We start from the raw sequence: 56290 nt of genomic DNA, 5'->3' as shown, positions 1-56290 counted from the left end.
CGGTGGCGGCGGTGTCCACCGGCAGCACGATCACGGCGTCCACGTTCTGCGCCAGGAAGCTCTGCACCTGGTTCAGCTGGCGAACGACGTCGCCCTGGGCATCCTCGAATTGCAGGCTGATCTTTTCCGCCTTGCCCGCCTCTTCCAGATTGCGGCGGACATAGGTCATGAAGTTGTCGTCGACCTTGGCGATGCTGACCCCGATACGGTAGTCGGCGAGGGCCAGGGGCGTCAGGGCGAAGGCGAAGGCGGCGCACAGCAGGTTGCGAAGCAGCATGTTCAGTTCCTCTTGTTGTTATGCGAGCGGAAACATCTAGCGGGGACTACAGGGTGAAGGCCGTTCTGAAGCGCTCCAACGCACGCTCGGTATCACCTTCGGCAGCCCAGCCTTCGAGGCCGACCACACCGCGATAGCCGAGCCTGGCGAGGGCCCGGGCAATGGCCGGGTAGTGAATCTCGCCGGTCCCCGGCTCGCAGCGCCCCGGGACATCGGCTACCTGGATCTCGCCAATGGCCGACCCGGCCCGACGGATCAGCTCGATCAGGTTCCCTTCGCCGATCTGGGCATGGTAGAGGTCCAGGTTGAGCCGCAGGTAGGGACTGGCCACCGCCTCGATCAGGGCCAGGGTGTCTTCGGCGCGGGCGAAGGGCACGCCGGGATGGTCCACCGCGGTATTGAGGTTCTCCAGCAGGAAGACCCGGCCGGCGGACTCGCCCAGGAGGGCGATCTCGGCGAGGGCGTCACGCGCCGCCAGCCAGTGATGGCCGCTCACCTCGGCCAGCGGCTTGACCGGCAGGCCGCGTGGGTCCAGGCCGGTGCCATGCAGATTGAGCGAAGGGCAGGCCAGGCGCTCGGCCACGGCCAGGGATTCCCGGGCACTGGCCAGCAGGGCGGCACGGCCTTCGGCGCTCACCAGGTCGCCTGAGACATAGCCGGTCATGGAGGTGAAGCGCGCGCCGGTGGCCGCCAGGGCGTCGATGTCGTGGCGCGTCCAGTCCCAGATATCCACGGCGAAGCCCAGGGCGTGCAGGCGGCGGACCCGCTCGACGAAGGGCAGGTCGAGAAAGACCATTTCGGCGCTGACAGCCAGGATGAAGGGCGATGAGGTCATGGGCTTCACTCCGCGACGGCGACCGGCTGGCCGGTCTGCACCGATTCGATGGCGGCCAGGGCGATGGCCAGCGCCGCCCGCGCATCGTGGCCGCCTACCGGCACCGGGGTGCCTTCGCGCACGGCATCGACGAAGGCGCGCAGCTCGGCCAGGTAGGCGTCGCGCAGCAACTCGGCGTCGGAGCGCTGGGTGGTCTGGCTGATGCCTTCGGCGCCGTAGTAGACCAGCTCGCTGGTCCGGGCGTCCCCGGCGGTCAGCATCCCCGCGCTGCCGAACACCTCGCCGCGCACGTCGTAGCCGTACACCGCCTGGAAGTTGGCCTCGGCGGTGGCGATGGCGCCGTTGTCGTAGCGAATGGTCACCACGGCGGTGTCCAGTAGGCCGCGGTCACGGAAATCAGGGCGCACCAGGGCGTCGGCCACTGCGTAGACCTGCACGGCGCGGGCGCCCGGATTGAAGAAGTTGAGGGTGTCGAAGTCGTGGATCAGGGTCTCGAGGAAGATGGTCCAGGGTTTCACCGCCGCCGGATCGTGCAGCGCCGGATCGCGGGTGAGGGAGCGCAGCAGTTGCGGTGTGCCGATCCGCCCCTGGACGATCAGCTCCCGTGCGCTGCGGAAGCTGGTGGCGAATCGCCGGTTGAAGCCCACCTGCAGGGCCACGCCAGCCTCCGCGCAGGCGGCGATGGCCCGGTCGGCCTCTTCCAGGGTCACGGCCATGGGTTTTTCGCAGAACACCGGCTTGCCGGCGCGGGCGGCGGCCACCACTAGTTCGGCATGGCTGCGGGCCGGGGCGACGATGACCACGGCCTCGACGGCGGGATCCTCGATCAACGCCTGGGGGTCGGTGTGGATATGGGCGACATCCAGGGTCTCGCCAAGCCGGGCAGCGGCACCGGGCGCCGGATCGGCCAGGGCGACCAGCCGCGCGCCATGCAGGTGCCGGGCGAGGGCGGTGGCATGGAAGGTACCCATGCGACCGGTACCAATGAGGCCGAGGGCGAGGAGGGGGTTCGTCTGGGGCATGAGGCGTTCTCTTGTGGTTGTTATAGGCGTGGGCGATGCGCCCGACAGGGAGGGAGCAACCGCCATGCCAGGGCAGGAAAGGTAGCCAAGTCGCGGGCTGCAGGACTTGCCAGTCCGCTTTGATGTCTATAAAAAAGACATGTCCAGCTGGACATGTCCAAAGGGTGGACGAGGAGCCGAAGATGCAGGAGCAGGTAGCCCCCAGCGAACTGACGCGGGAATTGCGATTCGTCAGCGAGCTGCAGCGGCCGCCGGTCGCCGAAGGTGTCCAGCGCGAGCTGGATGCCGCCTGGACGGACTGCCTGGCAGGGGCCACTGAACTGGTCGCGGTGCGGCCGGTGATCCGGGCGTCCTGGCTGCGCAGCCGCGCGGCGGGCATCGTCGCGGAGGAATTCCACTACGAGTTCGTCGAGTCGCAGGAGCTGGCCCGCCGGCTGCAGCGGCAGCGCGAGCTGCTGGACATCGCCGCGCCGGTCATGGCCGAGCTGTTGCGCTACAACCCGGACGGGCACCTCAACCTGGCGGATGCCGAGGGCGTGACCCTGGCCGCCTGCGGGCTGGATCTCACCCCGCTGGGCAGTCGTCTGCTGGAGTCGGTGCAGGGCACCAACTGCACCGGCCTGGCCCTGCGCGAGCAGCGGCTGGTATTCGTCCTGGCGGGCGAGAATTTCAAGCGCGAGCTGCGCGAGCGGCGGATGCACTGCGCCTCGGCGCCGGTCCGCGACACCCAGGGACGGCTGCTCGGCGCCCTGACCCTCACCGCGGCGGTGGGCAACTTCCACTGCCATACCCTGGGCACGGTCCAGGCCGCGGCCGATGCGATCTCCCGCCAGCTGGCGCTCACCGCGCTGCTGGACGAGCAGCAGCGGGTGCTGGAGGTCCTCAACGAAGGCGTCATCCTGCTCGACGACGACCGCTGCATCCGTAGCCTGAACGGCTATGCGCGGCGCCTGCTGCAGCTCGACGATCCACAGCGGGGGCGCCCCTTCGCCAGCCTCATCACCCGGGACACCGACCTCGACCTCTGGCTGGATCGTCGCTGGGAACGCCAGGACCGCGACCTCACCCTGTTGCTACCAGACGGCAGCGGCTTGCCGTGCCTGGCCTCCGCCGCGCCCATCGCCCAGGGCGGCTGGGTGCTGTCGCTGCGAGAGAATCGCCGCATCCGCGAGATCACCCGCCAGCTGCTGGGCACCCGGGCGCGTTACAGCTTCAGCGATATCCAGGGTCGCTCGCCAGCCTTGCAGAACGCCTTGCGCGTGGCTCAGGCAGCCAGCCACAGCGAAGCCACGGTGCTGGTACTGGGAGAAAGCGGGGTAGGCAAGGAGCTGTTCGCCCAGGCGATCCATAACGCCAGCGCCCGGCGGCATGGGCCCTTCGTCGCGGTGAATTGCGGCGCCATCCCGCGCGACCTGGTGCAGAGCGAGCTGTTCGGCCACGTCGAGGGGGCCTTCACCGGGGCTGCTCGTGGCGGTGCGGCGGGAAAGTTCGAGCTGGCCGATGGCGGCACGCTGTTTCTCGACGAGATCGGCGACATGCCCCTTGAGGCCCAGGCGAGCCTGCTCCGGGTGCTGCAGGAGGGCGAGGTGACCCGGATCGGTGCCAAGAAGGCCCAGGCGGTGGACGTCCGCGTCATCGCGGCCACCCATCGCGATCTGGCCCAAGCCGTGACCGGCGGGAGCTTCCGTGGGGATGTCTTCTATCGCCTCAACGTGCTTCCCCTGCAGGTACCGCCATTGCGGGAGCGTCGCGAAGACATTCCGCTGCTGGTGGCTACTCTGCTCAAGGCGCTGAGCCGTCACTTGGAACGGCCACCGCCGGCCATCGCGGACGAAGCGCTGACGTTGCTGCTGGCCCATAGCTGGCCCGGCAACGTGCGGGAGCTGGAGAACGTCATCGAGCGGGCGGTCAATCTGGCCCAGGGGCCGCTCATACAGCCGGGAGACCTGCCACCTTCGATGGTCGCCAACACGCTGTCCACGGATACCGAGGGCGAGCGCCTCACCCCCCTTGAAGCGGGGCAGCGGGACCTGATCCGTGCCACCTTGCAGCAGACCCGCGGCAACCTTCGTCAAACCGCGACCCGGCTCGGGATCTCGCGCGCCGGGCTTTATGTGAAGCTGCGCCGCTACGCCTTGAATCCGGCGGATTTCCGGCCAGGACGCTGAAGTCCGGCAGCGCCCAACTGAAGCGAGCCACGTTCTGGCGAGCGCGTCCTGGCCTGCCGCTCGCTGGCAGCCCCGGCAGCATCAGGCCACCCGGAAGCGGCCGACCAGGGCTTGTTGCTGTTCGGCCAGACGGGCCAGTTCGCGACTGGTGACGGCGGTCTGTTCGGCGCCGGCGCTGACCTGGATCACCAGGTCGTTGATGTCGTTGACGTTGCGGCTGATCTCTTCGGCGACCTGGCTCTGCTGTTCGGCGGCCGAGGCCACCTGGATGTTGCGGTCGTTGATCAGGGTCACGCCCTCGGCGATCTCGCCCAGCAGCTCGCCGGCGCGGACCACGTTGCTGGCGCCGGTCTGCACCTGGCTCAGGGTCTCCTGCATGGCCTGGGTAGCACGGTCGGAGCCGCTCTGCAGATGAGTGATCATCTGCTGGATGCTGCCGGTGGATTGCTGGGTCTTCTGGGCCAGGGAGCGTACCTCGTCGGCCACCACGGCGAAGCCACGCCCGGCTTCGCCGGCGCGCGCGGCCTCGATGGCGGCGTTGAGGGCCAGCAGGTTGGTCTGCTCGGCGATGCCGCGGATCACGTCCAGCACCGAGGAGATGGCATCGCTTTCCTGCTTGAGTTCGGCGATGATCTCCGAGGTCCGCTCGGCCTGCACCGACAGCCCCTGAACCAGGCCGATGGTGGCCTGCAATTCGCGGCGGCCCTGGCTGGTGTTGCCCTCGACCTGGCGCGAGCCTTCGGCCGCCTCGGTGGTACTGCGGGCGACGTCCTTGACCGTGGCGCTCATCTCGGCGATGGCGGTAGCCACCTGATCGGTCCCCAGACGCTGCTGGGCGACGTTCTGGCTGGTCTGGATGGCGACCGCCGACGCCTCTTCGGCGGCGGTGGCGACCTGCACGGTGGCGGCGCCGATCTCCTGGATGACCTGGCCGAGCTCCTGGCTCATCAGATTGAGGTTGCCGGTGATGGTGCCGAACTCGTCCTTGCCCTGGTAGGCGCAGCGGGCGGTGAGGTCCCGGGTGGCCAGGCGGGTAAGGGTGCCGTTGACCTGCTCGACCGCCTGCTTGATGTTGCGAATGATCACCCAGGCCAGCGCCGAGACGGCCACCAGCACCAGCAGCACCAGGCCGAGGGTGGTCCAGAGATCGCGACTGGCGCCCGCACGGGCCTGTTCGGCCTGGGCGCCGACGCTGGCACCCAAGTCCGCCTCCACCTGGCCCATCAGGTCGATACGTTGGGTGGCCAGGTTGAACCAGTCCTCCGGCTTGACGCCCAGGGCATCGCCCAGCGGCACGGTGAAGGCCAGCTGTTGCAGGCGGGTGACTTCCATGGCACTGGGCTGCTTGAAGGTGTCGTCGAGCTGACGGATGAATTCAGGCGTGGCCTTGCGCTGGAAGGCGTCGGCGTAGGCGGAGAATTCGCCCAGGTTGCGGGCGAAGCGCGACAGCAGACCAGCGTCGAAGCGATTCTGGTTGAAGGCCAAGCCCAGCAGTACGCGCTCGCGGCCGGCGCGTTCCTTCATCTCGACGAAGAGATTGAGGGCGCCCAGGGCGCGCAGGATTTCAGGATCATCAACACCCGCTTCGAGGGCATGGGTGTAGCCGATCAGCGCCTTGATCAGGTCGGTGTAGGCCGCGCCGGACTGGGTGCTGTTGAGCGCCAGGCCATCGACCTTGCTGCGCAGGTCACGCAGGGTGTCCAAGGCGCGCATGGCGGTCTGGATGGCGGCGTCGTTACCGGTGGCCAACGCACGTAGGTTGTTCTGTGCCTTATCGCTATCTTCGCGGAAGGTCTTGAGCTTGTCCTGCATCGACTTGCCACCACTGCCGAGGAACACGCCGCTGGCACCGCGCTCGCGCTGCAGGCTGGTGACCAAGGCACTGACGCGCTCGGCCGTGGCACTGGCGGTCACGGTGTGCTCCATGTTCTTGAGCGTTTCGTAGCGATCGGCGGTGTAGAGGCCCGAGATCACCAGGAAGCCGGCCAGGGGCAGGAGCAGGATCAGCAGGAGTTTGGTACTGAGAGGGGCGTTCCTGAGCATCGTGAAAGTCTCTGAGGCGGTCAGCGGGTGCGCCGACGACAAGGTAAGGAGCCGGCGAGTCGAGGTCGATTCCGAATATGTCGGCACCTGCAGACGAACCTTTATCGTCAGATTATTTTTTGCTGCGAGCGTGGGGGTGAGACGCACTGCCAGGCGATAAACCTGGTGGTCTGAGCGGCGTCCGGGAATGCCGGACGCTATCATCAGACTTCAATCAGCCCAGCTGTGCCCTGATGAGCAGGGCGTAGCCCAGCACCAGCAGCGGCCAGCCCACCACTGGCCCGAACACCAGGCGCCACAGCCACAGGCGCGGCACGAAGCCCACGCCGTGGACCAGCCCGGCCGAGACGCCGAGCATCACCGCCATCAGCAACGGATGGCTGTACTGGCCGCTGGCGTCGAGCATCAGCCCCGGGTGGATCAACAGCAGCAGCGCCAGGGGCGCCGCCAGCAGCAGGGACAGCGTTCGCCCCAGCGGGTGGACGCGGGGCAGGGCCTCAGCACTCGGCATCGTCATGGATATCGAGCTCCCGGGTGCTTTCCAGCCAGAGGGCGTTGATGATGCCGAAGCTCGCGGCGAGCAGGACACCGAGGATCCAGGTGAAGTACCACATGAAGGAGTCTCCTTGAGAGGGGCTGATCAGTAGAGGCCGTGGGGGTTGGCGTCGATGAAGCGGTCGTCGACCTTGCCCCACATGCGCACGTAGCTCCACAGGGTGTAGGCCAGGATGAGCGGCACGAAAATGGCCGCGGCGACGAACATGATGCCCAGCGTCTTGTGGCTGGAGACGGCGTCCCAGATGGTCAAGCTCGAGGCCGGGTCCAGGCTCGACGGCAGCACGAAGGGAAACAGCGCGCAGCCGGCGGTGGCGAGGGTGCCGACGATGGCCAGGGACGTGCCGGTGAAGGCCAGGCCGGCCTGCCGCCAGCTGCTGCCGAGCAGCGCCAGGACGCTGCCGAGCGCGGCCAGCACCGGGGCGAGCAGGGTCAGCGGCTGGGTATGGTAGTTGGCCAGCCAGCCCGGATTGCCGGCGGTCACCACCTTGTGCAGCGGATTCAGGGCGCTGCCTGGATCGCCCTGGCTGACCAGCATGTAGCCGTCGAAGCCGTAGGCCAGCCAGACACCGGCCAGACCGAAGGTGACGAGGTGGAGCAGGGCGCACAGGCCGGTGGCACGTCGGGCGCGCTCGCCCAGGGCGTGGTGGGTACGCAGCATCAGCCAGCTGCCGCCATGGGCGCAGAGCATGGCCAGGCTGACCGCGCCGCTGAGCAGGGCGAAGGGGTTGAGCAGGGCGAAAAAGCTGCCGCTGTAGGTGGATCTCAGGGTGTCGTCGAGTTGGAAGGGCACGCCCTGGAAGAGATTGCCGAAGGCCACGCCAAACACCAGGGCCGGTACCAGGCTGCCGGTGAACAGGCCCCAGTCCCAGGCGTTGCGCCAGCGGGTGTTGTCCAGCTTGCTGCGGTAGTCGAAGCCCACCGGACGCAGGAACAGGGCGAAGAGCACCAGCAGCAGGGCCCAATAGAGCCCGGAGAAGGCGGTGGCATAGACCATCGGCCAGGCGGCGAAGAGGGCGCCGCCGGCGGTGATGAACCAGACCTGGTTGCCGTCCCAGTGCGGCGCGATGCTGTTGATGGCGGCGCGGCGTTCCTTGTCGGTCTTGCCGATCAGGGGCATCAGGATCATGGCGCCCATGTCGAAGCCGTCGGTGAGGGCGAAGCCGATCAGCAGGACGCCGATCAGCACCCACCAGGTGAGCTTGAGCACTTCGTAGTCGAACATGGCAGTCTCCTCAGGCGTTGGCCGGTGCGACGGGCTTGGCGGTGGCGGCCTGGCGCAGGGCGTCGCCGACCTGGGCAGCCCGTTCGTGGAAGTAGCGGCCGGTGTGCAGGCTGCTCGGGCCGAGGCGAGCGAAGCGGATCATCAGGTACATCTCCACGATCAGCAGCAGGGTGTAGAAGGTCACCAGGGCGCCGATGGAGCCCCACAGATCGGCCGGGGCCAGGGTCGAGGCCGACAGGTGGGTGGGCAATACCTCGCTGATGGTCCAGGGCTGGCGACCGTGCTCGGCCACCCACCAGCCGGTCTGGGTGGCGACCCAGGGCAGCGGCAGGCTGAACAGGGCCCACTTCAGCAGCCAGGGCTTCTTCAGCTCGTTGCGCCGGGTCGAGGCCCAGAAGGCGCAGATGAACAGCGCCAGCATCAGCACGCCGCTGGCGACCATGATGCGGAAGGTCCAGAACAGGCTGGCGACCCCAGGGATGGTGTCCCGCGCGGCCTGCCGGACCTGCTCGGGGGTGGCCGTGGCGGGATCGTTGACGTATTTCTTCAACAGCAGGCCATAGCCCAGGTCCTGCTTGTGGGCGTCGAAGGCTGCGCGGGTGGCGGCGGAGTCGTCGCCGGCACGTAGCCGCTCCAGCAGCGCGTAGGCCTGGGCGCCGTTGCGGACGCGGGCCTCGTATTGGCTGACCAGATCCTTGATGCCGGTGACCTGTTCGGTGGTGGAGCGGGTGGCGATCAGGCCCATCAGATAGGGGATCTTCACCGCGTAGTCGGTGCGCATCTCCTGTTGATTGGGGATGCCGAACAGGGTGAAGGAGGCCGGGGCTTCCTCGGTGTTCCACTCGGCTTCGATGGCGGCCAGCTTGACCTTCTGGACCTCGCCCACGCGATAGCCGGATTCGTCACCCAGCACGATCACCGAGATGACCGCGGCGGTACCGAAGGCGGCGGCCACGGCGAAGGAGCGCCGGGCGAAGCCGATGTCGCGGCCCTTGAGCAGGTAGTAGCTGGAGATCGCCAGCACGAAGATGGCGCCGGTGACGTAGCCCGAGGCGACGGTGTGGACGAATTTCACCTGGGCCACGGGGTTGAGCAGTAGGGCACCGAAGTCGGCCAGCTCCATGCGCATGGTCACGTAGTTGAACTCGGCGCCGACCGGGTTCTGCATCCAGCCGTTGGCCACCAGGATCCATAGGGCGGAGAGGTTCGAGCCCAGCGCCACCAGCCAGGTCACCAGCAGGTGCTGACCCTTGGACAGGCGATCCCAACCAAAGAAGAACAGCCCGATCAGGGTGGATTCGAGGAAGAAGGCCATCAGGCCCTCGATGGCCAGGGGCGCACCGAAGATGTCGCCGACATAGTGGGAGTAGTAGGCCCAGTTGGTGCCGAACTGGAACTCCATGGTCAGGCCGGTGGTGACGCCCAGGGCGAAGTTGATGCCGAACAGCTTGCCCCAGAACTTGGTCATGTCCCTGTAGACCTGTTTGCCGGTCATCACATAGACCGACTCCATGATTCCCAGGATCACCACCAGCCCCAGGGTCAGGGGCACGAAGATGAAGTGATACAGCGCGGTCATGCCGAATTGCAGGCGTGACAGGTCCACGACGGATTCCGAGATCATCCCGGCAATCTCCTCAGAAGGGGGAAAGGGTGCTAGTCCAGCAGGTGGGCGCTGACCGCCTGGGTGGCGTCGGGCGGGACCGTGGGGGCGCTGAACCAGAGGCTCTTGATCACCATCAGCAGCGCCAGCTTGATCAGCAGGATGACCAAGAGTTCTTTGACCAGGCGTCCGTTCATGGCGACCTCGCGAGCCGTGGCGCCCCTCCAGGGCGGAGTGGCGGCTGCATGCAGGATGCGCCTGCTGGCCCTGGGCAAAACTGATCCAGATCAATTGGCCAGTGGCCATCGCCTGGGGCAGGTTGTCGCAGCCGTTCAGGTCGGGTTCAGAGGCGTTAAGACAGCGTTAAGACGCCAGGGCGCAAGGTAGCACCGTGACTGACGCCGGACCGCTTCCGCGGTGACGCCAGCCCCCATGTTCAAGACCGGAGAATCCACCATGAACGTCTTCAACAAGATGGCCGCACTCGCCCTGCTCAGCACCGCCAGCTACACCGCCATGGCCGCCGAGATTAACGAAAGACGCGCCCAGGCGGCGCTGCAACCCAAGGCGGCGCACGCCGAGGTCGTGGCGGTTCAGCAGCAGGCATCGGCACACTGGGACCAGGTGCTCGATCCCCAGGCCTATGGCCAGGCCGCGGTGCGCTATCAGGCGCGGGCCGTGGATCCGGCGCTGCTGCGAGGCGTGAACGTCGGCTAGCGCCGAGGCCGGCCCCAGTCTGCATGCTATGTTGAACCCCTCGAGACGTGTGGAGGGGGACGAGGATGCAGACTGTCGCGGCCATGGCAACAGGCCTCAAGCCGATACGCTGGGAGGCACATGCCTGCCTGCCCCTGGTGCCGGGACAGGATATGTCTGGCTTGAGTCGCTATCGCGACGCCGGCTTCCATCATGTGTCGATCAATGTCGGCATGGACATGACGCCTTTCACGACGGTGCTGCAAACCCTCGCCGGCTTCCGTGCCTGGCTGGCCCGGCATGACGCGCACTTCCGTCTCGTCGGCGAGGTGGCCGACCTCCACCGGGCGCACGAACAGGGCAAACTGGCCGTTTCCTTCGATCTCGAAGGCTCGACCATGCTGCTCGACGACCCGGCGATGGTCGGGCTCTATGCCGCCCTCGGGGTACGCCAGATGCTGCTCGCCTACAACCGCGACAACGCCTGCGCCGGGGGTTGCCATGGTGAGGGCGGCGGTCTGACGACGCTGGGTCGCGCGGTGGTGGCGGCCGGCAATGCCGCGGGCATCACCCTCGACTGTTCCCATGCCAGCGAGCGTGCCAGCCTGGAGATCATGGCGGTCTCGACCCGGCCGGTGGTCTTCTCCCACACCAACATCAAGGCGCTCCATGATCATCCCCGGACGATCAGCGATCGGCAGATCCGCGCCTGCGCGGAACAGGATGGCGTGATCGGCCTGACCGGGCTAGGCATCTTTCTGGGTGATCCCGAGGCGTCGGTGGCCAGCTATATCCACCAGATCGACTACCTGGCGGAACGAGTCGGAACCCGGCATATCGGCATTGGACTGGATACCGAGTTGTGCCCTGCCGACCATGACCTTCCTGCGGGCGTCGACGCGGAAGACTGGTGGCCGACGCGTCATTATGGACAGCCTCACGGTCATACCCAGTTGCAACCCGAGGCGCTCCCTGAACTGGTACGCCAACTGGCGGGTCGGGGCTACGCTGCCGCTGACATCGACGCCATTCTGGGCGGGAATTTCTTGCGCATCGCGAGCCAGACCTGGCCGTCTGCGGTTACCTGAGTCCCGGTGCAGGACGCTGTCCCAGGTCTCTTGGCCTAGACGTACTGCGCCGCCGCGTAGCCCGAAGCCCAGGCCCACTGGAAGTTGAAGCCGCCCAGATGGCCGGTGACGTCCAGCACCTCGCCGATGAAGTACAGTCCAGGTGACTTGAGCGACTCCAGGGTCTTGGACGAGACCTCGCGGGTGTCGACGCCGCCCAGGGTGACCTCGGCGGTGCGATAGCCTTCGGTGCCCGCCGGGATCAGCTGCCAGTCGTGCAGCCGCGCCGCGATGGCCTTGAGTTCGTCGGGGGTGTACTGCTTCAAGGGCTTGGACTGGAACCAGCTGTCGGCGAGCAGGGTGGCCATCTTTTTGGTGAACAGCTCGCCGAGCAGCGTCTTGAGTTCGCTGTTGGGGCGCGCCTGGCGCTGCTCGGCGAGCCATTGCACCAGGTCGAGGTGGGGCAGCAGGTCGATGCTGAGGGTGTCGCCCGGTTGCCAGTAGGAGGAGATCTGCAGGATCGCCGGACCGCTCAGGCCACGGTGGGTGAACAGCAGATTCTCGACGAAACTCTGGCCATTGCAGCTGATCCGGCAGTCTTCCACCGCCGTGCCGGACAGGGCGCTGCAGAATTCCTTCTGCTGGGGATCGGTGATGGTAAAGGGCACCAGGCCGGCGCGGGTCGGCAGCAGCTGGTGGCCGAACTGGCGGGCGACCTGATAGCCGAAGCCGGTGGCGCCCAGGGTCGGGATCGACAGGCCGCCGGTGGCGATCACCAGGGATTCGCCGCGCACCGGGCCCAGGCTGGTCTGCAACTGATAGCCGCCTGGGTCGAGGCGGGTGATCTCCTCCACCGAGGTATCGAGGCGGATGTCGACGCCGCCCTGTTCGCACTCGTCCAGCAGCAGGGCGAGGATGTCGCTGGCCTTGTTGTCGCAGAACAGCTGGCCGAGCTTCTTCTCGTGGTAGGGCACGCCATGCTTGGCCACCAGGGCGATGAAATCCCACTGGGTGAAACGCGCCAGAGCCGATTTGCAGAAATGTGCATTCTGCGAGAGGAAGTTGGCCGGCTCGCAATAGAGGTTGGTGAAGTTGCAGCGGCCGCCCCCGGACATGAGGATCTTCTTGCCCGCCTTGTTGGCGTGATCGAGTACCAGCACCTGGCGCCCGCGCGCCGCGGCGCTCAGGGCGCACATCAAACCGGCCGCGCCGGCCCCGATGATGATGACCTGGGTATCGAACACTCTTGACTCCTTGCCTGCAGATAGGGGGCCACCGGCCCGCGGCGGCGCATGTTACCTGATCGCCCGCGCTGCAGGGGTGGCCGCTGTCGGCCCGTCCTGGTGCTCCGTCGCGCCCGCTCCTGCGCGGTCGCCGCGCGCGGCGCAGGGCGGTCGTCACCTGAGCGTGGGCCAGTGCCTCAGCGTTGCCGGGAGCGTGCTAGGTCGCCAGATGCGTCTCGGGCTCGGCCAGGATTCCCTGCAGCCGGCGCGACAAGGCTTCCGCCGAGTAGGGCTTGTGGATCAGCTCGAAGCCCTGGGCGCCATGGGTCGCCAGCACCTGGCTGTAGCCCGAGGTCAGCAGGATCGGCAGGCTGCGATAGAGGCGTCTGATCTCGATGGCCAGTTCCAGCCCGCTCATGCCGGGCATGACGACATCCGAGAAGACCACATCGAACCGGCCAGGCTGGTCGGCGAGCAGGGCGAGGGCGCGCTCGGCATTGGCGGCCAGCACTGCGTGGTAGCCGAGATCGCTCAGCAGGTCGACGGCGAAGCTGCCGACCTCGAGATTGTCTTCGACCACCAGGACGGTGATCCCGCCGCCGTCGGCCGTTGCCGTGGCGTCATTGAGGGATGACGGCTGCCCGATCGTTGGGGCGACCGGCAGATAGAGGTGGAAGGTCGTCCCGCGGCCGATCTCGCTCGTGACCCGTACCTCGCCACCGGACTGCTTGATGAAGCCGAACACCTGGCTCAGGCCGAGACCGGTGCCCTGGCCCACTCGCTTGGTGGTGAAGAAGGGCTCGAAGATCTGCTCCAGGTGCTCCCGGGCGATGCCGCTGCCGTTGTCCGCCAGGGCGATGGCCACCGCCGGCAGGGCGAGTTCGGGCTGTGCCGCGTTGGCCGGGATGCAAGCGACGGTGCTGACGCTGATGATCAGGCGACCGGCACCGCTCATGGCGTCGCGGGCGTTCACCGCGATGTTCACCAGGGCGGTATCGAACTGGCTGGGGTCGGCATAGACCAGGCAGGGGTCGTCGCTCAGGTCGAGTTCGATGCCGACGTGCGAGCCGAGCAGGGTTTCCAGCATGTCGCTCATGGCCAGCACATTCTCCCGGGCGGAAAACACCTCGGGTGCCAGCGTCTGGCGGCGGGCGAAGGCCAGCAGCTGGCCGGTCAATCTGGCGGCGCGATCCACGGTGGTGGAGATCGCCTCCAGGTAGCGCTCGCGGCGGGCTTCGCTGAGGTTCGGGCGCTTGAGCAGGTCGCAGGAGGTACGGGCGACCGTGAGCAGGTTGTTGAAGTCATGGGCGACGCCGCCGGTGAGCTGGCCGATGGCTTCCATCTTCTGCGCCTGGCGCAGGGCGTCCTCGGCGGCCGCGAGATCCAGCGTCTGCTGGCGTTGCTGGGTCACGTCGCGCACGGTGGCGTAGATCAGTTCGCCATTGCGCGTGGCATTCCAGGAAAACCAGCGGTGGGAACCGTCGCGATGGCGGTAGCGGTTTTCGAAGCCGACCAGCGCAATGCCCTGCGTGACGTCGCGGAACGCCTGGCGCGTGGCAACGAGGTCGTCGGTATGGACAAAGGCCAGGAATGGCTGGGCCCTGAGTTCTTCGAGCGACCAGCCCAGGGTCAGCTGCCAGGCCGGATTGAGGTTGACGAAGAAGCCCTCGAGGTCCGCCACGCACAGTGGATCGGTCGAACAGTTCCAGATCTGATCGCGCTCGGCGGTGCGCTCCGAGATGCGCTGCTCCAGTTCGCTGTTGAGCGCGGCGATGGCTTCGGCTCGGGCCTGTTGCGCCTGCTGGGCGAGGATGCGGCTGCTGATGTCGCGGGAGATGCAGACGATCTTCACCTCGCCGGTGCCGGCCACCGCGAAAGGCGAGCAGGACACCTCCCACCAGCGTGGCTCGCCACGGGCGGTGGGGCAGAAGCCCTCGACCCGGGTGGTCTGGCCGTCGACGGCACGCTTGACGGCGTGGCGGATCTTCTCGACTTCCTCGTCCGGCCAGAGCGCCGCGTACTCGCGGCCCATCACCTGATCGACGGACCGCAGCTGGTTCAGCTCCAGGCCCTGGGCGTTCATGAATTCGATATGACCCCCGGCGGAGAGGACCTTGACGCAGTCCAGGCTGGCCTGGAGCAGGCTGCGGGAAAAGCCCTCGCTGTGCAGGACGTTGCGGGCGGCGAGGAAGCGGCGCTGGGCGCCGATCTCCAGCGCGATCATGCCGGCGAAGAGTTCGAAGGCCGCCAGTATCTCGGGGCTGCTCGGCGTGGCCGGTCGTGGGTCGATGGCGCAGAGGGTGCCGAAGAAGCTGCCATCGTCCAGCACGACGGGGACCGAGATATAGCTGCGCAGGCCGTAGCGCCGGGGCGTGTGATGGTGACGGTAGCGGTCGTCCTGCGCGACGTCGTCGATCACCACCGGCTGGCGATGGTCGCGGATCTCGTCGCAGATGGTCGATTTGAGTTCCAGCTCGCCCCCGGGCTGGAGGCCAAAACCGATGAGATCGAGGGTGCTGCAGGCGATCCAGTGGTCGTCGGTCACCCGGGCGACGGCGGCGAAGCCCATGCCGGTCATCCGGCAGACCACGTCCAGGATCTTGGGCACCGCAGCGATCTCGGCGATGAGCTCGAGGTCCTGGGCCAGGGCGTACGAGGGGACGGGAGTCGAGGTGAGAATGCTCATCGGGTCGCTCGTACGGTTGCCTGCCCGGGCAGCAGGGAAGATGGCGAGCGACAGGCTGAAGCCTCCAGCACCGATGCCAGAGGGATTCGTCACAGGCCGTGCGCGGCCAGTATAGCGAGCATCCAAGCGAAGCGGGGGACGGGATGCCCGCTAAGTTGCGAGGGGCATCTCCGTCTTTGGCCTGCGGCCGCCGTCGGCGTTGCCGTGCGGCCGGGGTGGCGGGTCGAGCGCCGACGGTCAGTGGATTCCCGCCAGCGGCGGCCGCCGGTCCGCCCAGGGCTGGGTGCGTTCCAGCTGGGCAGCCAGCGCCAGCAGGGTCCCTTCCTCGCCGAAACGCGCGGCGAAGTGACTGCCCAGCGGCAGGCCATTGCCGGTCCACCAGAGCGGCACCGACATGGCCGGCTGGCCGCTGGCATTGAACAGGGCGGTGAAGGGCGAATAGCTGTGGAAGGCCGCGATGGCCTCGGCCAGCGGACGCTCCCCGTTGCCACCGTCCAGTTCGCCCAGGCGCGGCGGCTCGCGGGTCAGGGTCGGGGTGAGGATGAGGTCATGGTCGGTGAGGAAACCGGCCAGGGTGCGACCCAGGGCGTGCAGGCCTTCCACCGCGGCGGCGTAGCGATGGGCGGGGATGTCGCCCCGCTCGCGCAGGATCACACGGGTCCGTGCATCCAGCTCCTCTTCGCTGACCGGGGCACCGCGCAGGGTGCCCAGCACTTGCAGGTAGTGGCGGGTGCTGGGGCCGATGATGTCGAAGACCTGGTCGAGAAAGCGTGGCAGATCCACCGGCAGGGTCGCCGGCTCGACGTGGTGACCGAGGCTTTCGCACAGCCGGGCGGTGTGGCGCACCGCGGCCAGGGCCTCGGGGCCGCTCGGCCAGGGCGCCAGGTGCTCGACCAGGGCGATGCGCAGCGGTTTCGGATCGCGCTCCAGCAGGCTGGCAAAGGGGACGGCGTGGGCCGGAGCCGCATAGGGCGCGCCCAGATCGGCACCGGCGGTGGCATCCAGCAGCAGGGCGTTGTCGCGCACCGACAGGCTCATGGCATGGGGCGTGCCCATGCCGGCCCAGCCTTCACCGACCATGGGCCCAGAAGGCATCCGGCCACGACTGGGCTTGAGACCGAAGATCCCGCAGCAGGACGCCGGCACTCGCAGCGAGCCGCCACCGTCGTTGCCATGGGCGAAGGGCACCACTCGCGCGGCGACCAGGGCGGCCGCGCCGCCGCTGGAGCCGCCGGCGCTGTGGGCGGGATTCCAGGGATTGGCGGTGGCGCCGAAGCGGCGGGACTCGGTGCTGTAGGAGGTACCGAATTCCGGCGAGGTGGTGGTACCGACGAACAGGCAGCCGGCCCGACGCAGGCGGGTCACCAGTTCGCAATCGAAATCCGGCCGCGCCTCGCCCAGGGCCAGGGAGCCATTGGTCATGCGGGCCCCGGCCAGCGGGGTGAAGAGATCCTTGACCAGGGTCGGGACGCCAGCGAAGGGCGCATCGACGTCGAGCGGTGCCTTGGCCGCCGCGCGGGCCTGGTCATACAGCCGTTCGCTTACGGCATTGAGGCCGGGCTCCACGGTATCCAGGCGTTCGATGACCGCTTCGAGCAGCTCGCTCGCCGTGATCTCGCGCTGCCGCAGCAGCGTCGCCAGGCCGTGGCCGTCTTGGGTGTCCAGCAGGGGTTGCAGGCTATGCATGGAAGATCCTCGAGCAGAAGTCAGGAAGAGCGCGACGGGGTCGGCAGGGCGGTCTTGCGTCGCAGCAGGCCGACGGCGGCCCAGGCGAGGGCGGCGACCAGGGCGGCGCTGGCCAGGGCGCGGATGGCCAGGTGCAGATCGCCGGTGAAGGGCAGGACCGCGGCCACCACCAGGGGACTGGCGAACTGGCCGAAATAGAGGCAGCCGGTATAGCCGCCCATGCCGCGACCCCGGGCCCGGGCGCTCAGGGCGCCCATCACCGGTGCCATGGTGTTGGGCACCAGCATGCCGACGCCGAGGCCATGGATGGTCACCGCCACCAGCACGGCTTCGTAACTGCGGGCGTTCACCAGTAGCCAGAGACCGATGCCCATGCAGGCCAACAGCACGGCATTGCAGCCGGCCAGGCCCCACCAGCGGCGCAGCAGCGGCCATAGCAGCGGCCCGCCCAGGGTCGCCAGCAGGCCGAGGCCCGCCGAGGCGCCGATCAGGGTGCTGGAGGTCACGCCCAGTTGCACCAGCAGCAGCGGACTCTGGATGGGCACCACCACGCTGAGCACCATGCCGGCGAAGACCAGCAGATAGTTGACGGTCAGCGGCAGCGGCGCGCTGTGCTGGGGGCCTTCATCGACGTGGCTCTGGGCGCTGGTGCGGCTGGGCTCCCACAGCAGCCGTAACATGAAGGGCACCAGCAGCAGCGGCAGCAGATAGAGATAGAAGGGCGTGCGCCAGGAATGCTCGCCGAGCGCGCCACCGACCACGAAGAACAGCGAGCCCACCAGACTGATGGTGATGACCTGGCCATTGACATAGGCCAGGCGCTTGCTGCCCTGCCAGTAGTCGGCGATCAGGGTCACGCAGCAGGTCATCACCGCCGCCTCGGCCAGGCCGAAGACCAGGCGAGTGAGGGTGATGGCCGGCAGCGACTGCAACAGTGCCGGCAGCATGCCGAGCACGGCGTAGCACAGCGTCGCCAGGACCAGCAGGCGCTTGCGACCCAGGCGGTCGGCCAGCCAGCCGGCCAGGGGCGCGAAGAGGGCGATGGCCAGGGCGGGGCCGGTCATCGCCAGGGGGATCAGCAGATCGGCACGAGGTTCGACCGGGCCGAATTCGGCACCCAGCTTGGGAATGATCGGAGCGACCATCACCGAACCCATGATGGTCAGGCTGCTGCCGAGCAGGAGCACGGCGCCCTGGCGCCGACCGGCCAAGGGGCTGGAGGAGGCTTTGAGTGTCATGGGCGGATCCTCAGAAGCTGTGGGAGAGCCGCACGGCGAGGGTATAGCCCTCGGCGCGGTTGCGGGCGTCGATGTCCTTGTAGAAATGCACCCAGACCGGCGGCAGACCCGGCTGGAAGAAGCTCAGCGCCGGACCCAGCGCCAGTACCCGGGCACGATTGCCACGGCTGAGGCCGGGGGCGTCGTCGTCGGTGAGCTGGCGGTAGTAGTAGCCGCCCAGGCCTAGGGTCCAGGGGCCGATGTGCTGGCCCACGGCGAATTCGTGGCGGTATTCGGTGCCGCTGCGGTAGTCGGTGGCGTGGTTGCGGCTGTTGAAATCGGCCTGGAAGCTGGACGACACCTCGAAGCCCGAATCGGTGATGTAGCTCAGGTTGAGCATCGGCGAGATGGTCCAGTGGTTGGTGCCCGGATTGACCAACCGATTCTTGTCATAGTCACCGGTGGGCGCCTGCACCTGGAACCAGAAGTTCACCCCCAGGTTGCGCGAGGGCTCCCACTGCAGGATCAGTGGAATCACCTGGAAATCGGCCTGGCGGAAGAGGTCGGCGCTGTCGGAAAACACCGGGACGCCATTGGCCTTGATGGTGAGGTCCGCGTCCATCTTGAAGAAGGGCGCCACCCCGCCGAAGCCGTAGCGGGCGCCGAGCACCCGGGTATCTGTCATCTTCAGGTAGGCCAGGCCCAGGGACAGGACATCGATGGAAAAGTCGTTGCCGTTGTCGCGGCCATGACTGTCGCGAATGGACGTCGCCCGGTAGTAGTTGGCACGCAGGCCAAGGGTGCCATGGGGCGTGGGCGGCGGGGTAAAGCCGGCGCCGAAGTTGTAGACACCGAAGGCGGTGGTGGGGGAGCCGTTCTCGGTGGCAAGGCTTGCTGCGGTCATCCCCAGGGCGGCGAGGCCGACGGCGAGGACGTGAAACGGACGGGTAACGTTCATGGAGTTCCCTCTTCTTATTGGCCAGTTCAGCCTGAGGGAAAGCCGTTACCCGCCGTTAGCCAGATTCAGCACTTTTGCCCGGCGGCCTTGAGGGTGGTGGAAGGCAGTTGCCCGAACAGCGTCTGGTAGTCGCGGGCGAAGCGGCTGAGATGGCAGAAGCCCCACTGGGCGGCGACGTCCTGCACCGACTCGCCTGCGCCCCGGCGCAGGGCACGATGCGCCGCATTGAGGCGCAAGGTACGCAGATAGGCCAGCGGATTGATGCCCAGGGTCTCCTGGAAGCAGTACTGCAGCTTGCGGCGACTGGCGCCGACTCTATTGCACAGTTCGAGGATGCTGGGCGGCTGATCCGGATGGGCCAGGGCGTACTCTCGTGCCCGCCGGATCACCCGCAGTCGAGCGCTCGGTGCCAGTTCGTGGGGCTCGCCGGTGTCGAGCAGATCGAGCAGGTGCATCAGCACGGTGTCGCGCAGCATGGCACGCGCGCGCGGCTGCGCCAGCCAGGTCAGGATCTGCGCCTCGGGGGTGAAGAGCTCTTGGGCCAGCCGTGCCAACTCCAGATAGGCACCCCCTGCCGGTAGCCGATAGCAGCCGGGCAGGTCGCGCACGCCCAGGGTGCTGTGCTGGCAGGCCAGCAGTCGCGCCATCTCGGCTTCCTGCAGGTTGATGCAGAGCAATTCGAGATTGGCCGGGGTACGCAACTCCGGCAGGTTGTCCCCGCGTGCCACCAGCAACTGGGCCTCGTGGAGGGTATGACCGGCGCAGTGCAGGGCGCCAGCGTTGCGGATGGGCAGGCTGAAGGTCAGGGTTTCTCCCTGGGCCTCGCCGCTCTTGAGCATGGCCTGGTTGGATCTGTCCCGCAGCAGGCTGATGTCGTCCAGCCAGAGGTCGCTGAGTTCGCCCTGGAAGCGGCCCGCGGACAGCTGATCGTATTGCATGCGCCAGCCCTCGACGCAGAGCGCGTGCTCGTCGATGTCACCGGTATACCGATGCCGGACGCGCGGCGGTAACGCGAGGGAGCCGTCTTGGTGCATTTAGGAAACCTTTTGGGTAGCAAAGGGCCGTTGGCGCGGGAGCTACAAGTTTCGTACCTCAAGGCGGGAGTGCGCGGCAAAGGTGCCAAATTTGGCTAGTGCAGCAGGTTCTGCTCACCGCCTCCGCAGCAGGGCGCCGTTGATTGGCTACCCTGGGAGGACCCCACAAGAAGGATGCAGCCGATGCGCCATCTGTCCTCTGGATCTTTGCGCCCCGCGCTCGGGACCATTGCCTGCCTTACCTGTGCCACCATCTGTGCCGCCACCTCGCCGGCAACCGATATCCCCGCTCGGCAAGAGGTGTTGACCTTCACCTCGCTGACCCTTAGCGATCAGCAATTCCTGACGGGGGACAAAGGCGGTACCGAGGTCCTGCTCGGTGGCGTGCTGTCGCTGCCTCCAGGCGCGGGCAAGGTCCCGGTGGTGATCCTCCAGCATGGTTCGGGAGGCCTGGGCGCCAACATCACCTATTGGCAGCGGCGGTTCAATCAGGTCGGCATCGCCACCTTCGCCGTGGATGGCTTCTCGGGCCGGGGCATCACCAGTACCGCCACCGACCAGGCCCAGCTGGGGCGGCTCAATTTCGTTCTGGATGACTATCGCGCCGGCGCCCTGCTCGCGCGGCACGCGCGAATCGATCCAGGCAAGATCATCCTCATGGGCTTTTCCCGCGGTGGGCAGGCCTCGCTCTATGCGGCCATGGCGCGCTTCGACAAGCTCTGGAAAAGCCAGGATTTCCAGTTCGTCGGCTACCTGTCGTTCTATCCCGACTGCTCGATCACCTTTCGCGAGCAGGACAGGGTCGTCGCCAAGCCGCTGCGCGTGTACCACGGACTGGCCGACAACTACGATCCCTATTCCCGTTGCGAGGGCTATTTCGCGACGCTCAAGCAGCAGGGCGCCGATCTCCGGGTTCATACCTATCCCCACGCCGAGCATGGCTTCGACAATCCCTATGTCTGGAGTCCGGTGGTGGTCGCGAAGGACAGCCAGACCGTGCGTGACTGCCGGATCGCCGAGAACGCCAAGGGTGAGTTGATCAATCAGCAGACTGGCAAGGTCTTTTCCTATAAGGACAGCTGCGTCGTGCTGGGCCCCAAGGTCGGGCCTGATGCGGCGGCGACCCGGCAGGCCACCCGGGATGTCCTGGAGGCGCTAAAGGCCCTCGTGAACTAGGGCTGACCCCTGACCAGCCCTGGTCTCGCCAGAGGGTGCCCATCCAGGTGCGGCGGAGCAGCACGCCGTCAATGGCTGGCGGCTGCTGGGAGCGATGGTCCTGGGATGATTGCAGGCCTGCGCCAAACAGCTGGCAGCCTCATTTCCCCTATGTCCTTGTTGCGACTACAGTTGTCTGACTAATCCAATAAGGCCAACAAGGAAAGTCCGATGTCCGCTCCGTTCTTGCGTACCACCCTCGCTGCCGTTCTCACCTGCTGCATCGCCTTGCCCGCCAGTGCCGCGCTCGACGCGCGCATCCAGACCGCCGCGGAGCAGGCCAAGGCGCCGACGCTCACGTTGCTGGAGCGGTTGGTGAACATCGACTCGGGGTCCGGCTACGCGCCCGGCCTGACCGAGGTGGGCAAGCTCGTCAGCGCGGAATTGCAGAAACTCGGCGCCACGGTGCAAGAGGTGCCCAACACCGCGCCGGACAAGAGCCAGCACCTGGTGGCGACGCTCAAGGGCAGCGGCAAGGCCAAGATCCTCTTGCTGGCGCACATGGATACGGTGTTCAAGGAAGGCACGGCCAAGGCCCGGCCGTATCGTACCGATGAAAAACGCGCCTATGGCCCGGGCGTGTCCGACGACAAGGGTGGCATCGTGGTCGCCCTGGCGGCGCTGCAGATTCTCAAGGCCCTCGACTTCAAGGACTACGGGCAGATCACCCTGTTGCTGGATGCCAGCGAAGAGACCGGCTCCCAGGCCGCTACCGAGCTGATCGCCAGCACCGCCAAACAGCACGACGTGGTGCTGAATCTGGAGCCGGGGCGGCCGGCCGATGGCCTGGTAGTGTGGCGCAAGGGCAGCGCCACCGCCGTGGTGGAGGTCAAGGGCAAGTCGTCTCATGCCGGCGTTTCCCCGGAACTGGGGCGTAACGCCGCCACCGAGGTGGCGCACCAGGTACTGCAACTGGGCAACCTGGGCGATGCGGAGAAGAAGACTTCGGTCAATTTCACGGTGATCGAAGCGGGTGACCGCATCAATGTGATTCCCGATCACGCCGTCGCCAAGGCCGACGTTCGCGCCGCGCTGCCCGAAGAATTCGACCGGGTGGAAAAGGACCTGGCGCGGATCGCCGCCAACAAGCGGATTGCCGACACCGAGGTGACCACGCGGCTGGAGCGTGGCCTGCCGCCGATGCCGCAGACCGCAGCGAGCGATCGGCTGCTGGCCACGGCCCAGGGCATCTATGGCGAGCTGGGCCGCACCCTGACCGTCGAGGGCAGTGGCGGCGCCGCGGATGCCAGCATCGCAGCGGGTGCCGGCGTACTGACCCTGGACGGCTTCGGCATCGTCGGCGGCAAGCTGCATACCCCCGAGGAATACGTGGAACTGGACAGCGTGACACCGCGCATCTATCTGCTCACGCGGATGCTGGTGGAGCTGTCCAAGGGGCAGTAACTGCCGAAGCGGCTCAGGACCACTGGGTGCTGCAGGTCAGCGCCTGGGGCTGGCGATTAGGGCGCGCAGTTGCCCGCCTTGGTGAAGCCTGCCGCCTTCGCCTCGGCTTCGGAGGCGAACTTGACCTGGTTCTTCGGCGACACCTGGGCGTAGCTCGGGCAGCCTTGCGGCAGGTGATAGACGTGACTGTTGCGGTTGCCGATGATCGCGCCCTGGCTGGCCGCGGCGGGGCTATCGGTCTTGGCCGGTGCTGAGGGCGTTGACGGCGCTGGCTTGGCCGCCGGCAGAGGACTGACGATGCCGTCACCAACCGGCTGGTAGCCCAGCGTCCAGTGTCGCTCGCCGGACACGAAGGGGTTGCCATGGCCCATCACCGCGGCGATGCGACTATCCCGTTCGCGCTCCCAAGCGGTGACCGGTTGCTGCTTGTCCCAGGCCATGAGCAGTTGCTGTTGCTGGCGCGACATGTTCAGGCCGTAGCGATCGAACATATAGAAGGTGACCCGGGCGACCAGACCCTTGACCTCGTCGCGCGGTTCGGCGGCGCGTTCCTGGAAGTCGATCTTCGTCGTGCACCGGCCGTATTGCGGTTGCACGCCCTGGGCCATGCCGTAGTTGAAATTGGCCCGGTCCCCATTCACCTCGCCCACGGCGGGGTAGAGGTTGAAGAGGTCGGCCTCCATGGCGCGGAACACCGGGTCATCCGCCACGCAGTGTTCCCGTCCGCCGTTCTGCCAGCATTGGCGCTGATGACCGAAGGTCCAGGCCGGCACGATGTGCTCCCACTCGGTGCGTTCGCCGCGGGTTTCCTGCTTGCGCGCCTGGAAACCGCAGGAGGCGGCATCGACCCGTCCTCCGGATTTGCCGACCCACTCCCACTTGCAGCCGCAATAGAGGTCGCCCTGGGCGCTGGTGTTCTGATCGAAATAGACTTTTTGTCTGGCGATTACCTTGGCCTCGACAAAGGTATCGGGCGCCGCGGCGAGCGCGGAGGAGGCCACCAGTGTGGCCAGGAGAAGCGAAAGCAAAAGGCGCATGTATCTTCACAGCTCGATTAGGGCGCCGAATTGTATAGCTTTTGCCTCGCTGATAGCGGGTGCAGGGTACGGAAGTCTTGGGGAGACGCTCTAGCGCGGGCGGCGGTACAGCACCGGGTCGAAACTCAGCTTTCAGCAACAATGAGATTCGCTAAGATTTGTGAACCAAATCTCAAAACCTTGTCTGATGACGCAGTCTGCACTTCTGTCCGGAGTTTTCTATGAATGGCCCCAACCCCTGCTGTGATCTGGGCGGCATGAGCACCTCGGTGCTGGAAGATGAGCTGGCCGAGCGCAAGACGCGTCTGGCCGAGGCCCAGGCCGATGCGCAGCGCCAGTTCCTGTCCTATGCGGACGACCACGCCTGCATCGCCGTCCTGGAGCGGGCCCTGGCCAAGGCCTATCGGTTTTTCTAACGGTCCGCATGCCGACCCGTGGCGTGCGCTACTGGCCCAATAGCCTTGGATTCTGGTGGCGGAAGGGGCCGTTACAGGCGCCCCCTTGGCCAGCACAGCGGTGACCGCCGCGCTTCGGTACCGGGTCGAAAGACGCCTCAATTCTGGTTGTAGCAGCCATTGCCAGACACCAGATAGTCCAGCTCATGTTCCCGGCCGGCGTGATCCAGATAGTCGAGGTGGGCCGGCACGATTCCGCACTGGGCGCTCAGGTCGGTCTGGCTGACGACCTTGTCGACGTCGAGGTGGACGAAGAAACCGGGCTGGTCATGGATCGGAGCGGGATGGTCGGGAGCAGCCAGGGCGGAGCCGGTGGCGAGCAGACCGAAAAGACCGAGCAGGAGCGCTTTCATGGAGAGTCCTCTTGAAGGGGTGGGTAGCGAGTCGCTGACCGGGCCACTCTAGGAGGACAGGGGGGACGCCAGGCTGACCGGGTGATGACAAATCGGTCATGGAGGTTGTCGCCTGGCTGCGCGGAAGGCCGTGATGTTCGCGCGGCACCCCCCTAGCCTGCGGCCAACGCTCAGACCGAGCAGTCCAATGCCTTGCCCTGCACGCCGCGCCGCCCGCAGGCCAGCATGACGATCACCAGCAGGCAGCCGATCAGGATGGCGCCCGCGGACAGCACGAAGAGGCTGCGCCGGTCGTTGCCTTGGATGATCAGGCTCAGCAGGGTCGGGGCCGCGGCGGCGGAGGCGACCTGTACCACGCCGACCAGCTTGGTCAGGCGACCGCTCGGGTCGTGGGTCACGACCGAGGACATGTAGTAGGACAGCGCCAGGTTCCAGCCGAAGTTCATCAAGAACACCGCGAGCAGCAGATCCACGGCGGTGTGGATGCGCGTGGCCAGCATGTAGATGGCGCCGAGCACGGCCAGGGAGCCGGTGAGGATCATCGGTACGCGGCCCAGGTGCCGCCCGGCCACGCTGGGCAGGGCCGCACCGGGCAGGCCGCCGAGCAGCCCGATGCTGATCGCCCAACCGATGTCCACCGGCGCCACGCCAGCGTCGCTGGCGATGCCGTCGACGAAGCCCCACAGCGAGTAGATCGACAGTTGCAGGAACAGCATGCCGAGCAGCGAGCAGACGCCGATCACCGTCAGGCCCGCCCGCAGCGGCGTGTGGGCGAGCCGTTGTTCTTCCGGGCTCTGCCTGGCCGGCAGGCAGCCGCTCAGCAGGCAGACCAGGGCGAACCAGGCCGCCAGGTAATAGATCGCTCCGGCGAAGCCCTGCCACGCGGCGATCATCGGCATGAGCACCGCGCTGCTGGCGAACAGGGCGGTCTGCACGAACAGCAGGATGCCGAAGGACCTGTCCTGCCCCGGCATGCTGCCCAGCCAGTAGATGGCATAGGAGTAGAGCACGCCCGAGCAGAGGCCCGAGAGACCGCGCAAGGCCAACAGCGGATCGAGGGTGGTGACGCTGGCCGTCGCGGCGTTGGCGAACAGCAACAGCAAGGCCGTGCCCAGGGCGATGGTGCGCGGACCGAGGAAGCGGATCATTGGCAGGTACAGCAGTGTCCCGACGATGGAGCCGCACATTTCCACCGACATGGTCCAGCTCTGCTGCGCCAGGGTCAGGCCCAGGCGTTCGGTCAGCAGACCGATGAAGATCGGCTGCACGCCGATGACGAGGATCGAAGCGGCGGCGATGGCGATGCACGCGGCGCGCACCAGGGTTTGGTTGGCGATGGTCATGTCTATTACCTGCCGGCTCGGCCACGGACGGGCCTGCCGCTTCAGTGAAAAGCCTGGCTGCTATAGGGGTTGCCGGTCAGCTGAGGCGATAGCAGTGGATGGTGACCCTATCGACGGCGGGATAGCTCACCTTGCCGATCATCACGCTGCGGGTCAGCCAGTCGAGCCTGCCGCTGGCCACCTGGAAGCGCGGCGTGCAACTGCAGTGGTAGTCCTCTTCGGCGATGGGCCAGAGGCCCTGGGCGACTTGCGTGCGGCCTCGCTCGCTAAGGGTGATCAGACCAAGGTTGTGGATGTTGATCCACTCGCCCTGATCGCTGCGCAGGCTGTAGCGAGCGTCCAGCTCACCCACGCCGTCGCTGCGCTGCAGATAGAAATCCGCGCCACCGGCCAACACGTCGCCACGCACGTTCAAGCCTTCGAAATGCCCGCCGGTGATTCGATAGTTGCTGCGCTGGCCATCCGTACAAGCGCCTAGGTCATCGGCCGGGTCGATGAGGACGTGGAGGCTCAGTACCCACTCCAGCGTTGGTACGGCGATCTCGGTTGGTGTCTTGGTGGTCATCACGCTCTCCTGTGCCCCACGGGGGCTGTGGTGGCTGGTCAGTAGCGATAGGTGAAGTAGAGCTCGAGGGCGCTGAAGCGCTCGTTGTCGCCGAACGCCTGCCGGGCGGCGGACTTGGCCTGCACCCAGTTGTACGAGAGCGAGCTGTAGAACTGCCGGTTGGGCGTTCAGTCGAGGTACACCGCGGTCTCGTCGGCGAAACGCCGGTCATTGACCGCGGCGCCGCGGAAGTTGGCCTGGTCGAGCCAGAACTGGTAGTGGATGACGCCCAGGGTGAGGGTGTCGCTGAGGCGGTTCTTGAGCGAGAACTGCTGGACGCGCTCGTTGCTGTTGAACAGCAGGTAGTTGCCCACCACGTCGCCCACCAGCCAGGTGCTCCAGTCGATGAAGCCCTTGCTCAGCGGATCCCAGGCTTGCTGGCGGTTGTCGGTAGGGTTGTCGTCACCGGAGAAGACGGCGTAGCGGTACCCGAGGGTGGGGGTGAAGGGCAGGTCCTGGAACTGGTAGTCGGCCTGGGCATACCAGGCCTTGGCGTCATAGGTGAGGGCGCCGTCACCGCCGCGCTGCACCGCGTATTCGCCATTCAGGGTCAGGTTCGGCAGGCCTGGCAGGTGGCCACGCAGGGCCCGCAGGTTGTAGACCCGCATGCCGTCGCGGCGCGCCGCGTTGCTGTCTCTGTTGGCCAGGGTATCAACGGTCAGGGCCATGGCACCGAGGGTCACCTGGCCGTCGAGGTCGTAATCCAGGTTGGCGCCGCTCAGGCGGAAACCGCCATAGTGATCGTCGGTGCGCAGGGTGAAGGCCTGTGCCTGGACCGGGCCATGCCCCCACGCCAGGATCGCCGAGTCGCGGAAGGCGGTGCGCGGACCGAGCCAGTAGGCGCCATCGCCGAACAGATCGAGGTTGCCGTCCATGACGATGAAGCCGGTACCGACCATGAAGTTCTGGCGGCCGGCGGTGAATTTCCAGTCGCCCGCCTGCACTCCGGCATAGAGCTCTTCGGGGGCGAAGCGGCCGTCGGAGCCGCGGGTGAAGCCACCGGCATCACCGTCGCCAAGGGTGGTGGCGCCGACCACCGAGCCACCGGCGAGCAGGTGGACCCTGTCGCTGAGGGAGTAGTCGAGAGTGACGCCGGGTTTGACGTAGAACTCCTGCCAGGCGCTGCGGCGGCCGTCGTTCTTGCCACTGCGTGCATCCACGCGACCGGCGCCGAAATTGACGCCCCGGGTGGAGAGGGAGCCGGCGCCCACCGTCAGGTTGACGTCGCCTTTAAGGTTCTCGTATTCGAAGGGATAGCCCGCCAGGGCCGGCTGGCTGGCCAGCGGCAGGCCGAGCGCCAGCAGCACGCCGGGAAGGCGCTTGGTTGTGCACATATGAAGCTCCTGACTATTTTTCTTGTATTACAGGGCAGTGAAGGGTGGCCAGGATGGCCACCGGATACCTGTCGTAACAGGTGAGCGCGCGGGCAAGCCGGCGCTCGTCGATCTTGTTAGGGATGGATCAGTCGTGCAGCTGGGCAGCGATGGCGCGCAGCAGGCGTACGGTATCGATGTCCAGTTCGGTGATCGCCTCGGGCAGCGACGACTGCTTGACGATCACCACCTCGGAGGCGAAATCGACGAACAGGTACTGGCCGTGGATGCCACTGGCCATGATGGCCGGACTGTGGTCGTTGAAGACGTACCACTGGCTGCGGTAGGAGGCGCCCGGGGTCCATTCGGAGAAGTCCTTGTGCACGCCATAGATCCCCGGGTCCCCGCCGGCGGCGATGGCCTCGATCACCGCCGGGTCAATGACCTGCTGGCCATCGACCTGACCGCCGTTGGCCAGCATCAGGCCGAAGCGGCCCATGTCGCGCAGGGTGGCGTTGAAGCCGGCACCGGCGACGCTGCGACCCCAGGGGTCGGCCATGAAGTAGCCGTCGCGTTCGCAGCCGAGTTGCTGCCAGATCCGCTGCAGCTGCTCGGCGCAGCCCAGGCCGCTGGCACGCTCCATCACCCAGGCCAGCACCTCGGTGGTGGCGGTCACGTAATGGAAGAGGCCGCCGTGCTCGCATCTTTTGCGCAGCGACGGCAGGTATTGGTACAGGGATTCGTACTGGGCGTATTCGGGCAGGGCCGGCTTGAAGCCACAGGCGTAGCCGTACTGGGAACTCTCCGAGGCGGGATCGTCGTACAGCTCGGTGTAGTGAACGCCGACGGCCATGTCGAGCAACTGGCGGACGGTGGCGTCGCCGAAGGCGCTGCCGGCCAGTTCCGGCACATAGTGCTGGGTCAGTGCCTGGGCATCGAGCACGCCGTCATGGATGAGTTGCTCACCGAGCACCCCGATCAGCGACTTGGTGACCGAGAACATGATGTGGCGGTCCGTGGCGACCTGGCCGTTGAAGTAGCGCTCGTACACCACGCGGCCTTGGTGCAGCACCAGAAAGCCGTCGGTCTTGCTGGCGCGCAGATGGTCGAGGGCGCTGACGCGGCGGCCGCAGCTGCTCTGGAATCTCAGCGCTTCGAGGGCCACGGGTGCCTGGGCCAGCACCGCGTCCGGTCGCGATCCGGCGGCTACCTCGATGGTGGGGCGCAGGCGTGTCAGGTTGCGAAAGCCCCAGCGGTTGAACGGCGGCGACATCCAGTTGGCCCAGGTCACGCGCTGGTCCGGCTCGGCAGGAAAACCCTGCATCAGTACGGGCTCTTGTTCTTGTTGGTCGTACATCTCGCTGACTTCCCGATTCCGGGAAACCAGGGAGCGGTCGAGGATCTGGTTCATCAGACTCATCCTGGCAATTGCCCTGCGTAGAGCAGGTACGGGAAAATAATTAACCCTGTTAATTTTTTTAGTCAATAAAATATTTTTCGCGGTCAAGGCAAGCCCGCTATCCTTTCGGCCACAACCAGCAAGCAGGAGCGACGGTGAGCGGCCTACGCGAACGTCAGAAGGAATTACGCCGCACGGCCATCTCGGCCGCGGCGGTCATGCTGTTCCAGCGCCAGGGCTTTCGCGAGACCACGGTCGAGCAGATCGCCCGCGAGGCCGGGGTCTCCGCGCCCACGGTGTTCAAGTATTTCGGCAGCAAGCACGAGATCATCCTGGAGATGATCAAGGAGTCCGATCGCCGCGCCCTGATCGACGTGCGCCGGCACATCCGCGACTTCGCGGATCCCGTCGAGGCGCTCTGCCATCTGGAGCACCTCCTCGTCAGCTACGCACTGGAGGTGCTGCCCGCCGCGCTCTGGCGCGAACTGCTGCCGCTGGTGCTGGTGGGGGGCGACAGCGGTCTGCCCCAGGCCTACCGGCAGATGAACCGCGGCCTGCAGGGCGAGATCGCCAGTGTGCTGCGCGAGCTGCAGGCCGCCGGCAAGCTGCGCGCCGATCTGGACGTAGAGCTGGCGGCCTTTCTGCTCAACGATTACTCGCACCTGCAACTGCTGCGCCTTACGGCCAGTGACGAGATGGATCGGGAGGGACATGCCGCCAACGTGCGCAACACCACGCGCCTGATCTTCGAGGGCATGCGTGCGGTGCCGGGCTGAGGCGCTAGCAGCTTCAGTCAGGCCTGGACGAATTCGCGGGGGCGGCCCTATCTTTCAGCGGGTCACCTCTGCGATCGCCGCAGACACGTAGGCGAGCCTTTCCTCCGTCAGCCCCGCCAGGCACAGGCGGCCATTGTCGACCAGATAGATCCCATGATCCTGACGGAGCCGCAGCACCTGCGCCCGGGTGAGATGCGTATAGGAAAACAGGCCCCGGTGGCGACGGATGCGCTCGCCGAGTGGCAGGCCCGCCTCGACCAGCGCCTGTGCCAGCGACTCGCGCATGGCGGCGATGCGGGTGCGCATGGCGTCCACCTCGGTCCGCCAGAGATCGGCCAGTTCGCTGCCCAGGACCAGATCCACCAGCAGAGCGCCATGCCGCGGCGGACTCGAGTAATGCCGTCTCACCGTGGCTTGCAACTGGCCCAGGGCCTTGGTCGCCAGTGGCGCAGAAGAGCAGACGACCGACAGGGTGCCCACCCGCTCGCCGTACAGCGAAAAGTTTTTCGAGAAGGAATAGCTCACCAGGAAGCTCAGACCTGCGCGCTCCATTTCCCTGATGGCGAAGACGTCCGCTTCCAGTCCTTCGCCGAAACCCTGGTAGGCACAGTCGACGAAGGCGATGAGTTCGCGTTCGGCCAGTACCTGGATGACCGCCAGCCACTGGGCGTTGGTCAGATCCAGGCCGGTGGGATTGTGACAGCAGGGATGGAGCAGGACGATGCTGTGCCGGGGGAGGGTGCTGAGGGTGCCGAGCATGGCCTCGAAGGCGAGCTCGGCTGAGGCCGGCCGGCAATAGGGGTAGGTGCCGACGGTGAAGCCGGCCCCGGCGAAGAGGGCGAGGTGATTGTCCCAGGTCGGGTCGCTCACCCAGACCCCTGAATCCGGAAACCATTGACGCAGGAAGTCGGCACCGGTCCGCAGGGCGCCCGATCCGCCCAGGGTCTGGATGGTCGCGATCCGCCCCTCCGCCAGCGCCTGGCTCTGGTCACCGAACTGCAGGCGCTGAGCGTTCAGGCGATAAGCGTCGTGACCCGCCATGGGAAGATACATCGAAGGTGCCGGCGCTGCTTTTCTCAGCTGCTGTTCGGCCGCCGCCACCGCCTGCAGCACCGGTAACCTGCCCTGCGCATCCAGATAGACCCCGACACCCAGATTTACCTTTTCGGGTCGGGTGTCGTCCTGATAGGTCTTGATCAGCGACAGTATCGGGTCGCCCGGGTACTCGGCTAGGTGTTCGAACATGGTTGTACGGATATCCGATTGGCAGGGTACGGCGACCTGGATCGAGGCGCTATTCACGGCATTGAGCCGAACGCACCGGGTACCTTTCGCCGATCTCAGCATGGATTTGCACAGGCATTTTCAGCTGTGCCTATAGTGAAAAGGCTAGCATGGGCCCGCTCACGCCAGCCGTAGCAGGTGAGCCGCAGAAAGGCCATATCAGGGCGATTTCCATGCTTTCCGGCGGGGCGCAGGTCCGCAGCTCGATGCGAGTCTTCCGTGTTGGACGTTGCCGCGCACGCCGTTATTGAAGGCTATTCAACAAGAAAGCTATCACTCAGGGTGGTTATGAATATCTCGGGTTTTTTGACGCTTGTAGGTTGCTATCTGCTGGGCTCTGGTATGACGAACGTCATAGGGGGCATTCCGGCCAGTGTCCTGGGGATCATCGTTCTGTTCACCCTGTTGATGCTCTTGCGCAGGGTGCCGGAAGGCGTGGAGACCATGGCGGGCAATCTGCTCAGGTACCTGCCTTTGATGCTCGTGGTGCCCGCGGTGGGAATCGTCGATTTCAGCGGTATCGAGGCCTCGGTCTGGTTACGCCTGGTGCTGGTCATCGCCCTGTCTCTGCTGGTCACCGTTCCCTTGTGCGGCTGGCTGCTGCAGTACCTGATCGGTAGAAACAAAGACCATGTCTGATCAAGCCCTGGCGCCCCTGCTGGCCTTGTCCCTGACGCTCGCGGCCTATCAGTTGGCGCTCGCGCTGCAACAGCGCCTGCGCCTGATCATGCTGCAACCCGTGCTGATCACCACGGCGATCGTCGCCACTGTGCTCTGGGTCGGGGGGATTCCCTACGAGACGTATCGCGGCGCCAGCGGGATGCTCTCGATGCTGCTCGGGCCCACCACCGTAGGCCTGGCCGTTCCGCTCTACAAGAACTTCCCGCGGGTGGTGGCACTCTGCAAGCCGCTGCTGATAACCCTCACGGTAGGGGGCGTCGTGGGCGTTTCCCTGACCCTGGCGTTGGGCTGGCTGTTTGGCTTGTCGGAGACCCTGCTGATGAGCCTGGTGCCGAAGTCGGTCACCATGCCGATCGCCTTGCCGCTGGCGGATCATTTCGGTGGCATCGCGCCCTTGACCGCCGTGATCGTGATGCTGACCGGCGTCATCAGCACCACGCTGGCGCTGCCGCTGCTCAAGGTCTTCAAGGTGGAAGATCCCGCGGCTCGCGGCTTGACCCTGGGCATGAACGGCCATGCCATCGGCACGGCTCATGCCTTGCGCGAGGGCCAGGAAACGGCAGCCTTCTCGGCGCTGGGCATGATTCTGTTGGGCATCGTCACCGCGCTGGTGCTGCCTCTGGTGCTGGGCTTCTAGGTTGCAGGTAGGGCAGGCTCGCCGGGGCCTGCCTGGCGCGGAGAGCCGAGCAGAGGGCCCAAGCCAACCGCCTTGGACGCGCCATCAACTGCCGCTCAGTCATCATTCTTGACACTTCGTGCAATAACCATTGCCAGCCCAGACCCTGTCCGGAAGATGATGGCGATAGGCCAGTCGGTATTCGGCAGCCGTGCTTACAGGGACAGACGTGATGGGCATGGAAGACAACGAATCTCAGACCCCGCTCCAGCGGCTGGGGCAGCTGAATCTGACCAGGCTCATGGAGCAGGCTCGCATCGATCGAGACTTCATGAGTCGAGTGGTGACCGTACTGGAAGAGTGCGGTGTCGATGATCGTACCGACGAAGAAAACAGCCTGCTCGAATGGGCGCGTGCCTACCAACGGCGGCCGGGTAAAGACGCTGGCGGATAGGCGGCTTCACACAGCGCCTGTCATTCCACTCGCGCCCGTGCATCTCGGTCTGGCAATGCTGCTCGGGAAATCTGTCACGGCGTTTCGCCGGCTCCTCGCCCGGGACCCGGTGAAAGGTCGAGTCGACAGGGGCGGTGAGTCAGGATTGGCGGGTACCGTCGCATGAGCTGCCGTTGGTGACCGAGTCCAGTTCCAAGGGCGCCAGCAAGGCGGTTTCCGCCACCAGGTCGGCAACTCTCTGATTGAGATCATGTACCGCCTGCTGCACGGCTCGGACGTCCGGGTCATCGCAGTCGACCTGGCTCAGCTGGCTGGCGTTTTCCTGGAGTTGGCGATGAAGGCCAAGTAGCGCTTCGCGGGCTTGGCCTTGGGGATCAGGGTGCATGATCAGGTCTCGAACATCGATCAGGTAAATGGCACCAGGCCACTATGATTCGCCCGTTCGAATATCGCAATAATCATTTGGGCGATGTCGCTGGATTTCGACGAGTGGCCGGTGCGCCACGATCTTCACAGCCTGGTGGCCCCTGGCTTGACGTGCCGAAGGATAGGACTGACGACTCACACGCCTGGTGAAAGTGCCCAATCGTGACGTCGGGCCGCAGTGACAGCGCGGTGCTGTTCTCCAGCCGATCTGATGTCAGGCGCCGCGCTGGCCGATGAAGGAAGCCAGATTTCTTCAATATGGCTGTCTTGCTCTCCGAGGATGCGCTACGACGCAAGTGGCACGTGGTCAGGTACCGGTGAACTCTGAGCCGCGGTCAGCTCAGGAACAGTCAGATTGATTTCGAAGGCCAACTGCCGATGCGGACACGCAAGGGGGCCAAGATCGACTGACCTGCTGGCGGAGATTCGCCAGCCCAGCTTAGGGACGTCGATGGCCCGGTGCAGCGTGACAGGACTGTCTAAGGGATCAATACCGATGCCGGCGGCTTGCAGAAGACCCAAGGCCAGCGAGGCGGCAGTTCATAATGTGGCAGCGGTAGGGGGGACCGAGAGAGCGTCGATCTTCTACGACCTTCCATGGCTATCGACGCCGCCTCTGTCGAAGGGGTTATCAGAAGCGAAATGCCTGACGACCGATCAATAGCCACTGGCCATTCTGCTTCTGCCAGATCTGAAAATTCTCGATTTCAGTTGGCACGACTTTTCCGCTGTTTACAGCCTGGGCCGAGAAGTGATTGCGAACCAGCGCGACATCCCCCGACAGGGTGATCTTCTGGTTGAGCATCTTCAGTTCGTTGAACGCGCTCTTCCCCGTCTCGATGTCGGCGATGAACGCCTGCTTGTCCTGAATGTTGCCGCTTGAATGCCCATACGTCAGGTTGTCAGCGGTCAGTGCCTTGAGTTGCGCTATGTCCTTTTGCCACATGGCTTGGGTCAGCTTGTCCACGGCGGCAGCTACGTCACTTTCATCATGGGGAGCGGCGGCGACATAACCGGTGAACAGGCAGAGGAAGCCTACCAGGAGCGTCAGCTTTTTCATGTCGAGATTCCTTTGTTGTAGTTATTGGAACGAAGCGAGGCGTCGCCGATGATTTTGTTTGTCCGTCATCGTACAACTGAATTAATTCTGCCTGCCTGACAGGCGTGAATGCAACCGCTCGTAACTCGCCATCCCGGGGTGCGCGGTGATGTGATAGGGCGCATGGGTGAAGATGAGTTCGCTGTCGCTTCGACGTGCAGCGATAGCACCGACGCAGCGGCCATTATCCGACGTCTGCTCGATAGCCCGAAGGCGCCTTTCGACAACCACGGCGCGGATGTGCGGGTCGCCACGTCGATTGGCATAAGCCGCTCGGGGCCAGGGGCGGCAACAGCCAGGGGGCGCGTAACGGATCGTACGAGGTTCACGATCGGGCGACGGACTCCATCGACTGACCGGCGCCTGCGTTTGCGCTTCGGTCGAGTGACGTCCTGCGGTCCATGGCATGAGCCGAGCCGTCAGCACGAACCTGCACGCCGAACGGTCGGACGGTTTCATCGCCAAGCCGCGACTCATGGCGCGTGCCCTCAATGAAGCCACGCAGCGGGTACTTGACGATGAGATACAGCCGATCGAGGTCTCGCCCGTCCTGGGCGTCGTTGCCTCGGTGACTCACGTGGGAAAGCGTCACCCGCAGATCCTTGGCCGCGCCCTGCTGGACCCGGTAACGCAGGTCGAGATCTCGCTCCCAGTGGCGTCCGCCCGCCTCCAGTGAACGGGCATAGGCGCTGTCAGCACTGGTATGGGTACTGTCGATGCCCCGACCGCTGACGTACCGCGCCATCACACTCAAGCCGGGATGACCGAATACCGCGAGATCCAGATCGTACCGCGCCTGCCAGGACCGCTCGCCGGCACCGTTGAAATCGGCGTATTTGACCGAGTTCGCCAGGTAGATAGAGTCGCCACCCACGAAGTCGAAAGGGGTCCGTCCTTCGACCCGTTGGTAAGCCAGGGTGAACGTCTGAGCACCGATGCGATGGCTGCCTAGCAGGCTGTAAGCGAGCGTATCGATCGCGCCAGCGGTGGCAGATCCCTGGTCCCGCGTACGGTAGGCGTTGGCCTCCAGCGTCCAGCGGGCATCGCTCATCCTGAGGTTGAGATAGTCCTGCCGCCAACGGTCATCCAGTTGTGCGGCGTAAAGGGCAGCGCTGAACGTCCGGGTGACGGCGAAGCGCGCGCCGACGAGGCTGACGGCACTGCCGCGGGTAGAGACTCCTGCTCCTTCCAGATCGTCATGAGAAGAGCGACCAGCCTGATTCTTGAAGCCTGTGAAGTGTCCAAGTTGCAGCTGCATGTCGGGTCGTGGCGTACCCTCGAGCATCCATCCGGTGGCGTATTCCGGTTGCAGGCGCTTGTCAGCCGTATCGAAAACGGGCGTCTCGACCATCATTTCGCCATAGCGAAGTTGATAGGTCCCCATTCGGACTTTCAAGGCTCCACCAGCGGACGCGTAATTCCCACTACGCCCCTTGCCATCGACCGGCAGCAGTCCAGTACCCGTGTGTCCGCGGCCGCCATCGAGCTTCAGTCCAAGGAAACCGTGTACATCGAAACCCACGCCAAGCACCCCGTCGGTGTAGCCGGAGCGCAGCTCGCCGATGACGCCCTGCGCCCATTCCTGCTGATAGCTCTGCTGGACGGGACCGACCTCGTCGCGCAGGTCGCTGTGCAGGAAGTAGTTGCGCAGCAAGACATCCCAGCTTGCGGGAGCGGGTGTTTCGGCCGCGGCGGCGGACTGGCCAGTGGCCGTTGCCAGCAACAGACCCAGCAGCCAGCCTCGCAGGACCGAACCCTGCCAGCGCTTTCCCAGGTAACGATGCCCGAGCACTCGCCTACCGGTCGCCACTGCGGTGGAGGGGGCTGACGGCAGGTCTGCCGTGTGCAGGTGGCGGTCGAGCAAGGTTGCGGCGGCGCTCATGGGTATTCCTTATGAACGAACGGAAGGGCTATCGCGGACGAAGGGGATGAGGGCGGCGGAAGGGCTGGCGCGCTATGGGGTGTCAGCGCTGAGCCAGGGATTCAGCGCGCGGGTGGCCAGCGGCATGAAGAGGTACACCACCAGCACCACGATGCTCAGAGTGATCAGCAGGTTGCTCATCAGGTAGCCGGCGAGCCAAGGGGCGACGCCGAATACGGGCCGCCAGAGGGCGGGTACCAGCAGACTCAGGGGCAGAATGACCAGGAAACTGACGACCACCTGTTTCCAGCGTGCAGGTGCCTGGTCGGCCTCCCGGGGCGCGAACCAGAAGTCCTTGCCGAGCTGGATTTCGGTGTTGTCGCCATCCTGCAGCCACGGGCGTGCCTGACTGACGAGCCACTGACGGGCAGAGGATTCGAGCCATAGCTGCAGGTGCTGCATCTCGTCGAAGCGCAACACCGAGGTGAAATCAAGGACATCTCCATGGCGTTCGCGGCCTACGTCCACCCCCAGGTGGCCCGGGAATTGACTGGCGGCCTCGATGGTCTGGTGCAGCCAGGCTTCGTAGCGCTGTTCGTGCTGTGGGTGGACCTGGTGGCGCACGACCAGGGTCGCGGTAGTGGAAGAGGGATTCACGAGTAGGACTCCTGCCTGGGCAATGGAAGTGCCAGCACCGCCCGAGACGGTGGGGCTGGCAGTGGCTCAGACGGCCGCGGCGAGCGGCGCCAGGGTGGGGCCGTGAGCGACACGCTCGGGGGCCTTGTGCACCATGGTGTAGGCATAGTCGACACCCATGCCGTAGGCGCCGGAATGCTCCTTCACCAGGCCCATGACGGCGTCATAGGTGTCGCGGTTCTTCCAGTCGCGCTGCCATTCCAGCAGGACCTGCTGCCAGGTCACCGGGATCACGCCGGCCTGGATCATGCGCTGCATGGCGTAGTCGTGAGCGGCCTGGGTGGTGCCGCCCGAGGCGTCGGCGACCATGTAGATCTCGTAGCCGGCGTCATGCATGGCGGAGAGGGCGAAGGTGGTGTTGCACACCTCCGTCCAGAGGCCGGAGACGATGATCTTGTTGCGGCCATTACGCTTGAGCGCATCGCGCACCTTCTGGTCGTCCCAGGAGTTCATCGAGGTGCGCTCGAGCAGCGGCGCCTCAGGGAACACGGCGAGCAATTCGGGATAGGTGTGGCCGGAGAAGCTTTCGGTTTCGACCGTCGTGAAGATGGTGGGCACATTGAAGATCTTGGCGGCCTTGGCCAGGCCGACGGTGTTGTTCTTCAGCGTCTGGCGATCGATGCTCTGGACGCCGAAGGCCATTTGCGGTTGCTGGTCGATGAAGATCAGCTGGCTGTTCAGGGGAGTTAGGACTTCGGTTTTGGAGTTGTTCATGGCTTCACCTATCGATTGAGTGTGGTTTGGGCTGTGCTCCGTGCGGCGATCTCGGCGGCTCGCCCTCAAGGGGGCGACGGCCTCGTTCGCAGCGGTTGTGACCGGAACTGGTATCCAAGGTAAGGGATCGATCGAGGCTGTGCTTGTGCACTTTTGCACCTTTGAAAGCGCAAGTTTGCGCCATGAAAATCGTCAGTGCGCTGCTAGGGTTTGGCCTTCCAATCACCCGGATTCCGCATCGCGAATCCACTTTCCGCGAGGAACAGGCAATGGCAGCAGCACACTTGAAGGACAAGGACACGGCGTACTGGGGCGTACCGTGGGAGCAGGCCTACGGCTATCCGCAGGCCCGTAGGGTGGGTGACGAAATCTTCGTCTCAGGGCAGTTCAATCATGACGCAGACGGCAATCTGGTAGCGCCCGCACCGCTGGACAGCGAGGGTCGCCCCAGCGATTTTTCCACCATGGGCGAGCAGATGCGCACCGCCTACGACAACATCGCCAGACTGCTCGCGCTCTATGGCGCAAGCCTGGAAGACGTGGTCGAGGAGACTCTCTATGTGCTGGACATGGACGCCGCCTTTGCCGTCGTCGGTAAGGTGCGCAAGGCGGCCTACGGTTGTGAGGCGCCGCGCTGCGCCAGCAACATCATTGGTGTTTCGAGGTTGGCCCAGCGCCCGCAGCTGATCGAGATCGCCTGCCGGGCGGTGATTGGCAGTCGCGCGTGCTAGGTAGAGGCTTCGCTGTCTTCGAGCGCAGTGGCAAACGGGCGCTGACCTTCCACCAGCGCCTTCTGCTCGGCTACCGCCGCCGCACAGAACGCCATGAAGGCCTTTACCCGCCAGGACTTGCGGATGTCCTGATGAGTCAGCAGCCAGAGTTCGTCGTTGAGCTCTGGCACCACCGGCCCCACGCGCACCAGACCGGGCGTGCTGTCGCCCAGCATGCAGGGCAGAAAGCCGAAACCCAGCCCTGCCACGATGGCCGCACTGGCGGCGGCGACCGAATCAGTCCGGTAGGAGACGTCCTCAGGGGCAACTCGGCATTCCAGGTAGGCAGCCGCCTTGAGGTTGGCCAGGGCGGAGGCGTAGGACACCCAGGCCTGGCCGGCCGCATAGGGATCCTCCTGCCGCACCCTGTTGCGACTGCCATAGGCGGCCCAGGCAATGGTGGCCAGCCTGCGACCGACCAGACTGTCGGCGGGCTTTCTGGTGGCCCGGATCGCGATGTCGGACTCGTCCCGTGCCAGACTCAAGGTCTGATTCCCCACCAGCACCTCGATGGTCATGCCATCGTTCGCCGCCTTGAAGTCGGCGATGATCGGGGTCAGGAAGTACAGGAGCAGCGAGTCGCTGGTAGTGATCCGCAGTTTGCCCAGTGGACCCTGTGCAGCGCGGGAGACACGTCGTGCGACGCTGACGATATCCAGTTCGACCCGCTCGCCCAAGGCACGCAGTTCCTCGCCTTCGACCGTCAGCTGATAGCCTGAGCGACGGTGGTCGAACAACGCGACGCCCAGGGTTTTCTCCACCTGCGCCACTCGCCGGGAAACGGTTGAGACGTTGATGCCCAGTTTCTTGGCGGTAGCCGCACGGTTGCCGGACTCGCTGAGCGCCTTGATGATGCGCAGGTCGTCCCAGGACAGCTGGTTGACCGCCGCCCCTACATCCCAGCGCGCTGCAGCCTGATCAGGTTGGCTTGGAGAAGCCGGTTTTGCTGAAGCGTCCACACCGGAGGTTTCCGTCTGCTGTTGACGGGCATCATACGAAAAAGGGTGCTGCGGAACCAAGGTGACAACCAAGGGGGTAGATCTTCCAACAGAGGATCAGGCCCTACGCGTGGGGCCATCCAGCATTCGGCATCTACACGGGTTGCCGCGCGCTTCTGCAGCTTCGAACGTCCCGATTAGCGCTCGTCATGGTCCGATCAGCCGGGCTTCTTCTCCAAAGGACCAGGACGTTAATTAACGTAAATGTGCTGGATTAACGTTAATTAACGCTCAGGCGACATCTCCCCCGTTTAATCTTCTCGCCAGCGTGTCCGTCCATTTGCTTGTGCACTGCAACAGTGCCCCAGCTGGACGATTGTTGCGACGGTGTCGTACGCGGCAGCCGATTCGACGGCGCGCACCATTGGCGCGTACCGATGGACGGAACATTCAGGCTTGCCGGTCCGCGCGTTGGCGGATAGCGCCGTAGCCTTGAACCACGGGACCGACGCGTTAATGCCAATTTCAATAGTAATACTATCGATAGATAACTGACGTCATACTTTGATCGTCAGCCACTACCGAGCCGGCTAGGAGCTTATGATTCGTCTAGGGGATGTGTGGGTATCGATCGAGCGCCGTGAGGCGTTTCGCCACGACCAGCCGGTTCGGCTTGGCAGCCGCGCCTTTGACCTGCTCGAATGTTTGCTGGCAGCGCCTCAGCGGTTGCTTACCAAAAACGAACTCATCGAAGCGGTATGGCCGGATACGGTGGTCGAGGAAAACAACCTCCATGTCCAGATGTCTTCGTTGCGCAAGCAGCTGGCGCTGGATCGCGATCTGCTCGAAACCGTGGCCGGCCGTGGTTATCGACTGAATCTGCCCATCGCACAGCTTGCCTCCGCCAAGGACCATCCGCCAGCGGTCGCCAAGGCGGATGACCGATCGCCCGACTGGAGAGCCCTGGCTACCGTGCATATCGTCGACGATGAATCGACGGTACGTAACGGCCTGGTTCGCCAGCTTAGATCGGCGGGGTTCAGCGCGCTCGCCTACGCCTCCGCCGAGGCCTACCTGTCGACCTGCTCCTTCGAGGATCCCGGCTGTCTGCTGCTGGACGTGCGCCTGAGTCAGAGCAGCGGTCTGGATCTGCAGGCGGAGCTTGCCCAGCGTGGTATCAAGGTGCCGATCGTCTTCATGACAGGCTTCGGCACCATCGACCTGTCGGTACGGGCCATGAAGGCGGGAGCGGTCGGCTTCATCACCAAGCCCTTCGACGAGTCAGCGCTGTTCGACAGCCTGCAGGAAGCCCTGGAAACGGCGCATCGTCTGCATGTGCAGGCGCGACGCGAAGATGCGATCCGCGCGCGCTTCGCCACCCTGTCGCCGCGCGAACAGGAGGTTTTCGGTCTGCTGGTCGAGGGCCGACGCAACAAGGACATCGCGCTGGCGCTGGGACTCCAGGAGGTCACCGTCAAGCTGCATAAAAAGCACATCATGACAAAACTGAGCACACGCACCCTAGTGGAGCTGGTCCTGCTGGGTAGAATGGCGGGAAGGCTGCCTGATAGTGCGACGCTCGACATCCAATCCGCCTGAACAGGCACTGGATTCGGCGTACCGTTCGGCACTTCGTATCCTCCGCTCAAGGCTGCCCATGGACGCCGTCTGTGTCGTTGATGATGAACTATCCGTCCGCAAGGCGGTGGTGAATCTGCTCAAGTCGGAAGGCTATCAGGCGGTGTCCTTCCCGTCGGGAGAAAGCCTGCTGAATTCCGAATGGAAGGCGCGGGCCTCCTGCCTGCTCATGGATCTGAACATGCCAGGTCTGTCAGGCCGGGAGACCTATGGGCAGCTGTGCATCGCGGGCTACCGCATTCCCATCGTCTACATGTCGGCCGAGGCCGAGGGGGTGGATGTCGAAGCGGTGCGCCTGGATACCAGCGTTCAGTTCCTCGCCAAACCCTTTACCGCGGAAGCGCTGCTCGCCACGCTGGCTCGGGCCACGGCGCCCTGGGAGTCCTGATGGCAGGAGGACTCGATCGGCCCTGGTGCGATCGCCTGGATTTCAGCGATGAATGGCCGAGCAAGGCGACCTGGATCGCGATCGACGAGGTGGACGGCCTGCACCGCTGGCGTACCTATGACGAGCGTACCCGGCGACCCTGGTTGTTGATCACCTCGGCCTCCGCCCAGGTCAACGATCCACGGCTGGATCGCGAATATGCGCTGACGCCGCGCCTAGCCGCGGCCTGGGCGGTACTGCCACGTGCCTTGCTCAATACCGCCAATGGACCGGTGCTGGTTCTGGACGATGCGGACGGCGTACCGCTGTCAGCCCTGAGGGCCGTCGATCTACCCATCGATCGCTTCTTCCGGCTGGCCATCGCCGCGACTGCCGCGCTGAACGACGTACACCAGGCGGGTATCCTGCATCGGGACCTCCAACCCGGGAATCTTTTCTGCGGTGCCGGGGATTCGGTGCGTATCACCGGTTTCGCCTATGCCGCCGAGACCGAACGCGTGCCAGGCGCGGGAAGCGACATCGGCTCGTCGAACCTGGCGTATCTGGCACCCGAACTCGCCAACGGCGGACAGGCGGCGGCCACGGTCCGCAGCGATCTCTACGCCCTGGGTATCACGCTGTTCGAACTCGCCACAGGTGACCGACCCTTCGAAGCGGTCGATGCGCCCAGCTGGCTGCACACTCACCTGGCGGTCGAACCACCCTCGGTGACGTCGCGGCGAAGTGACCTGCCCAGCTGTCTGGATCCGCTCATCGCTCGCCTGCTATCCAAGCAGCCGGGTTTACGCTACGCCTCGGCACTGGAGCTCGAGGCCGAACTCCGGCGCTGCCATGCCGATTGGCAGGAGGCCAGTCGCCCGAGTCGGGACGCCTCTGACGTATCGATACAGGTGGCGGAGGCGTCCCCACGCGCCTTGATCGGCAGGACGCAGGACCTTGGGCTACTCCAGGACGCCCTGGATGACCTGCTGGCGGAGCAGGGGGGGCTCGTGCTCGTGAGTGGCGAAGCCGGGCTGGGTAAGACGGCGCTGGTGACTGGATTCTTCGCGAATGCGCCCGGACGACAGCTGTATGCGATGGGCAAGGGCAGGGCGCTGGGACATGCCAGCCCCTATGGTTTGCTCGCCAATGCGCTCTCCTCGCTATGCAAGTCGCTGCGCGACGATCCACGCCAGAGCGGCGAATACTGGGCGTCGCGACTCAGGGTGGCGATCGGCGAATTCGGCAGCGCCGTCACGCGGCTGGTGCCGGAACTGGAGCAACTCGTAGGACCTGCGCGCCTCAGCGTGACGCCCAACATGAGCGAGGCACGCCGTCACCTGCATGGCACCCTGCAGCAGCTGCTGCAGGCCGTAGCCACGCCCGATCATCCCCTGGTGCTGTTTCTGGATGACGTGCACCGGGCCGATGCCGAGTCCCTGACATTCCTGCGCGAACTCGAGCCCGGGCAATTCCGGCACCTGTTGCTGGTGGTCGCCTATCGAGCCAGTGCCTTGCGTCCCGAGGCGGCCGCGGCGGCCTTCCTGGCGCATTGCCGCTCACTGAGGTGCCGGGTCAAGGAGGTGCCGCTGGCACCGCTGGATGACCAGGCGCTGACCGAGCTCCTGGTGCAGGAGACCTTCCTCACCGACGCCGAACGGGCGTTCCTGAAGGCGAAGATCGGGCAGGACGGCAGCGTGAATCCGCTGTACTTCCGCCAGGCCGTGGCCGCGTTTCGCGAAAATGCCATGGGCGCCGACATCCCTTCCGGTGGCATGTCCTCGCTGGTGGACCTGCGCGTCGAAAAGCTGCCGATGCGTACGCGCGAGCTGATGGAAAAGCTCGCGCTGCTGGGCAATGAAACCGCCGTGGCGGAGTTGGCGCTGATTGCGGAGCTGGATCCGGCATCTGTCATTCGCTGGCTCAAGCCGGCGTTCGTGGCGGGCCTGATCGTCGAGCACCGCGCCGGATTGTCGTTCGTCCACGATTCCATCTGGGAAGCACTGGCAGCACGGCTGGCACCCGGTGCCCGGCAGGCGATGCATCAGGACTTCGCCCTGCGCCTTACCGCCGCGGTGGCCTCCGGCGACCAGCCCAGCCTGGTCCACCGTGCGGCGTCCCATGTGCTCGAGGTGCCTGCCGATGCCTTTCCCGCGGAACAAGCGGCGGCCCTGGTAGCCCTGCTGGTGGAGGGCGCGCAACAAGCGCGTGGCCTGGTGGCACCAGCGGTCGCCCTGGATTATCTGCACTATGCCGAGCGACTGAATCCCGTGCTCGCTGTCGGCGATGAGGAGCCGGCCTCCCAGGTCAGGGTCCTCTACGGACAATGCCTCATCCTCAATGCGTCCTACGAGGTGGCCAAGGACTACATCGACACGCAGCTGCAGGCAACTCGCCGCGCCGACCATCGCGCCGAATTGTACCGGCTGCGCTGCGAGATATTTTCGCTGCAGGGGGACTACCGGGGGGCGCTCCAAACCCTGGCGCAGGGCCTCGCCCACCTGGCGCCTGACATCGACCTGCTACTGTCGGATCATGCCGCCGAAGCCTTGGGCCGGAGCGTCGCCGAATCGCTCGGTACCGACCCGGCAGCTGCCTTCGGTCAGCTGGCGCCCTTGACGGACGAGCGCATCAAGGCGAGCGTCGACCTGCTGCGCGCAGCCATCGTCCCAGGTGCCTTCGTCGAACCCAACCTGATGTGGGTGGCCGCCAGCCAGATCCTTCGGCTGACGCTCGCGCATGGACTCAGCGTCGCCGGCGTCGAGGGGCTTGCCTGGTTTGGCGTGGCGACAGCCCATCATCTGGGACGGCATGGCGATGCCTTCCGCTACGCCGAAGTCGCCTCCGAACTCAGTGCCGAGCCGCGCTTCACCAAGGCGCGCGGCGCGGCCCTGATCGCACTCGAGCGGGTGAGCGTCTGGACCAGACCATTGCCCTATTCGGTGGAGTGTGCCGAGTCCGCCTACCGGTTTCTGGTGTCAAAAGGCAGTCCTAGCTTCGCCTGCTATGCGAACAACCACATCATCTCCGACCTGATCGTGCTGGGTGCGCCGATCGAACGCATGCTCCGGCAGATCGATACCGGTCTGCAGTACGCGCGGCACCTCGAATTCACCGATGCCCAGAGCATCCTTTTCATCCAGGCGCTCTACATTCGCCGGCTGGCCGGTGACATCGGCAAGTCCATCCCCATTCCCGATCATGCGGAGCTTGCGCAGCGCGTCGCCCGCTCGCAGATGGGTGAGCTGCACTTCCTCTGGGAGCTGTTCGAAGGGCTGTATCTGTTCCTGGACGGCAATCTTAGTCGAGCGGCGGGGCATCTGGATCGGGCCTGGGCGCTGGCTTGGGCGGCCCCTGTGCACGTCCATCTGGTAGATCTGGCGCTGTTCACGGTGCTCACCCGCGCCGCTCTACAGACCCAAACCGGCACCACCGAGGATTTCAGTCGCCCGCTCCAGTGCCTGAGATCCGCAGCGGAGCTGAACCCGCGCTATTTCGGCGACCGCCTGGCGCTGGCCGAAGCCGAGATCCAGCGCATCGAAGGTAATCATCTGCAGGCCCTGCTGCACTACGAGGACGCGATCGACAAGGCCACCGCCTGCGGGGCGATCCACATCCAGGGGCTGGGCCACGAGCTGGAAAGTCGCTGCCTGGCCCTGGTCAGCATGCATTACGGGGCTCGGGTACACCTGCGACTGGGGCGTGACGCCTGGTGCCGGTGGGGCGCCAAGCGCCTGGCCGAACGCCTTGAATTGACCCATCCCGATTTGCGGGAAGCGCCCGCCTTGGCGCCCAGCCTTGCGCTTCCGGGCAAGCATGAACTCGACGTTCTCGCCATCACCAGGGCCTGCCAGGCGCTCTCACGGGAGATCGAGCCGGAAGCCCTGATCAAGACGCTGTTGGCCAACGCAACTACCCACGCTGGCGCGACCTTCACCGCGCTGTTGCTAGGCGCCGAGGATGACCTGGAGGTCGAGGCCATCGGCGTCGCCCAGGCCAGTGGCGTGGAGGTAAGGCTTCGAGGCGAGCTGCCCCGTGACCTGCCAATACCTCGTTGCCTGGTCCGGCATGTGCTCGAACATCGCGAGCCGCTCGCCATCAATGGCACCGAAGCCCTGCGCCGTTTCACCCAGGATCCGCACCTGTTGGAGCTCGAACGCGGCTCGGTGGGCTGCATTCCCCTGCTCAAGCAGAACGGGGTCATCGGCGTGCTCTATCTGGAAAACGCCCTCATTCCAGGTATCTTCGAGCCGGCGCGCGTGGACGTCCTGGAGCTGATCGCTGCCCAGGCTGCCATTTCGCTGAGCAACGCCCAGCTCTACAGTGACCTCAGCGCCGAGAACGAGCGGCGGCGAGCCAGCGAAAGCACCTTGCGGCGGACGCAGGCCCTGCTGGCGCTGGGCCAGGCGGTGAGTCGCTATGCAACCTTCTCCTGGAAGCCCCAGGCATCCGCCTCGCTGTGGTCGCGCCAGCTGCTCGATCAGCTTGGCTTGCCTGCCCCGGGTGATGCCGGCTACCTGCACGACGCGGCGCTGCTGGTTCATCCGGACGATCGAGAAACGTTCGGCGAGCAGTTGCGCCAGGGTGTCCACAGCCACGATGCCTTTCGTCTCAAGTTCCGGACGGTGGCACTCGACGGCAATCACCATTTCCTGGAACTGGCCGGGGAGCCAGACGACACGGGCAATGGCTTCATCGGCGTACTGCTGGATATCACCGAACGCAGCCAGACCGACATCGCGCTACGTGCCGCCCGCGGTGAACTGGAGCGGACCTCCCAGGCGAGCGTGCTGGGCGAGCTGGCAGCATCCATCGCCCACGAGATCAATCAGCCGCTGGCTTCCATCCTGTCCAATGCCGGTGCGAGCGTGCGTTGGCTGGATCGGGCGGTCCCCGCAGTGGAAGATGCCTTGGAGGGGATTCGCGATATTCTGTCCGAGGGTCAGCGAGCGGCGGACATCGTCAATGCCATGCGCTCCCTGGCGCGCCAGGCGCCTCCGCAGCGCCAGCCGATCGCGGTAGATGGCGTCATCAATCGGGTGCTGTCCGTCACCCGGGCGGATATTCAGGACCAGAACGTGGGGCTGGTCATCGACATTGCCCCTCATGCCTATGCTCTGGGCGATGCTACTCAGATCCAGCAGGTGGTGCGCAACCTGATCATTAATGCGGTCGAGGCGATGCAGGATCTGCCGCCTTTGCGGCGACGGCTGTACATTTCAGCCCGTCCGGTGCGTGAAGACATCCTGGTGATCGTGCAGGATAGCGGGCCTGGCGTTGCGCCCGCCTGCGAAGATCGCGTTTTTCAGGCGTTCTACACCGACAAGCCCACCGGGATGGGAATGGGCCTGGCCATCTGCTGGTCAATCATCAGTGCCCACGGTGGCTCGCTGCGCTGTACCCGCGGTCGGCGCGGGGAAAGTCTGTTTTTCTTCACGCTGCCGCGCATGGGGGAGGGGATCGCCCAACTTCCTGCAGCCGCGCTTAAATGACCTTTAAGAACGTTTCACATCGGCTAAAGGGCAGCGCCGCGCGATGTCCGGCACGCTCTCTCCATCAGTTTCAGGAGAGATCTCATGCCCAGCTCTTACTTGCCTCACGCCCGCGCCCTGGACGCCGAGACCTACCAACTGGTCGACTTGCTCAAGGACGCCCTGGAGAATGCCTGCGCAGTGGAGACGCGGCGCCTGCTGGAAGCCGGGCGAGAGCTGTGCGGTCACCTCTTGCAGCACTACGCGCGGCCTGAAGGTGAACCACAGGCACGTATCGCGCTGGCACCCTGGCAGGAACGAAAGGCGAAGGAGCTACTGGGCAAGGACCAGGGCGACAGCAGCCGGCTGATGGTCGCGGAAGTCGCGAAAAGCTGCTCGCTCTCGCGTAGTCACTTCTCCCGCGCCTTTAAGAAAGCCACGGGCGTATCCCCTCAGGAGTGGGCCCTGGCCTGCCGAATCGACAAGGCCAAGGGTCTGCTGGTGGAGACAGATCTTTCCGTTGCCTACGTGGCTCTGGAATGCGGCTTTTCCGACCAGTCCCACTTCTGTCGGACCTTCGCAAGGCTTGCCGGTCATACCCCGCGCCGTTGGCGATCCATGCGGCAGGACGTGATGCACGACGCAAGTGATATCCCTGCGGATACTATCCGTACGGCTAGTTGATGTTATTGGTGCAAGTGGAAAGCATGCAGGGACGGCACCGGGCAGCGGCCACGCCGGGCGCGCACTCCGGGCGACAGACGACCCGGCCGTTCTGCCATGCGACGTCATGACTACAGCGCTTTCCGACAGGTTCCAGGCACTACGGCACCCTGCTGCCGAAAGGTCTCGCCGACGCTGCGCAGTTCGCTTCAGCCTATCTGCAGGGCGATTTGTTCGAGTCGCGGAGACGAGTCACGAGGTAGTTCGATGGCCAATGGCGTTCGACGCCGCGTTGCGAACGGCGTGGGCGAACAGCCGACCGCTCCAGCAGAGCGGTCAAAGCGGTGGTTGGCTGGGACGGACGCGCTTCGCATCCAGGCTCAGGTCGAGCCGATGGAGAGCGGGTAATGACCCCGATCCCGCCCCCGTTGCGTCTGATCCGCGGTACCTGCATGCAACATGGCGTCGCAACGCGGGATCGCTGGCCCTGCACATTGTCCGGGGCGCGGTAGTCCGTTTGCTTTCCAGGCGTGTTCTCGAGGTGGCGCGCACCTCTCGGTGCTAAGGGGACAGGGAGTCTTCTCCGTGCGTAGCAGGTCCGAAAGAAGAACATTCGACCCATTGTCTCTATACCCGTCCCAGCTTCCTCTTTCACAACCAGGAGCTTGTCCATGGAATCGGTAGGCAAAGACTACATCGCTGGCGTCCAGATGCTTGCATCGTTCGGAAAGGACCTCAGGCGGGCCAAGGCGCATACGGCCAGGTATTTCGACATCATGGCCGATCTTGCGGGCGGTGAAGACGTCGCTGAAGTCTGGACGCACATTCAGGCAACTGAAGATCGTTTCAAGGCCGTTGTGCTTGGCCGATTCTTCGAAATCATTACTCACCCGCTTTCCCACGACGACGAGGGAAAGATTGCCTGCATTGTCTTGATCCGAAACGCGGTAACCAACGAACCTATCGAGCTTTATCGTTTCATGATCACGAGGGCCGGGGAGGCACAAACCGAGAAAAGAGAAGAGTTGATCAGTCATCGATCAGAAGCCGGCCCCGAGATGCTTTTGGTGCAGATCAGCCTCGCTGTGCTGCATTCGCGTCCCAGTTGAATTACCAAAACATGATAATCACCGCAGCTAGTCGCTAGTCGCTAACCGGCGGCACCTCGACGAAGAGCATGCTCATGGCCAGGCCAGACGAGCTGCCGCCAGACAGTACGAAGCTCTGAAGGTGGACAGATGCTCGCTCTCGAAAGTCTAGGGACCCTACCGGACTGATGTACGCAGCAGTAAGGACTCCAACAACGTCACGTCAGCGGTGGCCATGGAGGCTACTGAGGAACATTGGAGATCTGTCATGGGAGAACATGTATCTGCCTTATCCATCACGGCTGATGGGTAAGCGTTCTTTCAACGTCGGTAAGCGTCTGGTTCATGGCATCGGCATCCGGCCGGCTGATCGTTCCGTCGCGAGCCTGTAGATGCCCCGCACGTGTCTGCACCTGGCCTACGGCCATTTGCAAACGTGCTGCCTGTTGCTTGGACACCTGGTGACCCTTGACGGCAAGGTTTATCCGCTCACTCAACGAGGCTGCCCGGTGCTGGAGGTAGTCGCTATCCGTTTCCAGCGCCTGCTGGCCGAAGGCGGGGCTGCTAAGCAGAATCGCGGGTGCTAGGAGTAGCGGTAGCAACAGATGGCGCATGGCGATTTTCTCGTGGTGAAAGAGGTGTCTTACCATGCCGTGCCGGCACCCTCATAGGTGGCACTCGACAGCCTTGCTCACCCCTTGGACGACAGGCAAAAAAAGCCCCGCTCTCTGGCAGGGCTGAAGTCAATGAGGGTTGGAGCACTCATGCTAACTCTGATCGCGATGCCTAATAGGAGTTCCGGCGGGGTTCTGGACGATTCATGCCCGGCGATGTTCGCACTCGCTCATGTTGAGGTAGATAGGGCGTGCGCGGCCTGCCGGGCAGAGTGAAGGGCGAGCGGCGTGCGACCTCTGTCCTAGCGATCCTGCAGGGCCCGACGCAACCCGGCGTTGCCCAGCGACACGGCCAAGCAGTCCTCGGTCAGGCCAAGACCCGCATTGACCCAGGCATTGGTGCCGTAGCGCTTGCGTAGATCGATCGCCACCTTGGCGGCAAGACAGGCGGCGCTGGAGCCGATCAATGCGGGCAGCAGTATCGGTCGTCGCCGCGCACCTGCGAGCGCTGCCGCACTGATGCCGCCGGATAGGGCACGGACCAGCAGCGATGGCGCAATGGTGCGATCCGGGGCGAAGGGCATCTTGTCGCCCAACAGCTCACCGGCGGCCAGGGGCATCACGTAGCGCCGTACCTGACGCGACGCTAGGGTACGTGCAGGTTCGCCCGCGCCCTCTATGTCCGCACGCTCGGCCAGCGCCTGGCTGACCATGGTCGGCGCCAGCATGCTGCGCATGCCTGTCACCACGCCAATAGCCAAGGCGCCCCACAAGAGGTTGCTGGTTGTCGTCATCGTCGATTCTCCCGGTGGTCGTTCCCATACGGACCGGGTGCGCGCGGGACTGTTCAGCTCGATGGAGCCGCAAATCGCGCGCGCTTTCGTAATCCAAAGTGAACGATGCCGCTACCGACTCAACTCATAGGCGCACATGTTCACCGTCGCCGCCAGATTCAGTGATTCGATGGCGCCCGCGCCGGCGATGGTGAAGGGCTGGGCATTCAGGGCCGTGAGTTGCTCGCGGGGAACGCCGCGGGCCTCGTTGCCGAACAGGTAGCAATCGAAGGCCTTGAACTGGGCTGACTGTACCGGCGTGCCTTGCATATCGAGGCAGGCGAGGCGCGGGAAGCGCTCCTGCAGGCCGTCGAGTGCGACATCCAGCTCCAGCGGCGTGTGGAAGATGGCGCCCATGCTGGCGCGGACCACCTTGGGATTGTAGGGGTCGACGCTGCCAGCGCTGAGCAGGCAGCGAAAGCCGCCGAACCAAGCCAGGGTGCGCAGGATGGTGCCCAGATTGCCCGGGTCCTGGATCTCGTGCAGATAGACCGCGCGCTCGCCCTCGACGGCTGCCGGTGCGGCCGTCAGGGCGGCGGGCATCGGCGCCACCGCCAGGATCCCTTGCGGGGTCTTGGTGTCGGCCAGCTGCGCCATCTGCCGATCGCTGATCAGGTGCGTCCGGAACGGACTCTGCCAGTGCTCATAGGCAGTCGTCACATAGAGCTCGGCGCGCTGCAGCGGGGGATTTTGCAGCGCGGCCTTTTGCAGCTCCAGCACCAGGTGCTCGCCCTCCACCAGGAAGTGGCCGAATTCGGCGCGGTACTTCTTCTGGTGGAGCTTCTTGAGGTCGTCGAGCTTCATTAGCCAGCGGCCCGGACCAGCGGGACGTCCTGCTCGTCGCCTTGCGACAGCATGGATCTGGCCAGGGCCTCGGCCACCTTGATGCCATCCACGCCTGCGGACAGGATGCCACCGGCATAGCCGGCGCCTTCACCGGCCGGGTAGAGGCCGCGCAGATTCAGACTCTGCAGGCTGTCGTTATCCCGGGTGATACGCACCGGCGAGGAAGTACGGGTCTCGATGCCCGTGAGGATGGCGTCAGGGCGATCGAAGCCGCGGATCTGCTTGCCGAAGGCGGGCAGCGCCTCGCGGATGGCCTCGATGGCATAGGCCGGCAGCGACGGCGCCAGATCGCCCAGGCGCACGCCCGGCTTGTAGGAGGGTTCCACTTCGCCGAATGCGGTGGAGGGCACGCCGCGAATGAAGTCGCCGACCAGCTGGCCGGGCGCGGAATAGTCGCTGCCGCCCAGTTCGTAGGCACGGGATTCCAGGCGCTCCTGCAACTCGACGCCGGCCAGCGGATCGCCGGGGAAGTCCTGTTCGGGATTGATCCCCACCACGATGCCGGAGTTGGCATTACGTTCGTTGCGCGAATACTGGCTCATGCCGTTGGTGACCACGCGGCCCGGCTCGGAGGTGGCGGCCACCACGGTGCCGCCGGGGCACATGCAGAAGCTGTACACGGCGCGGCCATTCTTGGCGTGATGCACCACTTTGTAGTCGGCGGCGCCCAGCTCGGGGTGGCCGGCGTATTTACCCAGGCGGGCCTCGTCGATCATGCCCTGGGGATGTTCGATGCGGAAACCGATGGCGAAGGGCTTGGCCTCGATGAACACACCCTGGCGATGCAGCATGCGGAAGGTGTCGCGGGAGCTGTGGCCCAGGGCGAGGACCACGTGGCGGCTGTGCAGGGTCTCGCCATTGGCCAGCACCACGCCTTCGAGCTGACCGTCGTTGATCACCAGATCGGTCACCTTGGTTTCGAAGCGGACTTCGCCGCCAAGGGCGATGATTTCCTCGCGCATGGCTGCCACGACGCCGGTCAGGCGGAAGGTGCCGATATGCGGTTTGCTGACGTAGAGGATCTCCTCCGGCGCGCCGGCGCGAACGAATTCGTGCATCACCTTGCGGGCGTAGAACTTCGGATCCTTGATCTGGCTGTAGAGCTTGCCATCGGAAAACAGGCCGGCGCCGCCTTCACCGAATTGCACGTTGGATTCGGGCGTCAACACCTTCTTGCGCCACAGCGCCCAGGTATCCTTGGTACGGCTGCGCACCTCCTTGCCGCGCTCCAGCACGATGGGCTTGAAGCCCATCTGGGCCAGCAGCAGGGCGGCGAACAAGCCGCATGGGCCGAAACCCACCACCAGCGGGCGCTCGGTCAGATTCGCCGGCGCCTGGCCGACCGGGTAGTAGCCGGTGTCCGGTGCGGGTCGTACGTGCAGGTCATTGGCGAAGTGCGCCAGCACCGTCGCCTCGTCGCGCACTTCCAGGTCGATGATATAGATGAACAGGATGACGCTGTTCTTCTTGCGCGCATCGTAGCTGCGCTTGAACACGGTGAAATGCAGGAGATCGGCGTCGCGCAGGTTCAGGCGGCCGAGGATGGCCTGGCGCAGTTCGGCGGGGGTGTGATCAAGCGGCAGCGACAGTTCGTTGATGCGAATCATGACAATAATCCTGGCCGGTGACTCCGGCAAAGGAAGGGACGAGAAGGGGTGGGGGGGCGATTGTACCCGGCGGCCCCGGCGCTGTCAGGCTGGGACGATGGGCGCGCCTCTGGGCGGTCTGGCGGTCACCCGGGCGATCCCTGATTCGTCCCGGGGCGTTATCGGCTTATAATCGCCGCCACTTCGCGGCCGGCCAGACCTGGCGTGCGTCCGCTTCTCACCCGCTTTCCCGTGGTAGCTCCAACATGAAAAGATCCAAAAGCAGCCGTCGCTGGCTGGATGAACACGTCAACGATCCCTTCGTCAAACGCGCTCAGAAAGACGGCCTGCGCTCGCGCTCCAGCTACAAGCTGATCGAGCTCAACGAAAAGGACAAGCTGATCCGCCCGGGCATGCTGGTCATGGACCTGGGCTCGGCTCCGGGTGGCTGGTCGCAGGTGGCCGGGGGCATCGTCGGCGAAAAGGGCCGCGTGGTGGCCACCGACATCCTGCCGATGGGAGCCCTCGACAACGTCGACTTCGTCCAGGGCGACTTCACCGACGATGCCGTCTTCCAAAAGATCCTCGGCGTGCTCGATGGCCGGCAGCCCGATCTGATCGTCTCCGACATCGCGCCCAACATCAGCGGCGTCGCGGCGGCCGACCAAGCGGCGGCGATGTACCTGGTGGAGCTGACCCTCGACATGGTGCGCCAGGTGCTCAAGCCGGGCGGCAACTATGTGGTCAAGGTGTTCCAGGGCGAAGGCTCCGATGTCTTTCTGAAGGACGTACGCACCTCCTTCGAGAAGGTGTCGATCCGCAAGCCCGAAGCCTCGCGTCCCCGCTCGCGTGAGGTCTATCTGGTGGGCAAGGGTTTCAAGGGCTAGGTCCGCTCCGGCATCAGGCGCGGGCCTGTCGATGGCCCGCTGAGATGACTGTCCGCCACGCGGTGGCGTCCACGGCGAAAGCTTGGCTGATCATTAATTCCTACCGCGACTTGTCGAGGTCTGCACAGGATCCTGAGACAGGTACGGCGCATCGTCATGTCCTTCGTCAAGACGTTCCTTAGCCCTGTGGGCCGGGAAACTGCGTGGCCAGGATCTGATTCGCCTATCTATCCATGTCTGGCAACTGTGAGGCGATGTTTCCGTCGGGAGTTAATTCCTGAACGACTGCTAGGGTTCTCTATGATCCGCGCCCATACCGGTGTTGCCGCGATCTTTTGCCGAAAAGCAGGGAGCTGGATAGATGGATGAGTATGTGTTCGAGACGGCCAGAAGATTGCTCACGGATATCTACGGAGCCTTGTACGAAATGGAAAACGGGCAGGGCTTTCGCTGTGTAAAGGCCGAACGCGGCCAGCTCTTCCTGTACCGGGCCGCTGCGGGTCTGGCGGAGGGCAATCTGGGCGAGATTGCCTTCGACGTCGAATCCCATGCCAGAAGGGCAGGTCGAGGGATCGTTGAAACCAGACACTTCTTCAAGCAGCTGAAAGCCGACAGCGGCCATGCCACCGAATGTGACAGCCGCTATGACTGGCCACGGGTCGGTTTCTCCGAAAAGGCGGAGGTCAGACTGATAGCGCTGCGACTGCAGGAGTTTCTCGGCCTACGCAGCTGAGGTTTTGTAGGCGTACCCCTTGTTTCGCCGATCCCTGCAGTGCAGGGATGATAGGGCAGGCTTGACAGCTCCCGTGGAGCGTCCTGCAGCTGAAGGTGTTCACCCAGGGGTGAACACCTTTGCCAGGGTCGGCTCGCTATCAGGCAGGCTCCTCGAAAAGCGCATAGCCAGTGGGTACGCGACCTTGGGTCGTGTGCCGGGAGCTGTCGACCAGCGCTGCGGCTCGCTTGGCCAGGCCCGGTTCCGACCCCTTGGTAGCGGGGTGCGCCAAGCGTTGCGTGGACGAGGCGCCGTTCAGGACGAAGAACTCCATCAGTTGCTGCAACTGCTCGGCCTGGCTGCTCATCTCTTCGGCGGTGGCGGCCAGTTCCTCGGAGGCCGAGGCGTTCTGCTGGGTCACCTGGCTCAGCTGCAGCATGGCGCTGTTGATCTGGTCGACGCCAGCGCTCTGTTCTTCCGAAGCGGCGGTGATCTCCTGCACCAGGTCGGAGGTCTTGCTGATGGAGGGCACCATGTCGTCCAGCAGCGAGCCGGCGCGTTCGGCCAGGGCCACGCTGCCCTGGGCGACATTACTGATCTCCTGGGCCGCCACCTGGCTACGTTCCGCCAGCTTGCGCACCTCGGAGGCCACCACCGCGAAGCCCTTGCCATGCTCACCGGCGCGCGCCGCTTCGATGGCCGCGTTGAGTGCCAGCAGATTGGTCTGGTAGGCGATGTCGTCGATGATGCCGATCTTGGCGGCGATGGTCTTCATGGCCACCAGGGTGTCTCTCACGGCCTGACCGCCTTCGTTCGCCTCGCGGTTGGCCTTGCCGGCCATGCCGTCGGTGACCTTGGCGTTCTCGGTGTTCTGGGCGATGGAGGCCGACATCTGCTCGACGCTGGCGCTGGTTTCCTCGACCGAGGCGGCCTGCTCGGTGCTGGCCTGGCTGATGCTCTGGGCGGTGGCGGAGATCTCTTCCGAGGCGCTGGCCAGGCCATCGGAGGCACTGCGGACGTCACTGATGATCTGCCCCAAGCGCTGGTTCATGCCGCCCATGGCGCGGAGCAGGGCCGCGGTCTCGTCACGGCCCTCGGCCTCGATGCGCTGGGTGAGGTCGCCGGCGGCCAGGCGATCGGCGATCGCGACCGCGGCGCGCAGGGGGCGGGTGATACTGCGGCTCATCAGGAAACCGAGCAGGATGCCAAAGGCCACACCCACCGCGATGAGGCCGATCAGCATGACTCGACTGCGGGCATAGATCTGGTCGGTGAGATCGTTGGCGTCGCTGGCGTTCTGCTCCTTGCGCTTGGACAGCTCGGTCATCAACACGCCGACCTGATCGCCATAACGGCGGACGCTGGCCAGTTGGTTGTCCAGCTCCGGGTCGGCGTCACGCAGCGCCCTGGTGCCCGCGATCGTCATCGCCTGGTCCAGCTGCGAGGTGTAGCTGCCGAGCAATTCGTCGATCTGCCGGAAGTTGGTCGCCGAGGCCTCGCTACTGAACAGCGGTCGGGCCTTGGCGAGATTGTCTCTGACGTTGGCGAGGCCCAGCTTGACCTCCGCCTGGGCGCGACGGCGGTCTTCATCACTGGTCGCTAGCAGGTAGTTGCTGCGTGCGCGACCGATGAAAACAAGATTCAGGTTGGCCTCCTTGATGTACGAAAGCCCGAGCAATTCGTTTTGATAAAGCTGGGTCGCCAGATCGTTGATCTGGCTGCTGTTGCTCAGACCCGCCAAACCCACCAGCAGGCTGATGGACGCCACGGCGATGAAGGACACGATGAGTCGAGTGCCAATCCGGAAATTCTTGAACATCTGAAAGCTCCTGCGAAGAAGCTAGCGTGCGAC

50 protein-coding genes and 2 pseudogenes (1 of these 52 only partly in view) are annotated in these 56290 nt (G+C 65.2%); 19 read left to right on the top strand and 33 right to left on the bottom strand.

What is annotated here, in order from left to right:
* The 3 genes in view from C722_RS0115715 to C722_RS0115705 are tightly spaced (at most 46 nt apart) and all read right to left on the bottom strand, a layout consistent with a single transcriptional unit that may run on beyond the window.
* On the bottom strand, positions 1-277 hold the beginning of the coding sequence (locus C722_RS0115715; protein ID WP_017641425.1) for a sugar ABC transporter substrate-binding protein. 650 nt of this gene lie to the left of the window's left edge; 277 of the gene's 927 nt are visible here — the first part of the coding sequence; its start codon is at positions 275-277; its stop codon lies off the left edge, out of view.
* A 46-nt stretch (positions 278-323) separates the two neighbouring features.
* Positions 324-1112 carry a TIM barrel protein gene (locus C722_RS0115710; RefSeq protein WP_017641424.1) on the bottom strand — a complete coding sequence of 263 codons (789 nt, stop codon included), beginning with the start codon at positions 1110-1112 and terminating at the stop codon, positions 324-326.
* Positions 1113-1117: 5 nt separating this feature from the next.
* Positions 1118-2134: a Gfo/Idh/MocA family oxidoreductase gene (locus C722_RS0115705; protein WP_017641423.1), complete on the bottom strand. Its 1017-nt coding sequence runs from the start codon at positions 2132-2134 to the stop codon at positions 1118-1120.
* 182 nt (positions 2135-2316) lie between these two features.
* On the opposite strand from C722_RS0115705, the gene C722_RS0115700 reads away from it, so the two are divergent.
* Positions 2317-4302 (top strand): sigma-54-dependent Fis family transcriptional regulator, encoded by a 1986-nt coding sequence (locus tag C722_RS0115700; protein ID WP_017641422.1) that lies wholly within the window; start codon positions 2317-2319, stop codon positions 4300-4302.
* An 81-nt stretch (positions 4303-4383) separates the two neighbouring features.
* On the opposite strand, the gene C722_RS0115695 is transcribed toward C722_RS0115700, so the two are convergent.
* The 6 genes from C722_RS0115695 to cydP form a co-directional block, all read right to left on the bottom strand.
* Positions 4384-6345: a methyl-accepting chemotaxis protein gene (locus C722_RS0115695; protein ID WP_017641421.1), complete on the bottom strand. Its 1962-nt coding sequence runs from the start codon at positions 6343-6345 to the stop codon at positions 4384-4386.
* Positions 6346-6559: 214 nt separating this feature from the next.
* Entirely contained in the window at positions 6560-6856 is a 297-nt protein-coding gene (locus C722_RS0115690) for a cyd operon YbgE family protein (protein ID WP_017641420.1), read from the bottom strand.
* Complete coding sequence (gene cydX / locus C722_RS25875) at positions 6843-6959, bottom strand: cytochrome bd-I oxidase subunit CydX (protein ID WP_017641419.1); 117 nt, start codon at positions 6957-6959, stop codon at positions 6843-6845. The genes C722_RS0115690 and cydX overlap by 14 nt, the downstream gene beginning before the upstream one ends.
* Before the next feature lie 26 nt (positions 6960-6985).
* Positions 6986-8125, bottom strand: coding sequence for a cytochrome d ubiquinol oxidase subunit II (gene cydB, locus C722_RS0115680; RefSeq protein ID WP_017641418.1), 1140 nt, complete (start codon positions 8123-8125; stop codon positions 6986-6988).
* Between the two features lie 10 nt (positions 8126-8135).
* Entirely contained in the window at positions 8136-9749 is a 1614-nt protein-coding gene (locus tag C722_RS0115675) for a cytochrome ubiquinol oxidase subunit I (protein WP_017641417.1), read from the bottom strand.
* A 32-nt stretch (positions 9750-9781) separates the two neighbouring features.
* On the bottom strand, positions 9782-9925 hold the full coding sequence (gene cydP / locus C722_RS26450) for a cytochrome oxidase putative small subunit CydP (protein ID WP_017641416.1): 144 nt from the start codon (positions 9923-9925) through the stop codon (positions 9782-9784).
* Between the two features lie 259 nt (positions 9926-10184).
* Here cydP and C722_RS0115665 point away from each other — a divergent pair, with 259 nt between their 5' ends.
* Together C722_RS0115665 and C722_RS0115660 are read left to right on the top strand one after the other, a co-directional pair.
* Positions 10185-10445, top strand: coding sequence for a hypothetical protein (locus C722_RS0115665; RefSeq protein WP_017641415.1), 261 nt, complete (start codon positions 10185-10187; stop codon positions 10443-10445).
* A 65-nt stretch (positions 10446-10510) separates the two neighbouring features.
* The gene (locus C722_RS0115660) at positions 10511-11512 is read left to right on the top strand and encodes a membrane dipeptidase (protein ID WP_051226160.1); all 1002 of its coding nucleotides are present in this window, start codon (positions 10511-10513) and stop codon (positions 11510-11512) included.
* Between the two features lie 35 nt (positions 11513-11547).
* Here the strand turns inward: C722_RS0115660 and C722_RS0115655 are convergent, their stop codons facing one another.
* The 6 genes from C722_RS0115655 to C722_RS0115630 form a co-directional block, all read right to left on the bottom strand.
* Positions 11548-12735: an NAD(P)/FAD-dependent oxidoreductase gene (locus tag C722_RS0115655; protein ID WP_017641413.1), complete on the bottom strand. Its 1188-nt coding sequence runs from the start codon at positions 12733-12735 to the stop codon at positions 11548-11550.
* Between the two features lie 196 nt (positions 12736-12931).
* Positions 12932-15400: a PAS domain-containing protein gene (locus C722_RS0115650; protein ID WP_017641412.1), complete on the bottom strand. Its 2469-nt coding sequence runs from the start codon at positions 15398-15400 to the stop codon at positions 12932-12934.
* A gap of 237 nt (positions 15401-15637) precedes the next feature.
* Complete coding sequence (locus C722_RS0115645; protein WP_017641411.1) at positions 15638-17086, bottom strand: amidase; 1449 nt, start codon at positions 17084-17086, stop codon at positions 15638-15640.
* A gap of 20 nt (positions 17087-17106) precedes the next feature.
* Positions 17107-18324 (bottom strand): MFS transporter, encoded by a 1218-nt coding sequence (locus C722_RS0115640; RefSeq protein WP_017641410.1) that lies wholly within the window; start codon positions 18322-18324, stop codon positions 17107-17109.
* 10 nt (positions 18325-18334) lie between these two features.
* Positions 18335-19261: a transporter gene (locus C722_RS0115635; protein WP_017641409.1), complete on the bottom strand. Its 927-nt coding sequence runs from the start codon at positions 19259-19261 to the stop codon at positions 18335-18337.
* A 65-nt stretch (positions 19262-19326) separates the two neighbouring features.
* On the bottom strand, positions 19327-20295 hold the full coding sequence (locus tag C722_RS0115630; protein ID WP_017641408.1) for a helix-turn-helix domain-containing protein: 969 nt from the start codon (positions 20293-20295) through the stop codon (positions 19327-19329).
* A 300-nt stretch (positions 20296-20595) separates the two neighbouring features.
* Here C722_RS0115630 and C722_RS25030 point away from each other — a divergent pair, with 300 nt between their 5' ends.
* Together C722_RS25030 and C722_RS0115620 are read left to right on the top strand one after the other, a co-directional pair.
* Positions 20596-21471 carry a dienelactone hydrolase family protein gene (locus C722_RS25030; RefSeq protein WP_231893097.1) on the top strand — a complete coding sequence of 292 codons (876 nt, stop codon included), beginning with the start codon at positions 20596-20598 and terminating at the stop codon, positions 21469-21471.
* Positions 21472-21681: 210 nt separating this feature from the next.
* The gene (locus C722_RS0115620; protein ID WP_017641406.1) at positions 21682-22914 is read left to right on the top strand and encodes a glutamate carboxypeptidase; all 1233 of its coding nucleotides are present in this window, start codon (positions 21682-21684) and stop codon (positions 22912-22914) included.
* Positions 22915-22970: 56 nt separating this feature from the next.
* Here the strand turns inward: C722_RS0115620 and C722_RS0115615 are convergent, their stop codons facing one another.
* Positions 22971-23942: an endonuclease gene (locus C722_RS0115615; protein ID WP_026083883.1), complete on the bottom strand. Its 972-nt coding sequence runs from the start codon at positions 23940-23942 to the stop codon at positions 22971-22973.
* Between the two features lie 230 nt (positions 23943-24172).
* Between C722_RS0115615 and C722_RS0115610 the strand changes: the two genes are divergently transcribed.
* On the top strand, positions 24173-24367 hold the full coding sequence (locus tag C722_RS0115610; protein ID WP_017641404.1) for a hypothetical protein: 195 nt from the start codon (positions 24173-24175) through the stop codon (positions 24365-24367).
* Positions 24368-24504: 137 nt separating this feature from the next.
* On the opposite strand, the gene C722_RS0115605 is transcribed toward C722_RS0115610, so the two are convergent.
* The 5 genes and pseudogenes from C722_RS0115605 to C722_RS0115585 form a co-directional block, all read right to left on the bottom strand.
* Positions 24505-24759 (bottom strand): DUF2790 domain-containing protein, encoded by a 255-nt coding sequence (locus C722_RS0115605; protein WP_017641403.1) that lies wholly within the window; start codon positions 24757-24759, stop codon positions 24505-24507.
* Between the two features lie 170 nt (positions 24760-24929).
* A complete protein-coding gene (locus C722_RS0115600) occupies positions 24930-26102 on the bottom strand; it encodes an MFS transporter (RefSeq protein ID WP_017641402.1) in 1173 nt (390 codons plus the stop codon).
* A gap of 76 nt (positions 26103-26178) precedes the next feature.
* On the bottom strand, positions 26179-26667 hold the full coding sequence (locus tag C722_RS0115595) for a DUF3237 domain-containing protein (protein ID WP_017641401.1): 489 nt from the start codon (positions 26665-26667) through the stop codon (positions 26179-26181).
* 38 nt (positions 26668-26705) lie between these two features.
* Positions 26706-28040 (bottom strand): annotated as a pseudogene (locus tag C722_RS25025) (alginate export family protein).
* Between the two features lie 127 nt (positions 28041-28167).
* A complete protein-coding gene (locus C722_RS0115585; protein ID WP_017641399.1) occupies positions 28168-29430 on the bottom strand; it encodes a serine hydrolase in 1263 nt (420 codons plus the stop codon).
* Between the two features lie 143 nt (positions 29431-29573).
* Here C722_RS0115585 and C722_RS0115580 point away from each other — a divergent pair, with 143 nt between their 5' ends.
* The gene (locus C722_RS0115580) at positions 29574-30194 is read left to right on the top strand and encodes a TetR/AcrR family transcriptional regulator (protein ID WP_017641398.1); all 621 of its coding nucleotides are present in this window, start codon (positions 29574-29576) and stop codon (positions 30192-30194) included.
* 54 nt (positions 30195-30248) lie between these two features.
* On the opposite strand, the gene C722_RS0115575 is transcribed toward C722_RS0115580, so the two are convergent.
* On the bottom strand, positions 30249-31439 hold the full coding sequence (locus tag C722_RS0115575; protein WP_017641397.1) for an amino acid aminotransferase: 1191 nt from the start codon (positions 31437-31439) through the stop codon (positions 30249-30251).
* A gap of 327 nt (positions 31440-31766) precedes the next feature.
* On the opposite strand from C722_RS0115575, the gene C722_RS0115570 reads away from it, so the two are divergent.
* The 3 genes from C722_RS0115570 (at position 31767) to C722_RS0115560 (ending at position 33229) form a co-directional block, all read left to right on the top strand.
* Entirely contained in the window at positions 31767-32117 is a 351-nt protein-coding gene (locus tag C722_RS0115570; protein WP_017641396.1) for a CidA/LrgA family protein, read from the top strand.
* A complete protein-coding gene (locus C722_RS0115565; protein ID WP_017641395.1) occupies positions 32110-32796 on the top strand; it encodes an LrgB family protein in 687 nt (228 codons plus the stop codon). The genes C722_RS0115570 and C722_RS0115565 overlap by 8 nt, the downstream gene beginning before the upstream one ends.
* A gap of 217 nt (positions 32797-33013) precedes the next feature.
* Positions 33014-33229 (top strand): hypothetical protein, encoded by a 216-nt coding sequence (locus C722_RS0115560; RefSeq protein WP_256204539.1) that lies wholly within the window; start codon positions 33014-33016, stop codon positions 33227-33229.
* 139 nt (positions 33230-33368) lie between these two features.
* Here C722_RS0115560 and C722_RS0115555 read toward each other — a convergent pair whose 3' ends face one another.
* The gene (locus tag C722_RS0115555) at positions 33369-33614 is read right to left on the bottom strand and encodes a hypothetical protein (protein ID WP_017641393.1); all 246 of its coding nucleotides are present in this window, start codon (positions 33612-33614) and stop codon (positions 33369-33371) included.
* A 672-nt stretch (positions 33615-34286) separates the two neighbouring features.
* A complete protein-coding gene (locus tag C722_RS0115550) occupies positions 34287-34715 on the bottom strand; it encodes a nuclear transport factor 2 family protein (RefSeq protein ID WP_017641392.1) in 429 nt (142 codons plus the stop codon).
* A gap of 108 nt (positions 34716-34823) precedes the next feature.
* Here C722_RS0115550 and C722_RS27100 point away from each other — a divergent pair.
* Positions 34824-35021 (top strand): annotated as a pseudogene (locus tag C722_RS27100) (diguanylate cyclase domain-containing protein); the annotation flags it as partial.
* A 58-nt stretch (positions 35022-35079) separates the two neighbouring features.
* Here the strand turns inward: C722_RS27100 and C722_RS25020 are convergent.
* The 3 genes from C722_RS25020 to C722_RS0115535 all read right to left on the bottom strand — a co-directional run bounded on the left by C722_RS25020 (position 35080) and on the right by C722_RS0115535 (position 38025).
* The gene (locus C722_RS25020) at positions 35080-36636 is read right to left on the bottom strand and encodes an OprD family outer membrane porin (RefSeq protein ID WP_017641391.1); all 1557 of its coding nucleotides are present in this window, start codon (positions 36634-36636) and stop codon (positions 35080-35082) included.
* Positions 36637-36708: 72 nt separating this feature from the next.
* Positions 36709-37272 carry a hypothetical protein gene (locus C722_RS0115540; RefSeq protein WP_017641390.1) on the bottom strand — a complete coding sequence of 188 codons (564 nt, stop codon included), beginning with the start codon at positions 37270-37272 and terminating at the stop codon, positions 36709-36711.
* 66 nt (positions 37273-37338) lie between these two features.
* Positions 37339-38025 (bottom strand): hydrolase, encoded by a 687-nt coding sequence (locus C722_RS0115535; RefSeq protein ID WP_017641389.1) that lies wholly within the window; start codon positions 38023-38025, stop codon positions 37339-37341.
* A 269-nt stretch (positions 38026-38294) separates the two neighbouring features.
* Between C722_RS0115535 and C722_RS0115530 the strand changes: the two genes are divergently transcribed.
* Positions 38295-38756, top strand: coding sequence for a Rid family hydrolase (locus C722_RS0115530; protein WP_017641388.1), 462 nt, complete (start codon positions 38295-38297; stop codon positions 38754-38756).
* Here C722_RS0115530 and C722_RS25015 read toward each other — a convergent pair.
* Positions 38753-39754 carry a LysR family transcriptional regulator gene (locus C722_RS25015; protein WP_051226159.1) on the bottom strand — a complete coding sequence of 334 codons (1002 nt, stop codon included), beginning with the start codon at positions 39752-39754 and terminating at the stop codon, positions 38753-38755. The two genes, C722_RS0115530 and C722_RS25015, sit on opposite strands and share 4 nt — an antisense overlap.
* A gap of 579 nt (positions 39755-40333) precedes the next feature.
* On the opposite strand from C722_RS25015, the gene C722_RS25010 reads away from it, so the two are divergent.
* The 5 genes from C722_RS25010 to C722_RS0115500 all read left to right on the top strand — a co-directional run bounded on the left by C722_RS25010 (position 40334) and on the right by C722_RS0115500 (position 48981).
* Complete coding sequence (locus C722_RS25010) at positions 40334-41332, top strand: response regulator (RefSeq protein ID WP_037064049.1); 999 nt, start codon at positions 40334-40336, stop codon at positions 41330-41332.
* A 58-nt stretch (positions 41333-41390) separates the two neighbouring features.
* Positions 41391-41759, top strand: a complete 369-nt coding sequence (locus tag C722_RS0115515) for a response regulator transcription factor (protein WP_017641385.1) — start codon at positions 41391-41393, stop codon at positions 41757-41759.
* Positions 41759-47230: an AAA family ATPase gene (locus C722_RS0115510; RefSeq protein ID WP_017641384.1), complete on the top strand. Its 5472-nt coding sequence runs from the start codon at positions 41759-41761 to the stop codon at positions 47228-47230. Before C722_RS0115515 ends, C722_RS0115510 begins: the two co-directional genes overlap by 1 nt.
* 84 nt (positions 47231-47314) lie before the next feature.
* Positions 47315-47893: an AraC family transcriptional regulator gene (locus C722_RS25865; RefSeq protein WP_017641383.1), complete on the top strand. Its 579-nt coding sequence runs from the start codon at positions 47315-47317 to the stop codon at positions 47891-47893.
* Positions 47894-48543: 650 nt separating this feature from the next.
* Complete coding sequence (locus C722_RS0115500) at positions 48544-48981, top strand: hypothetical protein (RefSeq protein WP_017641382.1); 438 nt, start codon at positions 48544-48546, stop codon at positions 48979-48981.
* Between the two features lie 275 nt (positions 48982-49256).
* Here C722_RS0115500 and C722_RS0115495 read toward each other — a convergent pair whose 3' ends face one another.
* The 4 genes from C722_RS0115495 to C722_RS0115480 all read right to left on the bottom strand — a co-directional run bounded on the left by C722_RS0115495 (position 49257) and on the right by C722_RS0115480 (position 52860).
* The gene (locus tag C722_RS0115495; protein ID WP_093252168.1) at positions 49257-49574 is read right to left on the bottom strand and encodes a hypothetical protein; all 318 of its coding nucleotides are present in this window, start codon (positions 49572-49574) and stop codon (positions 49257-49259) included.
* Positions 49575-49876: 302 nt separating this feature from the next.
* The gene (locus tag C722_RS0115490; RefSeq protein WP_026083882.1) at positions 49877-50368 is read right to left on the bottom strand and encodes a hypothetical protein; all 492 of its coding nucleotides are present in this window, start codon (positions 50366-50368) and stop codon (positions 49877-49879) included.
* Positions 50369-50479: 111 nt separating this feature from the next.
* Positions 50480-51211, bottom strand: coding sequence for an RNA methyltransferase (locus tag C722_RS0115485; RefSeq protein WP_017641379.1), 732 nt, complete (start codon positions 51209-51211; stop codon positions 50480-50482).
* A complete protein-coding gene (locus C722_RS0115480) occupies positions 51211-52860 on the bottom strand; it encodes an NAD(P)/FAD-dependent oxidoreductase (RefSeq protein ID WP_017641378.1) in 1650 nt (549 codons plus the stop codon). The genes C722_RS0115485 and C722_RS0115480 overlap by 1 nt, the downstream gene beginning before the upstream one ends.
* Before the next feature lie 245 nt (positions 52861-53105).
* On the opposite strand from C722_RS0115480, the gene rlmE reads away from it, so the two are divergent.
* Together rlmE and C722_RS0115470 are read left to right on the top strand one after the other, a co-directional pair.
* Positions 53106-53726 carry a 23S rRNA (uridine(2552)-2'-O)-methyltransferase RlmE gene (gene rlmE / locus C722_RS0115475; RefSeq protein WP_017641377.1) on the top strand — a complete coding sequence of 207 codons (621 nt, stop codon included), beginning with the start codon at positions 53106-53108 and terminating at the stop codon, positions 53724-53726.
* 361 nt (positions 53727-54087) lie between these two features.
* A complete protein-coding gene (locus C722_RS0115470) occupies positions 54088-54459 on the top strand; it encodes a hypothetical protein (RefSeq protein ID WP_017641376.1) in 372 nt (123 codons plus the stop codon).
* Positions 54460-54598: 139 nt separating this feature from the next.
* Here C722_RS0115470 and C722_RS0115465 read toward each other — a convergent pair whose 3' ends face one another.
* Positions 54599-56257: a methyl-accepting chemotaxis protein gene (locus C722_RS0115465; protein WP_017641375.1), complete on the bottom strand. Its 1659-nt coding sequence runs from the start codon at positions 56255-56257 to the stop codon at positions 54599-54601.
* Positions 56258-56290 lie beyond the last annotated feature (33 nt).

This window comes from Pseudomonas sp. 313, from assembly GCF_000316965.1.
GTDB lineage: Bacteria > Pseudomonadota > Gammaproteobacteria > Pseudomonadales > Pseudomonadaceae > Chryseomonas > Chryseomonas benzopyrenica.
The sequence above is the reverse complement of the archived record's forward strand: the minus strand, read 5'-3'. Positions and strand labels throughout refer to the sequence as shown.

What these genes read in the sequence shown, in the direction of transcription:
- C722_RS0115710 (WP_017641424.1), bottom strand. Translation starts at nt 1,112, where the DNA reads ATGACCTCATCGCCCTTCATCCTGGCTGTCAGCGCCGAAATGGTCTTT.
- C722_RS0115705 (WP_017641423.1), bottom strand. Translation starts at nt 2,134, where the DNA reads ATGCCCCAGACGAACCCCCTCCTCGCCCTCGGCCTCATTGGTACCGGT.
- C722_RS0115700 (WP_017641422.1), top strand. Translation starts at nt 2,317, where the DNA reads ATGCAGGAGCAGGTAGCCCCCAGCGAACTGACGCGGGAATTGCGATTC.
- C722_RS0115695 (WP_017641421.1), bottom strand. Translation starts at nt 6,345, where the DNA reads ATGCTCAGGAACGCCCCTCTCAGTACCAAACTCCTGCTGATCCTGCTC.
- C722_RS0115690 (WP_017641420.1), bottom strand. Translation starts at nt 6,856, where the DNA reads ATGCCGAGTGCTGAGGCCCTGCCCCGCGTCCACCCGCTGGGGCGAACG.
- cydX (WP_017641419.1), bottom strand. Translation starts at nt 6,959, where the DNA reads ATGTGGTACTTCACCTGGATCCTCGGTGTCCTGCTCGCCGCGAGCTTC.
- cydB (WP_017641418.1), bottom strand. Translation starts at nt 8,125, where the DNA reads ATGTTCGACTACGAAGTGCTCAAGCTCACCTGGTGGGTGCTGATCGGC.
- C722_RS0115675 (WP_017641417.1), bottom strand. Translation starts at nt 9,749, where the DNA reads ATGATCTCGGAATCCGTCGTGGACCTGTCACGCCTGCAATTCGGCATG.
- cydP (WP_017641416.1), bottom strand. Translation starts at nt 9,925, where the DNA reads ATGAACGGACGCCTGGTCAAAGAACTCTTGGTCATCCTGCTGATCAAG.
- C722_RS0115665 (WP_017641415.1), top strand. Translation starts at nt 10,185, where the DNA reads ATGAACGTCTTCAACAAGATGGCCGCACTCGCCCTGCTCAGCACCGCC.
- C722_RS0115660 (WP_051226160.1), top strand. Translation starts at nt 10,511, where the DNA reads ATGCAGACTGTCGCGGCCATGGCAACAGGCCTCAAGCCGATACGCTGG.
- C722_RS0115650 (WP_017641412.1), bottom strand. Translation starts at nt 15,400, where the DNA reads ATGAGCATTCTCACCTCGACTCCCGTCCCCTCGTACGCCCTGGCCCAG.
- C722_RS0115645 (WP_017641411.1), bottom strand. Translation starts at nt 17,086, where the DNA reads ATGCATAGCCTGCAACCCCTGCTGGACACCCAAGACGGCCACGGCCTG.
- C722_RS0115640 (WP_017641410.1), bottom strand. Translation starts at nt 18,324, where the DNA reads ATGACACTCAAAGCCTCCTCCAGCCCCTTGGCCGGTCGGCGCCAGGGC.
- C722_RS0115635 (WP_017641409.1), bottom strand. Translation starts at nt 19,261, where the DNA reads ATGAACGTTACCCGTCCGTTTCACGTCCTCGCCGTCGGCCTCGCCGCC.
- C722_RS0115630 (WP_017641408.1), bottom strand. Translation starts at nt 20,295, where the DNA reads ATGCACCAAGACGGCTCCCTCGCGTTACCGCCGCGCGTCCGGCATCGG.
- C722_RS0115620 (WP_017641406.1), top strand. Translation starts at nt 21,682, where the DNA reads ATGTCCGCTCCGTTCTTGCGTACCACCCTCGCTGCCGTTCTCACCTGC.
- C722_RS0115610 (WP_017641404.1), top strand. Translation starts at nt 24,173, where the DNA reads ATGAATGGCCCCAACCCCTGCTGTGATCTGGGCGGCATGAGCACCTCG.
- C722_RS0115605 (WP_017641403.1), bottom strand. Translation starts at nt 24,759, where the DNA reads ATGAAAGCGCTCCTGCTCGGTCTTTTCGGTCTGCTCGCCACCGGCTCC.
- C722_RS0115600 (WP_017641402.1), bottom strand. Translation starts at nt 26,102, where the DNA reads ATGACCATCGCCAACCAAACCCTGGTGCGCGCCGCGTGCATCGCCATC.
- C722_RS0115595 (WP_017641401.1), bottom strand. Translation starts at nt 26,667, where the DNA reads ATGACCACCAAGACACCAACCGAGATCGCCGTACCAACGCTGGAGTGG.
- C722_RS0115585 (WP_017641399.1), bottom strand. Translation starts at nt 29,430, where the DNA reads ATGAACCAGATCCTCGACCGCTCCCTGGTTTCCCGGAATCGGGAAGTC.
- C722_RS0115575 (WP_017641397.1), bottom strand. Translation starts at nt 31,439, where the DNA reads ATGTTCGAACACCTAGCCGAGTACCCGGGCGACCCGATACTGTCGCTG.
- C722_RS0115570 (WP_017641396.1), top strand. Translation starts at nt 31,767, where the DNA reads ATGAATATCTCGGGTTTTTTGACGCTTGTAGGTTGCTATCTGCTGGGC.
- C722_RS0115565 (WP_017641395.1), top strand. Translation starts at nt 32,110, where the DNA reads ATGTCTGATCAAGCCCTGGCGCCCCTGCTGGCCTTGTCCCTGACGCTC.
- C722_RS0115560 (WP_256204539.1), top strand. Translation starts at nt 33,014, where the DNA reads ATGGAAGACAACGAATCTCAGACCCCGCTCCAGCGGCTGGGGCAGCTG.
- C722_RS0115555 (WP_017641393.1), bottom strand. Translation starts at nt 33,614, where the DNA reads ATGCACCCTGATCCCCAAGGCCAAGCCCGCGAAGCGCTACTTGGCCTT.
- C722_RS0115550 (WP_017641392.1), bottom strand. Translation starts at nt 34,715, where the DNA reads ATGAAAAAGCTGACGCTCCTGGTAGGCTTCCTCTGCCTGTTCACCGGT.
- C722_RS25020 (WP_017641391.1), bottom strand. Translation starts at nt 36,636, where the DNA reads ATGAGCGCCGCCGCAACCTTGCTCGACCGCCACCTGCACACGGCAGAC.
- C722_RS0115535 (WP_017641389.1), bottom strand. Translation starts at nt 38,025, where the DNA reads ATGAACAACTCCAAAACCGAAGTCCTAACTCCCCTGAACAGCCAGCTG.
- C722_RS0115530 (WP_017641388.1), top strand. Translation starts at nt 38,295, where the DNA reads ATGGCAGCAGCACACTTGAAGGACAAGGACACGGCGTACTGGGGCGTA.
- C722_RS25010 (WP_037064049.1), top strand. Translation starts at nt 40,334, where the DNA reads ATGATTCGTCTAGGGGATGTGTGGGTATCGATCGAGCGCCGTGAGGCG.
- C722_RS0115515 (WP_017641385.1), top strand. Translation starts at nt 41,391, where the DNA reads ATGGACGCCGTCTGTGTCGTTGATGATGAACTATCCGTCCGCAAGGCG.
- C722_RS0115510 (WP_017641384.1), top strand. Translation starts at nt 41,759, where the DNA reads ATGGCAGGAGGACTCGATCGGCCCTGGTGCGATCGCCTGGATTTCAGC.
- C722_RS25865 (WP_017641383.1), top strand. Translation starts at nt 47,315, where the DNA reads ATGCCCAGCTCTTACTTGCCTCACGCCCGCGCCCTGGACGCCGAGACC.
- C722_RS0115500 (WP_017641382.1), top strand. Translation starts at nt 48,544, where the DNA reads ATGGAATCGGTAGGCAAAGACTACATCGCTGGCGTCCAGATGCTTGCA.
- C722_RS0115495 (WP_093252168.1), bottom strand. Translation starts at nt 49,574, where the DNA reads ATGCGCCATCTGTTGCTACCGCTACTCCTAGCACCCGCGATTCTGCTT.
- C722_RS0115490 (WP_026083882.1), bottom strand. Translation starts at nt 50,368, where the DNA reads ATGACGACAACCAGCAACCTCTTGTGGGGCGCCTTGGCTATTGGCGTG.
- C722_RS0115485 (WP_017641379.1), bottom strand. Translation starts at nt 51,211, where the DNA reads ATGAAGCTCGACGACCTCAAGAAGCTCCACCAGAAGAAGTACCGCGCC.
- C722_RS0115480 (WP_017641378.1), bottom strand. Translation starts at nt 52,860, where the DNA reads ATGATTCGCATCAACGAACTGTCGCTGCCGCTTGATCACACCCCCGCC.
- rlmE (WP_017641377.1), top strand. Translation starts at nt 53,106, where the DNA reads ATGAAAAGATCCAAAAGCAGCCGTCGCTGGCTGGATGAACACGTCAAC.
- C722_RS0115470 (WP_017641376.1), top strand. Translation starts at nt 54,088, where the DNA reads ATGGATGAGTATGTGTTCGAGACGGCCAGAAGATTGCTCACGGATATC.
- C722_RS0115465 (WP_017641375.1), bottom strand. Translation starts at nt 56,257, where the DNA reads ATGTTCAAGAATTTCCGGATTGGCACTCGACTCATCGTGTCCTTCATC.